Below are 49658 nucleotides of genomic sequence, written 5' to 3'. Positions count from 1 at the left end.
CCAATCAGTAAGCACAAGCTTGAGCAACAGCGTGTCTGCTTCAATCAGTGCGAGCCAATCAGCAAGCACAAGCATGAGCAACAGCGTGTCTGCTTCAATTAGTGCATCTGAATCAGCAAGCACAAGCATGAGCAACAGCGTATCAGCCTCAATCAGTGCATCTGAATCAGCAAGCAACAACTCAAGTAGTACTTCAGTTTCAACAAGTACTTCAGTAAGCTTGAGTAACAGCGTAAGCACATCTACATCACTTAGCAATAGCGTTTCAAGCAGTTTGAGTACAAGTGCGTCACAACAATCTAACTCATTCAGCTATAGTAAGGGTGAGCCAACAAGCGAATCTAAGCCAGAGTTTAACCTTCCTAGCTACCTTGAATCTGTAAGTGCAAGTGAGTCAGTTTCACTCAGCAAGTCAGTAAGTGTATCATTGAGCGATAGTACTTCAGCTTCAATCAGCGTAAGTGAGTCATTCTCAACAAGCGCAAGCTTGAGTGACAGCGTGTCTACATCAATCAGTGCAAGCAACAACTCAGGTAGCGGTTCAGGTTCAACAAGCACAAGCAATGGCTCAGCTAGCCAATCAGCTTCAGCATCTGTAAGTGCAAGTCAATCAACTAGCGCATCAGTATCTGCAAGCCAATCAGCTTCAATCAGTACAAGCAATGGTTCAGGCGATGCCTCAACTTCAGCAAGTACTTCAGCAAGCTTGAGCAACAGTGTATCTGCATCAACTAGTGCGAGCCAATCAGCAAGCACAAGCTTGAGCAATAGTGCAAGTACCTCAGCTAGCTTGTCTGACAGTGCTTCAATCTCAAGTGCATTGAACCACTCACAAGCTCCTGCACAACAACCTGCTGGACCAGGACGTTCAAACGGTAGAAAACTTCCAAATACAGGAACTGCAAGTAACCAATTTGCTGGTCTTGGATTAGGAGTAGCTGCCTTGGCAACTGCCTCTCTTCTTGGCAAGAAGAAGAAATCAGCAGCTTCTGAAATGGATTTAGAAGACTAAGTCCCAAAAATCGACTAAAATGAAATTGTTGATATCATTTTAGCGATGAAAACAAGAACCCCGGATGGCCTAAGGCTATCTGGGGTTTTTGGCTCTTTGTCAACTGTAGAGGGTGAGATCGAACTAAGCATGAGAGAGAATCAGATTGATTCTCTCTTTTCTAACATTCAAAGTAACGAGAATCGTCATTCTAAAATTTTTGAAATTTTGAAAATCAAATACTATACATCTTATATCCTTGCTGATTGTCTCCAACTTGATATTGGAATCAAAAGGGATGGACTTCCATTTCTAAACGCTCTAAAGAACTTAATGATGTCTCGCTAGTTATTAATCACCGCCAAAGAGAATATCCGAATTAAAAGACAGCTTTTAAAGCACTTAGGAATAAGGGGAAAAAATATTACACTACGCATTGCATATCCCTAACGAAATAGATAAAAATCTAAAATTTGTAGAGAAAATAATATAATTTCGACCTTTTGTGACAGGAATTGCTTGACTAAATAAAACCAAAGCTGTATAATAAGGCAAATATCTAAAACAGGAGGTTCTGGAAATGAAAAAGTCTAAGGCCAAGTATCTGACACTGGCAGGTGTCGTGTTAAGCGCAGGTATCCTATTGAGCGCATGTGGGAACTCAGCAAGTTCATCTAAAACATATAACTATGTCTATTCTAGTGATCCATCTAGTTTGAACTATCTAGCAGAGAACCGTGCAACAACCAATGATATTGTTACCAATTTGGTTGATGGTTTGATGGAAAATGACCAATACGGTAACTATGTTCCATCATTGGCAGAGGATTGGACCGTTTCTAAGGACGGTTTGACTTATACCTACAAACTTCGTAAAGATGCCAAGTGGTATACATACGAAGGTGAAGAATACGCCCCTGTAACTGCTCAAGACTTTGTGACAGGTTTGAAATATGCGGCAGATAAAAAATCTGAAGCCTTGTACTTGGTTCAAGATTCTGTAGCAGGTTTGGATGACTATATCAACGGAAAAACAACTGACTTTTCAACTGTCGGTGTTAAGGCGATTGATGACCAAACAGTTCAGTACACTTTGACTCGACCAGAACCTTACTGGAATTCTAAAACAACTTCAACCATTCTCTTCCCTGTCAATGCTGATTTCTTGAAATCAAAAGGGGATGATTTTGGTAAGGTTGATCCTTCTAACATTTTGTACAATGGACCTTTCTTAATGAAATCCTTTGTTTCAAAATCCGTCATTGAATACAAGAAAAATCCAAGCTACTGGGATGCTAAAAATGTCTTTGTGGACGATGTGAAATTAACCTACTATGATGGAAGTGACCAAGATGCCCTAGCACGTAACTTTACAGAAGGAGTATACAGCTACGCACGTCTCTATCCAAATAGCTCAAGCTTTGAAGGGATTAAAGAGAAAAACAAGGACAATATCATCTACAGCATGCAAGATGCCACTTCTTTCTACTTGAACTTTAACCTAGATAGAAAATCTTATAATTTCACTTCTAAAACGACTGACATCGAAAAGAAATCTACCCAAGAAGCAGTTCTGAATAAAAACTTCCGCCAAGCTATCAATTTTGCCTACAACCGTACGGCCTATGGGGCACAATCTCAAGGGGAAGACGGAGCAACGAAGATTATTCGTAACCTAGTTGTACCTCCTACATTTGTAAGTATCAACGGAAAAGACTTTGGTGATGTTGTTTCCGAAAAGATGGTCAACTATGGCCAAGAATGGCAAGGAATCAACTTTGCTGATGCTCAGGATCCTTACTACAATCCTGACAAGGCTAAAGCTAAGTTTGCGGAAGCTAAGAAAGAACTAGAAGCCAAGGGTGTTCAGTTCCCAATTCACTTGGATAAGACTGTTGAAATGACCAATAAGTCAGAAATTCAAGGGATTAGTTCAATGAAACAATCCATCGAATCTATTCTTGGAACTGAGAACGTGGTTATCGATATCCAACAACTGTCAACAGAGGATTATGATAGCTCTGGTTATTTAGCTCAGACAGCAGCCCAGAAGGATTTTGACCTTTACAATGGTGGTTGGAGTGCTGACTACTTAGATCCGTCAAGCTATCTTGATATTTTTAATGTTAATAGCGGAGGTATGTTGCAAAACTTTGGTTTAGAACCAGGTGAGGTCAATGACAAGGCTAAGGCAGTTGGACTTGATACCTATACTCAAATGTTGGAAGAAGCCAATAAAGAGCAAGATCCAGCAAAACGTTATGAAAAGTATGCTGAAATTCAAGCTTGGCTCGTTGATAGTGCCCTTGCTATTCCAAACGTTTCCCTTGGTGGAACACCTAGCTTGAGAAAGACAGTTCCATTCTCTGCACCATTCTCACAAGCTGGAAATAAAGGTGTAGAGTCATACAAGTATCTTAAGTTGCAAGATAAGACGGTGACAACTGCTGAGTATGAAAAAGCTAAAGAAAAATGGCTGAAAGAAAAAGAAGAATCAAATAAAAAAGCCCAAGAAGAATTGGCAAAACACGTTAAATAATCAGTCTATTCAACAGGAAAAGCGATAGTTTCTCAAGGAACTATCGCTTTTATATAGTTTGAAACTATAACTAGCTCTTGAAAAGAAGAAAATGAGTTGGCGAAAATAAGTGGTACAATAGTTACTATAGATTTGGAGGTATTGTATGAGCAAAGAACTACACATCAACACAATTTTGGCCCAGGCGGGAATCAAGTCAGATAAGGCAACAGGTGCCTTGGTGACTCCACTTCATTTTTCAACAACTTATCAGCATCCAGAGTTTGGCCAGTCTACTGGATTTGACTATACCCGCACTAAAAACCCAACTCGCAGTAAGGCGGAGGAAGTCTTGGCTGCAATCGAATCAGCAGACTATGCCCTAGCGACGAGCTCAGGTATGGCTGCGATTGTACTGGCTTTTAGTGTTTTTCCAGTGGGAAGTAAAGTCTTGGCTGTGCGCGATCTGTATGGGGGTTCTTTCCGTTGGTTCAACCAAGTGGAGCAAGAAGGCCGTTTCCATTTTACCTATGCTAATACTGAAGCAGAGTTGATTGCTGAGCTGGAAAATCATGTGGATGTTCTCTACATCGAAACGCCAACCAATCCTTTGATGTTAGAATTTGATATTGCAAAACTAGCAAAACTAGCTCATGACAAGGGGGCTAAAGTAGTCGTAGACAATACCTTCTACAGTCCGATTTACCAACGACCAATCGAAGATGGTGCAGATATTGTTCTTCATTCAGCCACCAAGTATTTAGCAGGGCACAATGATGTCTTGGCTGGGGTAGTTGTGACTAATAGTTTAGAACTATATGAACAACTGTTCTACAATCTCAATACGACAGGTGCTGTCTTGTCACCGTTTGATAGTTATCAGTTGATTCGTGGTCTTAAAACTCTACCTCTTCGTATGGAGCGTTCTACAGCCAATGCTCAAGAAGTGGTTGCCTTTTTGAAGGATTCACCTGCTGTCAAGGAAGTGCTCTATACTGGACGTGGGGGTATGATTTCCTTTAAAGTAGTGGATGAAAAACGTATTCCTCATATTTTAAATAGCTTGAAGGTCTTCTCTTTTGCGGAAAGTTTGGGTGGGGTTGAGAGTCTGATCACCTATCCGACGACGCAAACCCATGCGGATATTCCAGCAGAAGTGCGCCATTCCTATGGCTTAACAGATGACCTCTTGCGCTTGTCAATTGGGATTGAAGATGCTAGAGATTTGATTGCGGACTTGCGCCAAGCTTTGGAAGGATAAGACAGATATGGGGAAATATGATTTTACAAGCCTGCCCAATCGTTTTGGGCACCATACCTATAAATGGAAAGAAGCGGAAGCTGATCGAGAAGTTCTACCAGCCTGGATAGCAGATATGGACTTTGTGGTTTTGCCTGAAGTTCGACAAGCTGTACAAGCCTACGCAGATCAGTTGGTCTATGGCTATACTTATGCTAGTGATGCTTTGATTGAGTCGGTTCAGGACTGGGAAGCCAGTCAGCACGGGTATCACTTTGACAAAGATGCTCTCGTCTTTATCGAGGGAGTGGTACCAGCTATTTCAACAGCCATTCAAGCCTTTACAAAAGAAGGAGAGGCTGTTCTAATCAACACACCAGTCTATCCGCCTTTTGCCCGCAGTGTCAAACTCAACAATCGCCGATTGATTACCAATTCTTTGGTGGAAAAGGATGGATTGTTTGAGATTGACTTTGACCAGTTGGAGAAGGATTTGGGGAAAGAGGATGTCAAACTCTATATCCTGTGTAACCCACACAATCCTGGGGGCCGTGTTTGGGAAAAGGAAGTGTTAGAAAAGATAGGCCATCTCTGCCAAAAACATAGTGTTTTGTTGGTTTCGGATGAGATTCACCAAGATTTGGCCCTCTTTGGTCACAAGCACCAGTCTTTTAATACCATTGATCCAGACTTTAAAAACTTTGCTCTTGTTTTGAGCAGTGCTACCAAGACCTTTAATATCGCTGGAACGAAAAATTCCTATGCTGTCATTGAAAATCCCAAACTTCGAGTTGCCTTTCAGAAACGCCAGTTGGCCAATAACCAGCATGAAATTTCAGGCTTGGGTTATTTGGCGACAGAAGCTGCCTATCGTTATGGGAAGGACTGGCTAGGAGAGTTAAAAGAAGTCATCGAAGACCACATCAAGTATGTAGTGGAGGTCTTGGGTAAAGAAACCAAGATTAAGGTCATGAAACCGCAAGGGACCTACTTGATTTGGTTGGATTTTTCGGCCTATGACCTGACTGATGAAACATTGCAAGAGCTGTTGAGAAATGAAGCCAAGGTCATCTTGAACCGAGGTTTGGACTTTGGGGAGGAGGGAAGCCTTCATGCCCGCCTCAATGTGGCCATGCCTAAGTCAATTCTGGAAGAGGTTTGCCAACGCATCGTGACTACTTTTGCTACACTTTAAGAATCGAGCCTTCTAGGAGAAAAGTCTTCCTGGAAGGCTATTTTCATAGGGGAAAATGTGGTATAATGAAGAGATAAGATAAAGGGGTAACTATGGCTAAATTGATTCCAGGAAAGTTGCGCATGGAGGGTGTTTCCCTCTATGAGACAGGCAAAATTGAGATTATCAAGGAGAAAGGAAACCGCCTCTATACACGTGTAGCTGGAGAAGACTTGCGCTACAGTTTAGAGGATGATCTTGTTTTTTGTGCTTGTGATTTTTTCCAAAAAAGAGGTTACTGTGTTCACCTCGCAGCGCTCGAGCATTATCTGAAAAATGATGAAGAAGGTCAGGTGATTTTACAAACCTTAGAAAAAGGACATGAAGAGCAAGAAGAAGTTGAAACCAAGGTTAGTTTTGGTGGAAGTTTTTTGGAGCGCCTTCGACCTCAAAAACGAGAAGAGACTTACACTTTGTCGGCTCTAGGCCAGGTGGAAGCTGGAACCAATCGGTTCCTTTGGACTCTTCGAATCGGTTTGCTTGAGAGTAAAAAATATTATGTCATCCGTGATATTCCACTCTTTTTGAAGGTCTTGGCCCAACGTAAATCTTACATGATTGGGAAACACTATGAAAATGACTTGTCTTTGGAAGCTTTTGACGAATCGAGTCAAGAAGTTCTTACTTTTTTACGGGGCATGATTGAGGAGGGGCTCAGTCAGGAACTCTTTTTCCCAAATCAAGGTCGTCACCTCTTTTTTCCTCTGACCTTTTTTGAGCAGGGGGTGGGGTTATTGATGAACTTGGAAGATTTTCATTTTGACCACCAGCTTGATAGTTATGAGAAACTCCTCTTTCACGATTTAGATCCTGATGCAGGACTTTTCTCTTTTTCAGTGAAGGAGTATCCCGATTATTTTGAAATGGAGATTTCTGAAAGTGAGCGAGTTAACGTATTCTATGGGGGAGCGGTTCTCTTTCGTAAGGGGAATCTTTATCTCTTAAACCCTAAACAAATCAGCCTCCTAAAGGAAATCAAGGAGCTTCCTCAGGAGGAGAGATGGAGAAAATGCCTCCAGTTTGACAACAGTGATCGTGACCGTCTGGCCGCCTGTCTGCCTTTGTTTGGACAGCTGGGTATAGTTTCTGCTCCTGAGCGCTTGCAAATCAGACCCTTTTCACCAATCTTTTACTTTGATAGGGAGGATGACGGCCGCATCCGCTTGGATATCCAGTTTGACTATGGAGATGTTAAGGTGACTAGTCGTCAACAGCTGGAACAATTACCATTTTCAAGCGATGCCGTCTTGGAAAATCAGCTATTTCAAATCTGTTTAGGGGCTGGGTTTGAGGCTGACTTTCAGTCTTGGAGACAGGCTTTGAAGCCAGAGGCGGTTTATTTTTTCTTTCACCATACGATTCCAGCTTTTGAGAAATTGGGTCAGGTTTTCTTGTCTGATGAGATGAATCAGCTCTACAGCGTCCAAGCTCCTCAGGTTCAGATTGAGTCCAAGGGAGGACTGTTGGAAATTCAATTTGATTTCCAAGGGATTGCCCAAGAAGAGATTGATCAAGCTCTTAAAGCCCTGACCAGCAATCAGGATTTCTATATCAGTTTCTCTGACCAAGTGTACTTTTTTGATGAGGAAACCAAGCAGATTCGTCAAAATTTGCAGGAACTGGGGGTTGAGCTAAAAGATGGTTCTTTCCAAGCTCGAAAATCTCTGGCTTATAGCCTTTCTCAGCTTTTTGAAGGTCGAGACAGGATTTCCTTCTCGGAAGAATTTCAGCATTTAGCTCATGATTTGACCCATCCAGAGGATTTTCCTTTGGGAGATATACGGGTTCAGGCGAGTTTGAGAGACTATCAGGAAAGGGGTGTCCGTTGGCTCCAGATGCTTCATCACTATGGTTTTGGTGGCATTCTGGCAGATGATATGGGGCTAGGGAAGACATTGCAAACCATCGCTTTTTTGACCAGTCAGGTGACAGAAGATAGTCGGGTCTTGATCTTGGCGCCGTCAGGTTTGATCTACAATTGGGCAGATGAATTCAAAAGATTTGCGCCGCAGTTGGATTTGACTGTAGTTCATGGTTTGAAAGCGAATCGAGAAGTGATTCTTTCCGAAAATCATCAAATCTATGTGACCAGCTATGCGAGCTTTCGTCAAGATAGTGACCTCTATCAAGAGATGTCCTTTGATTTTCTCTTTTTAGATGAGGCCCAAGTCATGAAAAATGCTCAAACCAAGATTGCTCAGAGTTTGCGCCAGTTTGTGGTGCCAGCAGTTTTTGCATTGTCAGGTACGCCCATCGAAAACCATTTAGGAGAGTTGTGGTCTATCTTTCAAATTGTACTTCCGGGGCTCTTGCCAAGTAAAAAGGAGTTTATGAAATTACCAGCTGAGCGCGTAGCGCAGTTTATCAAACCCTTCGTCATGAGGCGTAAGAAAGAAGAAGTTCTTACAGAACTGCCTGATCTGATCGAAGTCGTCTATAAAAATGAACTGGAAGACCAGCAGAAGGCCATCTATCTAGCCCAGTTGCAACAGATGCGAGACCGCCTAGCGCAAGTGACAGATCAAGAATTCCAGAGAAGTCGGGTAGAAATCTTATCTGGCCTCATGCGTTTGCGTCAAATCTGCGATACGCCAACCCTCTTCATGGACGATTATCAAGGAGCTAGTGGTAAACTCGATAGTCTCCGAGATTTATTGCTACAAGTGGCTGATGGTGGGCATCGGGTCTTGATTTTCTCCCAGTTCAAAGGAATGTTGGAAAAAATCGAGCAAGAACTCCCAGACTTGGGCTTGACCTCCTTCAAAATCACAGGTTCAACTCCTGCTCATGATAGACAGGAGATGACCAAGGCCTTTAACCAAGGGGAGAGAGATGCCTTTCTCATCTCCCTTAAGGCGGGTGGTGTTGGTCTCAATCTAACGGGAGCTGATACGGTTATTTTGGTTGACCTCTGGTGGAATCCGGCTGTCGAAGCCCAGGCTATCGGGCGCGCTCACCGAATGGGGCAGGAGCAGATGGTCGAGGTCTATCGTTTGATTACCAAGGGAACCATTGAAGAAAAGATCCAAGAACTTCAAGAACAAAAGAAACATTTGGTTTCCCAAGTTTTAGATGGTACGGAGTCGCGTGCGAGTCTCAGTCTGGCAGAAATTCGTGAAATTTTGGGAATTTCTGAAGCCGGCACTTGAAAAATCAAGACAATACGCTATAATGAAGTGTTGAAAGGAAATACAAAATGAAACAAGATCGATTTCCATTGGTGTCAGATGATGAGATCATGCTGACCGAAATGCCAGTCATGGACTTGTACGATGAGTCAGACTTTATTAGCAATATTAAAGGTGATTACCGCGATAAGAACTATTTGGAATGGTCTCCTATCAATGAGGAAGAAACCGTGGTTTCTCCAGTGGTTAGCAAAAAGCCAGAATCAGCTCCAGAACCTAAAAAAGTTGAAAAAACGTATGCTGAATTGGCTCGAGAAGAGGCGCGTGCGGATCTGAAAAAGAAACGTTCAGCCAAGTATTTGACTCAGGATGTTAGTCATACCAGACGACACAATGGTTCAACACTTGTTCGTCAAGGAAATCAACCAACAGCACCATTTCAAAAGGAAAATCCAGGTGAGCTTGCCAAGTTTAGCAAAAACTTGATCCAGTCTCACTATATTCTAGCTGAAGAGGTTGGCCAAGTGGCGACTCCAACTCCGAAAACTCAAACGGGAAAAGCTAAAAAGAACAACTATGATTTCCTAAAGAAGAGTCAAATCTATAATAAAAAGAATAAGCAAACAGAACAGGAACGTCAGGTTGCCCAAGAGTTGAATCTGACAAGAATTACTGAGTAGGGGAGAAAAGCATGTCAAAAACATATCATTTTATTGGAATCAAGGGATCAGGGATGAGTGCCTTGGCTTTGATGTTGCACCAAATGGGGCATAAGGTTCAAGGTTCAGACGTTGAAAAATATTACTTTACTCAACGTGGACTAGAGCAGGCAGGGATTGCGATTCTTCCTTTTGATGAAAAGAACCTACAAGGTGATGTGGAGATTATCGCTGGAAATGCCTTCCGTCCAGATAACAACGTTGAAATCGCCTATGCAGACCAAAATGGCATTAGCTACAAACGTTATCATGAATTCCTCGGTAGCTTTATGCGCGACTTTGTCAGCATGGGAGTGGCAGGAGCTCATGGAAAAACTTCAACAACAGGTATGTTGTCACATGTCTTGTCTCACATCACAGACACCAGCTTCTTGATTGGTGACGGGACAGGTCGTGGTTCAGCCAATGCCAAATATTTTGTCTTTGAATCAGACGAATATGAGCGACATTTCATGCCTTACCACCCAGAATATTCTATCATCACCAACATTGACTTTGACCATCCAGACTACTTCACAAGTCTAGAGGATGTTTTCAATGCCTTTAACGACTATGCCAAACAAATTACCAAAGGTTTGTTTGTATACGGTGAGGATGCTGAGTTGCGTAAGATCACAGCCAGTGCTCCAATCTATTACTATGGTTTTGAAGCTGATGGCAATGACTTTGTAGCTAGTGATCTCCTTCGCTCAACAACGGGTTCGACCTTTACAGTTCACTTCCGTGGTCAAGAATTGGGACAATTCCACATTCCAACCTTTGGTCGTCACAATATCATGAATGCAACAGCTGTTATTGGATTGCTTTACACAGCAGGATTTGATTTGAACTTAGTGCGTGAACACTTGAAAACATTTGCCGGTGTTAAGCGTCGTTTCACTGAGAAAATCGTTAATGATACGGTAATCATCGATGACTTTGCCCACCATCCAACAGAAATTATTGCGACCTTGGATGCTGCTCGTCAGAAATACCCAAGCAAGGAAATCGTGGCAATCTTCCAACCCCATACCTTTACTAGAACCATTGCCTTGTTAGATGATTTTGCACAAGCCTTGAATCAGGCAGATGCCGTTTACCTAGCTCAAATCTATGGATCAGCCCGTGAGGTGGACCATGGTGACGTTAAGGTAGAAGACCTAGCAAGCAAGATCACGAAGAAAAACCAAGTCATCACAGTCGAAAATGTATCTCCACTCCTTGACCATGACAATGCTGTTTACGTCTTTATGGGAGCAGGAGATATCCAAACCTATGAGTACTCATTTGAACGTCTCTTGTCAAACTTGACAAGCAACGTCCAATAAGGAAAACAGATGGAAATTCCAATCACTATAAGGCAAGCCACCTTATCAGATTTAGAAGAAATGTTGGCGATTGAAGAAGCCAATCCTTCGTTAGAAGAGGCACTTAGCCGCCAATCCTTAGAAGAGAGTATCCGCAAGATTGCGGGTACCTTTCTTGTAGCTGGGGATGAAAATCAGCTCGTGGGCTATGTTTTGGGAGAAGAACAGTCTATTCATCCCAAATGGATAGAAATAAAATCATTGACCATTCATCCTGACTATTGGGGACAAGGACTGGGAACTCTTCTTCTTGCAGCCTTGAAACAGGTGACTGTCGAGCTAGATTACCAAGGTATTCTTTTGCAAAGTCCTGATGAGTTACTATCATATTTTGAAATGAATGGCTTTGTTGAGGAAGAAGTGACAGGGAGTCATTATGGCAGTGGTTCTGAATGGTATCTGACTTGGGCTAATCCTTTTTATCAGGAGGAAATATGAAAATCAGACAAGCAAGATTTTCGGATTTAGATCGTATTTTAGAGATAGAGCTGGAGAATTTCTCCCTTGAAGAAGCCATTCCTCGTTCGGTCTTTGAGGCCCATTTGCGGGAAATTCAGACCAGCTTTCTCGTCGCTGAAAAAGAGGGACGTATCCTTGGCTACATTGAAGGTCCGGTCGTCCCACATCGTCATCTACAAGATCAGTCCTTTACAGAAGAAATAAAAGACTATAGCCATAAACCTGGAGGTTATATTTCTGTGACCTGTCTCTCCATAGCTAAGGAAGCGCAAGCTTTGGGAGTGGGGAAAAAACTGTTAAGTGCTCTGAAGGAAGTCGCTTTAGAACATGAACGAGAAGGCATTAACCTGACCTGTCATGATTACCTTATCTCCTATTACGAAAAACATGGATTTGTTAATGAAGGAATATCCCAGTCCACCTATGCAGGTGAGACTTGGTATAACATGGTTTGGAAGCCTTGAAAACAAGAAATATAGTTGGAGAAAGGTATATTTTGTTGCTTTTCTGCGACTTTTAAGATATAATGTTATGGATTGCCAACAAGGAGGTAAAGCTTTTGAGCGAGAAATCAAGAGAAGAAGAAACATTAAGCTTTAAAGAACAGATTTTACGCGATTTAGAGAGAGTCAGAGAGAGAGAAAGAAGAGGAAAAGAGGATGAAAGTCCAACTACCCCACCAACTCCATCTTCTCAAGTAACTCCACCTGCCCCTTCTGAACAAGAATCAAATCTTGCCACAGAAGATTTAATGGTAGACTCTCTGTCAACTGTCGATGAAATCCTTAAAAATGCCCCAAGTGTGCCACCACGCCCAAGTTTTGAATCAAGCGAAGTGACAGCACCAGCACCAGAACCAGAAGAGTCAAAACTAGAAGAGCCTGCACCAGCCAAGATTGATGCTGTAGAGCCTAAAAAGGAAGAGAAAGAGTTTAATACTACTCCAACTAAAGTGGCTGTTTCCTATAAAATGGATGACAATAAAGAAGAATCAGTCCCTCCTGTTGTGGAGAATGTAGTCCCTGCTCCAGTTGAGAAAGTTGATAACCTAACAGATTCTCCAAGTCGTAGTCGCCGTGAAGGAGTAAAACCAGCTAAGAAAAAGAAGAAATCAAAAGCCAAAGGTTGCTTGCTAACTTTCCTAGTTCTCCTAGTGCTCGTAGGTATTGGTGGATTCTTTGGTTATGGATACGTTCAAGAATCCTTAAAACCAGTTGATGCGAGCTCTAAGGACTACGTAACGGTTCAAATCCCAGAAGGTTCAAATGTTCAAGAAATTGGGAGCACTTTGGAAAAATCTGGTTTGGTAAAACATGGACTTATCTTTAGTTTATATGCTAAATATAAGAGTGCAGACTTAAAATCAGGTTATTACAACTTGAAGAAGAGCATGAGTACAGATGAATTGATCCAAGAATTGCAGAAAGGTGGAACTCCTGAACCACAAGAACCAGCTCTTGCAAGCTTGACAATTCCAGAAGGATATACTTTGGAGCAAATTGCTCAAACGGTAGGTCAACTTCAAGGTGACTTTAAAGAGCCGCTTACAGCGGATGCCTTCTTAGCAAAAGCTCAAGATGAGACCTTTATCTCACAATTAGTAGCCAAGTATCCAAACCTTCTTGGAAGTCTCCCAACAAAAGACAGTGGCGTTCGTTATCGCCTAGAAGGTTACCTTTTCCCAGCAACTTATACCATCAAAGAAAGCACTACAGTTGAAAGTTTGATTGATGAGATGTTAGCTGCTATGGATAAGGCTATGTCACCATATTACGCTACGATCAAAGAAAAGAACCTGACAGTCAATGAATTGCTCAGTATCGCTTCTCTTGTTGAAAAAGAAGGTGCTAAGACAGAAGACCGCAAGAAAATCGCAGGTGTCTTCTATAACCGCTTGAATGTCGGTATGCCACTTCAAAGTAATATCGCTATCCTGTATGCTCAAGGCAAGCTTGGTCAAAAGATTAGCCTAGCGGATGATGCTGGAATTGATACAACGATTGATTCACCTTACAATGTTTATACACACCTTGGCCTCATGCCTGGACCGGTAGACAGTCCAAGTCTGGATGCCATCGAAGCAAGTGTAAATCAGACAAAGAGTGACTACTTATACTTTGTAGCCAATGTCGAAGATGGTAAAGTGTACTTTGCAACGACCAAAGAAGAACATGATCAAAACGTTGCAGAACATATCAATAGCAAACTAACCCAATCAAGTAGTTCAAACTAAATTATGTGGTTTTCCACATAATTTTGTTTTAAAAACAAATTAAGAAAAGAAAGTTGAGAAAAATGGCAGAAAAAACTTACCCAATGACCCTTGAAGAAAAGGAAAAACTAGAAAAAGAATTAGAGGAGTTGAAACTCGTTCGTCGTCCTGAAGTGGTAGAACGTATCAAAATTGCTCGTTCATATGGAGACCTTTCAGAGAACAGCGAGTACGAAGCAGCTAAGGATGAGCAAGCTTTTGTTGAAGGACAAATTTCAAGTCTAGAAACAAAAATCCGCTATGCTGAAATCGTTAATAGCGATGCAGTTGCCCAAGATGAAGTGGCTATCGGTAAGACTGTAACGATCCAAGAAATCGGGGAAGATGACGAAGAGGTCTATATCATCGTCGGTTCTGCAGGTGCAGATGCTTTTGCTGGTAAGATTTCAAATGAGAGCCCGATTGGACAAGCCTTGATCGGCAAGAAGACTGGTGATACAGCGACCATCGAGACACCAGTTGGTAGCTATGATGTCAAAATCTTAAAGGTTGAAAAAACAGCCTAAATAGAATGAAAAAGGAGTAGTAGAGGCTTTGACTTGCTCAACTCCTTTTTGGTTTTTTGAATAAAATAGGAGACTATATGAGTGAAAATAAGAAAAAAAATAAGATGGAACGTGGTCTAACCAATCGCCACGTTCAAGTGATGGCCATTGCAGGGACAATCGGAACAGGACTTTTCCTAGGTGCTGGTCGTTCTATCAGCCTTACTGGACCTTCTATCATCCTGATTTACATGATTACAGGAGCCTTTATGTTTTTGATGATGAGGGCTGTTGGGGAGATGCTATATCAGGATCCAGAACAACATACCTTTATCAACTTTATCACACGACATTTGGGAAAGGGTTGGGGGTATTTCTCAGTTTGGTCTTATTGGTTGTCTGTCGTCTTTATCGGTATGGCAGAAATCACTGCGATCTCGCATTATGTTCAGTTCTGGTTTCCTAGCTGGCCTAGTTGGCTGATTCAGATTGTCTTTTTAACGATTTTGGCCTTGGTCAATCTGATTGCGGTTAAGCTCTTTGGAGAAGTCGAGTTTTGGTTTGCTATGGTTAAGATTGTGGCTATTTTAGCTATGATTGCAACAGGAGCCTTTATGGTTTTAACTGGATTTGAGACGCCGCATGGAGCTGCAAGTTTGGCAAACATCAGCGACCAGTTCTCCCTTTTTCCAAATGGAGTCATGAACTTTGTCATGGCCTTTCAAATGGTATTTTTTGCCTATCTGATGATTGAGTTTATCGGAGTGACAACTTCTGAAACGAAAAATCCTCGTCAGGTTTTGCCAAAAGCAGTTAAGGAAATTCCTCTCCGAATTGTCTTTTTCTATGGTGGAGCTCTATTAGCCATTATGTCTATCATTCCCTGGAGAGAACTTGCTTCTTCAGATTCACCATTTGTAACGGTTTTTGAGCTGGCAGGTATCAAGTGGGCGGCGGCTCTGATTAACTTTGTCGTTTTGACGTCGGCAGCATCTGCTCTTAATTCAACCCTCTACTCAACAGGTCGGCATTTGTACCAGATTGCTCATGACTCGCCCAATCGATTCTTAAAAGCGATCAAGGCAGATACTCTCTCTCGCCATAATGTTCCACAAAATGCTATTATTGCTTCAGCAATCTTAATTGCTCTGGCTGCCTTTATCAATGTTTTGCCAGGTGTTTCCGATGCTTTTGCTTTGATTACGGCGTCTTCATCAGGTGTTTACATCGCGATTTATATCTTGATTATGGTTGCCCATCTCAAATATCGCAAGTCACAAGACTTCATGGCTGATGGCTACCTCATGCCTCAGTATCGCTTGCTTAATCCCCTAACCATTCTCTTTTTTATCTTTGTTTTTGTGACTCTCTTTTTGCAAGAGTCCACTTTCATGGGGGCAGTTGGTTCTGCCATCTGGATCCTTGTTTTTGGGATTTATAGTCAGTGGAAATTTAGAAAATAAATCATGAACTCATCAACTCTGTTTGATGAGTTTTTTCTAGTTTGACAGTCTATTGAAATAAGATTATAATCAAGCTGTAGCAGTTTATTAGGAGGTTTGAATGCACTTTAGATTGGAAAATAAAGCGTCCCAGAAAGCGCAAGAAATAGGGGATTTGATTCGTGCTTATAATCGCTCCAAAAGAGAAGAGGCTGAAAGCGAGCCACTGAACCTTTATGTTGAAGATGAAAAGGGTAATCTCTTGGCAGGCTTAGTAGCAGAGACTTTCGGAAATTGGTTGGAAATCGAGTATTTGTTTGTGAAAGAGGAATTGCGAGAACAGGGAATCGGTTCAAAACTATTGCAGCAAGCCGAAAGGGAAGCTAAGAATCGAAACTGTCGTTTTGCTTTTGTCAATACTTACCAGTTTCAAGCGCCAGATTTTTACCAAAGGCATGGCTACAAGGAGGTCTTTACCTTGCAAGACTATCCCTACACAGGACAAAGATACTATTACCAAAAGGATTTGTAAGATAAATATGAAGGTATAAAGCAAAGAGGAAATCCTCACATCACTATGGAGGTGGGCTAATGGATATCATACTAGATATGGGCAACGTCTTATTAGAATGGAACAAGGATAAGATTTTGCAAGGTGTTTCGGATACGAAGAAAGATTATCTGATTTTAGATAAGACCATTTTTCAGTCGGGGCTTTGGGAAAGATTAGATCTTGGTACCATGACGAGACAAGAATTAGTGCTTAAAGTTGTGTCCATGATTGGAAGTACCTATCAAAAGAAGATTGAAGAAGTTATCTGGAACTGGCCTAGCTACATTGACATTTATACGGAAGTCTTACCTGTTTTGTCAGAACTAAAGAAAAAGGGGCATCGTATTTTTGTCTTGTCCAATACCTCAAAGGTATTTTATGACTTGCTGGATGAGCAATTATCTCCCTTAAAGGAGCTTTTGGATGGTTTTGTCCTATCCTGTGATATAAAAGTTATAAAACCTGATTTGGCAATGTTTAAGGAGATTCTCGATAAATACCAGCTAAATCCTACAAATTGTGTCTTTCTAGACGATATTGAGGACAATACAATCGCAGCTAAGAAATTGGGCATCAGGGCCTATCAGATCAAGAAAAGAAGTGATGTCGTCGATATTTTGAAATCCTATATTTAAAGGTAACACTCTCTATTTTTTACGATAGAGAGTTTTTTGTTAATAAAACATTATAAAATGACATTTATATATTGCATTAAGTTAGATATATGGTATAATGTTTTTAAAAGAAGCGCAACTTTTTAAAAATGTGAAGGAGGATGCTAGTGGCTAAAAATTTAAAATTAAAATTAGCTCGGGTGGAGCTTGACTTGACACAAGGGGATTTGGCAGAGGCTGTGGGTGTTACTAGGCAGACTATAGGTCTGATTGAAGCTGGGAAATACAATCCCAGTCTCTCCCTTTGCCAGTCCATTTGCAGATGCTTAGGCAAAACTTTAGATCAATTATTTTGGGAGGAAGAAGATGAAAAATAGAAATAAACTTGTAATTAAAGATGAACGTACGGAAAAATTGGATGGAAAGATTTCAGGAGAAATTCTCTTGGGAATGTGCCTATTTTTGGCACTGGAAATTTTTACCAAAGTTTATATTTTCAATTTAACGCTTTTGTCCTATTTACCAGAATTACTTTTATTGATTGGAGTCGGTTTGTATGCCATTATTCGCCGCATGTATGTTGGAATTGATATTCGAGATATTGTTGAGAATACTGGAAAAGAAAGAGTTTTATCTGCTTTGGGATTTTCTATAGTGGTTTTATTGATTGATATCGTAGGCAATCGCGAGGAACTGGTTAGTCTATTGACTTGGAAGTACTCCCTAAAAGTAGTTCTAGCAGTTATCATCTATCTCGTTGGGAGTTATTCTATGGATAGAGTTATCCTATACTTGAATCGCAGAAATCAGCAAGTTTGGGAGGAAGAAGATGAAAAATAGATTTTTTTATTATCAATTATTAGACGAAAGAGAAGAACAACTGATTAACAAAGCTGGGACAGAGTCTTTCCATGTGTTTATCGGGCTCACTCTGCTAAGTTATTTGGTGGCAGTATTAGCACCTGCCCTTTTTAATCCTAATATTCTTCTGGTTAGTCTTCTTTTAGGAATTTTCTTCTTTTTCAATCGTGCACGACAACTTGGAGTGACCTACTATAGTCGTTTTCATTTTACGATTGTAGGGTGTTTGCTGGTGACTCTCGCTATTACGACTCTCTTGATGTTGGAGAATTATCAATTCAATATTGAAATTTATCAGCACAATCCTTTGAACGTTAAATACTTATCTGCTTGGGTCATTACTTATTTGATTTACCTTCCTTGGGTTTTTATCGGCAATCTCGGCCTTAAAAGTTATGGCGAATGGGCTCAAAAAAAGTTTGAGCAAGATATGGATGAGCTTGAAGAAGTATAAAAGCTTTGTTACTCTTTTCTCAATCCCGACAAAATGTGTTATAATAGTACTAATTTATCGGATGGTGTGAAAGTGGTAGAATACGTTCATACCTTTGTAAAAAAGGAAGAAGGAAAACAGATGTATCCAGATGATAGTTTGACATTGCACACGGACTTGTACCAGATTAACATGATGCAAGTTTACTTTGACCAAGGGATTCACAATAAAAAGGCGGTCTTTGAAGTTTATTTCCGCCAGCAACCTTTTCAGAACGGCTATGCAGTTTTCGCTGGTTTGGAAAGAATTGTACATTATCTTAAAGACTTGCGCTTTTCAGATAGTGATATCGACTACTTAGAGTCGCTAGGCTATCATGGGGCGTTCTTAGACTACCTCCGCAATCTCAAGTTGGAGTTGACGGTTCGTTCTGCCCAGGAAGGGGACTTGGTTTTTGCCAATGAACCGATTGTTCAAGTTGAAGGTCCCCTAGCCCAATGCCAGCTGGTCGAAACGGCTCTCTTAAACATCGTTAACTTTCAAACCTTGATAGCGACCAAGGCAGCACGTATTCGTTCGGTTATCGAAGATGAACCCTTGATGGAGTTCGGGACACGTCGTGCGCAAGAAATGGATGCAGCTATCTGGGGAACACGCGCAGCCGTGATTGGTGGCGCCAACGGAACTAGCAATGTGCGTGCAGGGAAACTCTTTGGAATTCCCGTTTTAGGAACCCACGCCCATGCCTTGGTACAGGTTTATGGAAACGACTACGAAGCCTTCAAGGCCTATGCGTCAACCCATCGTGACTGTGTCTTTTTAGTAGATACTTATGATACGCTTCGCATCGGTATGCCAGCTGCTATTCAGGTAGCGCGTGAGCTGGGAGATAAGATTAACTTTAAGGGTGTTCGTATCGACTCTGGGGATATCGCCTACATTTCCAAGAAAGTCCGTCAGCAACTGGACGAGGCTGGCTTTACAGAGGCTAAGATCTATGCTTCTAATGACCTTGATGAAAATACCATTCTCAACCTCAAGATGCAAAAAGCCAAGATTGATGTCTGGGGTGTGGGAACCAAGCTGATTACAGCCTATGATCAGCCAGCTCTTGGGGCAGTTTATAAAATTGTAGCTATCGAAGATGAGAATGGTCAGATGCGCAATACTATCAAATTGTCTAATAATGCTGAAAAAGTGTCTACGCCAGGTAAGAAACAGGTGTGGCGCATTACCAGTCGTGAAAAAGGCAAGTCAGAAGGCGACTACATCACTTATGATGGTGTTGATGTTTCCAATATGACTGAAATCAAAATGTTCCATCCGACCTATACCTACATCAAAAAGACCGTTCGTAATTTTGATGCCGTTCCTCTCTTAGTGGATATTTTCAAAGCAGGAACATTAGTTTATAGCTTGCCTAGTTTGACTGAGATTCAGGATTATGCCCGTAAGGAATTTGACAAGCTTTGGGATGAGTATAAACGGGTACTCAATCCGCAACATTATCCAGTGGACTTGGCGCGTGATATTTGGCAAGACAAGATGGACTTGATTGATAAGATGCGCAAAGAAGCCCTTGGTGAAGGAGAAGAAGAATGAGTTTGCAAGAGACCATTATCCAGCAACTGGGCGTCAAACCAGTGATTGATGCTCAGGAAGAAATTCGTCGTTCAATTGACTTCTTAAAGAGATACTTGAAAAAACACCCCTTCCTTAAAACCTTTGTACTAGGGATTTCTGGAGGACAAGACTCAACCTTGGCAGGGCGCTTGGCACAATTAGCGATGGAAGAAATGCGAGCAGAGACAGGGGATGGTAGCTACAAATTTATCGCTGTCCGCCTGCCATATGGAGTGCAGGCTGATGAAGCAGATGCTCAAAAAGCCCTCGCTTTCATCCAGCCGGATGTCAGCTTGGTTGTGAATATCAAGGAATCAGCTGATGCTATGACAGTAGCAGTTGAAGCGACAGGAAGCTCTGTTTCAGACTTTAATAAGGGAAATATCAAGGCTCGTAGTCGCATGATTGCTCAATATGCGCTTGCAGGGGCACATAGTGGTGCGGTTATTGGAACAGACCATGCTGCGGAAAATATCACAGGTTTCTTTACCAAGTTTGGTGACGGTGGTGCGGATATTCTCCCTCTTTACCGCCTCAATAAACGTCAAGGAAAACAACTCTTGAAGGAGCTTGGTGCAGACCCAGCCCTTTATGAAAAAATCCCAACAGCAGACCTAGAAGAAGAAAAACCAGGGATAGCTGATGAAGTAGCCTTGGGAGTCACTTATGAAGAGATTGACGACTACCTAGAAGGCAAAACAATCAGCCCAGAAGCTCAAGCGATTATTGAAAACTGGTGGCATAAAGGACAACACAAACGCCACCTACCAATCACCGTATTTGATGACTTCTGGGAGTAAAAAGGTCCGGGGGACCTTTTTACCCCGAGTCTAGAAACAGGAGAACGAGGCAGATTCGGTAACTCGAAGAGTTCGATTTTCCTTGTCTCACCCCCGCAACGATGACTAGGTTTGAAAAAGCTTGGTAAAGCGCATTTCAAACCAGACAGCGACTGCGTCAAGAGATTAAATAAAACACTTGTTTCCTAGCTGTTACTGAGTTTAGTCTTTTTACCCGAGCCTAGAAATGAGAAAGCGAAGAAGGTCCAGTGGACTTTTTTAGCTCCTTGCCTTAAGCTGAGAAAGCGAGGTAACATTATGAAAGCAATCGGTAAGCAAATATTACAGACAGACCGTTTGATTTTGAGAAGATTTGTGGAGAGTGATGCGGAAGCCATGTTTCAAAATTGGGCTTCGTCTGCTGAGAATCTGACCTATGTCAGCTGGGATCCCCATCCTGATGTCGAGGTGACTCGAAACTCGATTCGAAATTGGGTTGCCTCCTATACCAATCCCAACTATTACAAATGGGCCATTTGTCTAAAGGAAAACCCAGAGCAAGTGATTGGAGATATCAGCATCGTTGCAATGGATGAGAATGATTCTTGTTGTGAAATTGGCTATGTGCTAGGCAAGGCATATTGGGGCTGTGGTATGATGACGGAGACCTTGAAAGCTGTGTTAGACTTTTGTTTTACTCAAGCAGGCTTTCAAAAAGTCAGAGCTCGTTACGCCAGTCTCAACCCAGCTTCAGGCCGTGTGATGGAAAAAGCGGGAATGTCTTATCTAAAAACCATTACCAATGGTGTGGAAAGAAAAGACTACGTTGCGGACCTTATTTATTATCAGATTAAAAAGGACTAAGAAATGACCTGAGCTTCAAAATTTAACTTTTGAAGCTCAGGTCATTTTTTTCTGCTCTTTTATTTTAACTCATAAAGCCAGTCGTCACCGTCTTTGTAGTAAAAGAATTCACTTAAATCGTCTTCTAAAAAAACACGCAGCATGTCTGACATATCCTCAGTTGCAAGTTTTAGATGAGACAGATTTTCAAATTCTTCCCACCAAACAGTACCTTCGTCTGAAGATTGGAGTTCACCAGTAAAGTGTTCTGTTTTGTAAAAGAGGACGACATAGCGGTAATCCTCGTCATCGTACCAGTCTTTGATACCACAAAGTTGAGGTTTGGATATGGTTAGTCCAGTTTCTTCCTTGACTTCTCTGATAACTGCATCGGTAAAAGATTCCCCACGCTCTACATGACCACCAGGAAAAGTGATGCCGGGCCAGTCGGGACTAACTCGATTTTGAACTAGAACTTTGTTTCCGTTTTTAATCATGCACATGTTGACAAATTCAACTAATTCTCGTCTGTTCATATTGTTTTTCCTATTTTGTTAGTAACTTTTCCACGACGTTTAACTTTCGCATGGTCAAATCCACGCCAAAAAGTTTTTCAAGATAGTTGGTATTGAGCTTTTTTCGTTTTGCAGTTCTAGGGAGATAGAGGTAGAGACAGTGATCGCCTACACAAATTTCTTCCTCACCGTAGTCAGCTTTCAATTTTTCTAATGGCAGACTTTGGATAAATCCTTGATAAAGGATCACATGCACACGATCATGAAGATAGTCTTCTCTAAATGAGTTCTCTTGAACAATCTTTTCAAAATCGTCCTTATTCTTGATAACCATTTTTAAGTCAGCTCCAATTTTTTCCTTTATTAGAGTATGAATGCGTTCTCGTATTTCTTCTAAATCTAAGTCACTTTCAAGAATGATATTCCCACTTTGAATATAGGTTCGAACGTGTTGAAAACCAGCTTCTGTCAAAATATTTACCAAATAAGACATTTTTGGGATAGCATTTTTTCCATTAGGAGTAACGCCTCTTAGTAAAATAATATGTTCCAAAGGACTTCCTTTCTTATTTGGTATTTATTGGATTGGAGCCTGCCACCCAGCCGGTACAGAGGGCAGAAGTGATGTTAAACCCACCCGTGTGGGCATTGATATCCAGTACCTCGCCAGCAAAGTGGAGGCCGGGAACGAGTTTGCTTTCCAGAGTTTTAGGATTGATTTCTTTGAGACTGACGCCACCTTTAGTAACAAAGGACTTGGCAAGGGACATTTTTCCAACCACAGGGATTTTGAGTGCTTTGATGGACTGGAGAAGTTGTTCCCGTTCCTTTTCAGTCAGCTGTTTGACTTTGTCAGGATAGCCTTGCACAAGAAATTCTGCCAAGCGTTCTGGAAGCAAAGTTTTTAAAGCATTTTTCAAGAATTTTTCACGGTTTTCTTCTAAAAATGTCATCAAATCGCTATCAGAAAGTTGAGGCAAGACATCTAGCGAGAGAACCTCCCCGCCCTTGACAAAACTAGACATGCGTAGGGCAGCAGGGCCAGATAAACCAAAGTGGGTAAAGAGCAGATCATGAGTGATGACATGCTTGCCATAACTTAAGGCCACATCGTCCAGCGAAATCCCCTGAAGCGCTTTGTGAGGAAAATCTGTCAACAATGGACTTTCAGCGGCTTCAAGCTCGGTAATGGTATGTTTAAAATGACGGGCAATCTCATGACCAAAACCAGTCGAGCCTGTAGAAGGATAGGATTTACCACCAGTTGTGACAATCAGTTTATCACAAGTGAAGGTTTGATCTGCAGATTTTAGGACAAACTGGTTATCCACTTTTTTAACTGAAACAACCTCCGTTTGAGTGGTAATTTGCCCACCAAGTTCAGTGATTTTTTTCTCCAAAGCTTCAATAATGGTTCGAGACTTGTCGCTAGCAGGAAAGACGCGGCCATGGTCCTCAACCTTGAGTTTAACACCATTTTCCGTAAAAAAGTTGATGATATCATGGTTATCAAACTGGGAGAAGACACTGTATAGAAAGCGCCCATTTCCAGGGATGCCAGCCAATAGGTCATCTAAAGTTCCATTGTTGGTCACATTGCAGCGACCACCGCCTGTTCCAGCTAATTTTTTACCAAGTTTCCGATTTTTTTCGATGAGAAGAGTTTTCTGACCATAAAAGCTACTGGAAATTGTCGCCATCATGCCAGCAGGTCCACCACCGATGACAATAGTATCAAAATGTTTCATAGCTCTATTGTACCACAAAAAACAAGAGATGCTTGGCATCTCTTGTTGCTCATAATTTTAGTTAATTTCATATCCCATTAACAAACCGCCATCTTCTGCATAAAAACTGCAGAGACCAGATGTTGGGAGGATTTTGATATTGGCTTGAGGGAATGTTTCCAGCAAGCGTTCTGACAATTGCTGACAGAATTTTTCATTACTGCGATGAGCCATGACGATACGACCACCAGCATAGCCAGCCTTGATGAGTTCTTCATAGGCTGCTTGAAGGGACTTTTTAGCACCACGAGCCTTTTGAAGAAGCTCTAGGGTTCCAGTTTCACTTGCTTCCCCAACCATACGGATGTTGAGAAGGCCAACGACCGTACCGATAAGCTTACTTAAACGACCATTTTTCACCAAGTTATCAACCTTAGCAAGAACAAAGAGCAACTTCGTTTTTTCTTGGTAGGCTGTAATAGCTTCAACAACTTCCTCATGAGAAAGTCCTTGGTCAATCAAGTCATTGATTTTTTCGACAATCAAGTCAACCTCCCCACCTGCAGATAAACTATCAATCACATGAATCTGAGTGTCAGGGTGTTCTTCGAGGTAGATGTTTTTAGCGAGCTGTGCACTGTTATGGCTACCAGAAAGAGTACCAGTGATGGTAACGACAAAGATATGCTTAGCACCTTCAAATGCACGCAAGTAATCATCAGGGCTAGGGCAAGCTGATTTTGAAGCCTCAGAAGTCGCATACATGGTTTCCATCATGTGGTCAATGTTAAGATTGGCATCATCGATAAAGACCTGATCAGCTACTTGAATGGTTAAAGGAACACTGATAAATTCAGTATCAATAGCGGGAGTTACCAATTGACGATAATCACAACCCGAGTCAGCCACAATCTTCCAAGTCATAGAAATTCTCCATCTTTGTCACTTATACATTGACAAAGGTTCTGTCTTTTTTTACAATTATATCATGAAAGCCCTTGAAACAAAAGTACCACCTCTCTGTTGTCACAAGTAGAAAGAAATTGTTATGTCTGAACGTAAAATATCTGAAAAATCTCTTGAAAATCTCAGAAAATCAAATCAAGAATCCAATTTTTTAACCAGAGAAGCAATCGAGACGGCTCTTTTGCAACTTCTAGAGAAAAAAGACTTGGCTAAGATCAGTATTTCAGAGTTGGTCAAACGGGCGGGCGTCTCTCGTGCTGCCTTCTATCGTAACTATGACTCCAAAGAAGAGATTTTGGAAAGCGTCTTTAAACGCAGTGTTCATAATATCATGGAACAGTTGAGCCACTACGATGTCAAAACAGACCTTTATCTGGTCTGGGTTCACCTTTTCCGCGCAGCAAAGAAAGAAGCCAAGATTATCCAACTTGCTCTGGACTACCATTTGGAAAAGATTTTTGTCCAAGCCATGCAGGAATTTCTAGAAAAATACCACGGAAAGTCAAAAGGCGTTAGCAGCTACCTTCATTCGTTTTGGAGCTCTGCCATCGTATCGGTTCTGCTTAAATGGATCAAGGATGGCATGAAGGTTCCAGCTGAAAAGATTGCAGATTTACGCTTGCCATTTTTCAAAAAATAGAGGAAAAGGAGAAGAGTCATGACAGAAAAAAGACTGGCTTGGGATGAGTACTTTGCAGCCCAGGCTTTACTGATTGCCAATCGTTCGACCTGTAAACGTGCTAAAGTGGGAGCTGTCCTAGTTAAGGACAATAAGGTCATTTCAACAGGCTACAATGGTTCCGTATCAGGAACGGAGCACTGTATTGATCACGACTGTTTAGTCATTGAAGGTCATTGTGTCCGAACACTTCACGCCGAGGTCAATGCCATCTTGCAAGGAGCTGAACGAGGGGTTCCCAGAGGTTTTACAGCCTATGTGACCCATTTCCCTTGTCTGAACTGCACCAAACAACTGCTACAAGTTGGTTGCAAACGTGTAGTCTATATCAACCAGTACCGAATGGATGACTATGCCCAGTACCTTTATCATGAAAAAGGCACCGAGTTGACTCATTTACCATTAGAGACTGTTCAGACAGCTCTTCAAGAGGCAGATTTGATTTAGAAATTAATTAAAATAAATGGTTTAGACAGCTTTTTAAACCGTTTTTTGATATAATAAGAAGAATAAATTGAAAGAAGGAACTCAGAAAATGGGAAAAATTGAAGTCATTAATCATCCACTCATTCAACATAAATTATCAATCTTGCGTCGTACAGACACTTCTACAAAAGCCTTTCGCGAATTAGTAGATGAGATTGCAATGTTGATGGGGTATGAAGTACTTCGTGATCTTCCACTTGAAGACGTGGAAATCGAAACACCTATCACAAAGACCGTTCAAAAACAATTGGCTGGTAAAAAATTGGCGATTGTCCCAATCTTGCGTGCAGGTATCGGGATGGTAGATGGCCTCTTGAGCTTGGTTCCAGCAGCCAAAGTTGGTCACATCGGTATGTACCGTGATGAAGAAACCCTTCAACCAGTTGAATACTTGGTGAAATTGCCTGAGGATATTGACCAACGTCAAATCTTTGTCGTCGATCCAATGCTTGCAACAGGTGGATCAGCTATCTTGGCTGTTGACTCGCTTAAAAAACGTGGCGCATCAAATATCAAGTTTGTCTGCCTAGTAGCTGCTCCAGAAGGAGTGAAAGCTCTTCAAGCAGCTCACCCAGATGTCGAAATCTTTACAGCAGCTCTGGACGAACACTTGAATGAACATGGCTATATTGTTCCAGGTCTCGGAGATGCTGGAGACCGCTTGTTCGGTACGAAATAAGACTCAGATAGAGTCTTAAAGATGAAATTGGAGGATGTTTCTAATTTCGCGAGGAGGTTGAATTTTTGATTCTGTCGATAGTATAGAGCAAAAATTTGACCTTTTTTGACCAAAAAGATATAATAGTTCTGTATTGAGTCGCATGACTAAGAAAATTCAACATAAAAGGAGAAATGAATGATTCCTGTAGTTATTGAACAAACAAGCCGTGGAGAACGTTCCTATGACATTTACTCTCGCCTTCTGAAAGACCGCATCATCATGCTAACTGGGCCAGTCGAAGACAATATGGCCAACTCCGTTATCGCCCAGTTGCTCTTCTTGGATGCCCAAGACAGCACAAAAGATATTTACCTTTATGTCAATACACCTGGAGGATCTGTTTCAGCTGGTTTGGCAATCGTTGATACCATGAACTTTATCAAGGCTGATGTCCAAACCATCGTTATGGGGATGGCTGCATCCATGGGGACTGTTATTGCATCAAGTGGAGCAAAAGGCAAACGCTTCATGCTTCCAAATGCAGAGTACATGATTCACCAACCAATGGGTGGTACAGGTGGTGGTACCCAACAAACAGATATGGCAATCGCTGCAGAACACTTGCTCAAAACTCGTAAGACTTTGGAGCAAATCCTTGCAGATAACTCTGGTAAATCAGTTGAGCAAATTCATGCAGATGCGGAACGTGATTACTGGATGAGTGCCCAAGAAACGCTCGAATATGGCTTCATTGATGAAATCATGGCTAACAATTCTTTGAGCTAAGCAACCTAGAAAGCAAACTCGACGGAGTTTGCTTTTTTTGGTATAATAGGGGAAGATTTCTTAGAAAGAGGATTCACCATGTTTGAAAAGGTCAATCGTTCAGGATTAATCATCTATCTTTACTATAATCGAGATGCAAAAAAACTTCAGGAATACGGTGACATCTGTTACCATTCTAAGAAGCATCGTTACTTGCAGCTCTATGTTCCAACTGAGGAGCTAGATGACTTAGTTGAGAGATTAGGTAAGGAAAGATTTATCAAAAAAATAAGACCTTGCCACATTCAAGAGTTAGAAACTCCCTTTGTTGGCAATCTCTATCGCACTGAGGAAAACGTTATCATTTAAAAAAATGAGATAAATGTGTTGACAATTTTCTGATAATTCGGTATATTCTTAACATACTATTTTTGAAACAACTATAAGGAGATTAAAAATGAAGAAAAAATTTGCTCTATCTTTTGTGGCTCTTGCTAGCGTAGCTCTTCTCGCTGCCTGTGGAGAGGTCAAGTCAGGAGCGTCAAATACAACTGGTAACCCAGTAGACGAAAAGACTATCAAAATCGGTTTTAACTTTGAAGAAACAGGTGCTGTAGCTGCCTATGGTACTTCTGAACAAAAAGGTGCTCAACTTGCTGTTGATGAAATCAATGCTGCAGGTGGTATTGATGGAAAACAAATCGAAGTTGTGGATAAAGATAACAAATCTGAAACTGCTGAGGCTGCCTCTGTTACAACTAACCTTGTAACTCAATCAAAAGTTGCAGCTATCGTAGGACCTGCGACATCTGGTGCAACTGCTGCAGCTGTAGCTAACGCTACTCAAGCAGGAGTTCCATTGATTTCACCAAGTGCGACTCAAGATGGATTGACCAAAGGTCAAGAATATCTATTTATCGGAACTTTCCAAGATAGCTTCCAAGGGAAGATTATTTCAAACTATGTGACAAACAAATTGAATGCTAAGAAGGTTGTTCTTTATACGGACAATGCAAGTGACTATGCTAAAGGTATTGCTAAATCTTTCCGTGAAGCCTACAAAGGTGAAATTGTTGCAGACGAAACGTTTGTAGCAGGTGATACAGACTTCCAAGCAGCCCTTACTAAAATGAAAGGGAAAGAGTTTGACGCTATCGTTGTTCCAGGTTACTACACAGAAGCAGGTAAAATCGTAAACCAAGCACGTGGTATGGGAATTGATAAACCAATCGTTGGTGGTGACGGCTTTAACGGTGAAGAATTTGTTCAACAAGCAACTGCTGAAAGAGCATCAAACATTTACTTCATCTCAGGATTCTCAACTACAGTTGATGTTTCTGCAAAAGCTAAATCTTTCCTTGAAGCCTACCGTGCTAAATACAACGAAGAACCTTCAACATTCTCAGCTTTGGCTTATGACTCAGTTTACCTAGTAGCTAATGCTGCAAAAGGTGCTAAAAACTCAGGTGAAATCAAGGACAACCTTGCTAAAACCAAAGACTTTGATGGTGTGACTGGTCAAACGAGCTTTGATGCAGATCACAACACAGTGAAAACTGCTTACATGATGACCATGAATAATGGTAAAGTGGAAGCAGCAGAAGTTGTAAAACCATAACATTAGAATAGTAGCTGAAATAGGGAATGAGCCTTTGACTCACTCCCTGTTTCGGTGTTTATGAACTTGTGAAAATTGAGAAATTTTCTAAAAAATAACGATAGAAAAGAGTGAATGCTATGCTCCAACAACTTGTGAATGGTCTAATTCTGGGTAGTGTTTATGCACTTTTGGCCCTGGGTTATACCATGGTTTATGGAATTATCAAACTCATCAACTTCGCCCACGGTGATATTTATATGATGGGTGCCTTTATTGGTTACTTTTTGATTAATTCTTTCCAAATGGATTTCTTTTTAGCTTTAATTATTTCAATGGCAGGAACCGCACTACTTGGTGTTGCGATTGAATTTCTTGCCTACCGTCCTTTGCGACACTCTACACGTATTGCTGTTTTGATTACAGCTATCGGGGTGTCTTTCCTACTGGAATACGGGATGGTTTACTTAGTCGGTGCCAATACTCGTGCCTTTCCTCAAGCCATTCAAACAGTTCGCTATGATTTGGGGCCAATCAGCTTGACAAATGTTCAGTTGATGATTCTAGCAGTTTCCTTACTCCTGATGATTTTATTGCAAGTGATTGTTCAAAAAACAAAAATGGGGAAAGCCATGCGTGCGGTATCAGTTGATAGTGATGCGGCGCAATTGATGGGAATTAATGTAAATCGTACAATCAGTTTTACCTTTGCTTTGGGTTCAGCTCTTGCTGGTGCGGCAGGTGTCCTCATTGCCCTTTACTACAACTCTCTTGAACCTTTGATGGGCGTGACTCCAGGTCTGAAATCATTCGTTGCGGCCGTTCTTGGTGGTATCGGGATTATTCCTGGTGCAGCTCTAGGGGGATTTGTTATTGGTTTGTTGGAAACTTTTGCAACTGCCTTTGGTATGTCTGATTTCCGTGATGCCATTGTATATGGAATCTTACTTCTGATTCTGATTGTTCGTCCTGCAGGTATCCTTGGTAAGAATGTGAAAGAGAAGGTGTAAACAATGAAGACAAATCTTAAAGTAAATATTCTCTGGTTATTCCTTCTGTTAGCGGGTTATGGATTGATTAGTGTACTGGTTTCTGCTGGTGTTCTCAACCTATTCCATGTCCAAATTTTAGAACAAATTGGGATTAATATCATCCTTGCAGTAGGTTTGAACCTAATCGTTGGTTTTTCAGGACAATTCTCACTCGGTCATGCAGGTTTTATGGCGATTGGGGCTTATGCAGCAGCGATTATTGGCTCAAAATCACCAACCTATGGTGCCTTCTTTGGAGCAATGGTCTTGGGTGCCTTGATTTCTGGTGCAGTCGCTTTGCTCGTTGGAATTCCAACACTCCGTTTGAAGGGTGACTACCTGGCTGTTGCGACACTAGGTGTTTCAGAAATTATTCGTATCTTTATCATTAATGGTGGAAGTTTGACCAACGGTGCTGCTGGTATCTTGGGTATTCCAAACTTTACCAACTGGCAAATGGTTTATCTATTTGTGGTGATCACAACTATTGCAACTCTCAACTTCTTACGTAGTCCAATTGGACGCTCTACTCTATCTGTTCGTGAGGATGAGATTGCTGCAGAGTCAGTTGGGGTAAACACTACAAAGATTAAAATTATCGCTTTTGTCTTTGGTGCTATTACAGCAAGTATTGCTGGTTCACTTCAGGCTGGTTTTATCGGATCTGTTGTACCAAAAGATTACACCTTTATTAATTCCATCAATGTGTTGATTATCGTTGTATTTGGTGGACTTGGATCGATTACTGGTACCATCGTTTCAGCGATTGTTTTAGGAATTTTAAATATGCTCCTTCAGGATGTAGCAAGCGTACGTATGATCATCTACGCTTTGGCTCTTGTATTGGTCATGATTTTCAGACCAGGTGGACTTCTTGGGACATGGGAATTGAGTCTATCACGTTTCTTTAAAAAATCGAAGAAGGAGGGACAAAACTAATGGCATTACTTGAAGTTAAACAGTTAACCAAACATTTTGGCGGTCTAACAGCTGTTGGAGATGTCACTCTTGAATTGAACGAGGGAGAGTTGGTTGGTCTGATTGGACCAAACGGGGCTGGTAAAACAACCCTTTTCAATCTCTTGACTGGTGTTTATGAACCAAGCGAAGGTACTGTCACACTAGATGGTCACCTCCTAAATGGAAAAACTCCCTACAAGATTGCTTCACTTGGTCTCAGTCGTACTTTCCAGAATATTCGTTTGTTCAAGGACTTGACAGTTTTGGAAAATGTTTTGATTGCATTTAGTAATCATCATAAACAACATGTCCTTGCGAGCTTTTTACGCCTGCCAGCTTTTTATAAGAATGAGGAAGAATTAAAAAGCAAAGCGTTGGATTTGCTAAAAATCTTTGATTTGGATGGCGATGCAGATACACTTGCGAAAAATCTTGCCTATGGTCAACAACGTCGATTGGAAATTGTTCGTGCTCTGGCAACAGAACCTAAGATCCTCTTTTTGGATGAGCCTGCGGCTGGGATGAATCCACAAGAAACAGCTGAATTGACAGAATTGATCCGTCGTATCAAAGATGAATTTAAAATTACCATCATGCTCATCGAACACGACATGAATTTGGTTATGGAAGTCACTGAGCGTATCTATGTTCTTGAATATGGCCGTTTGATTGCTCATGGTACTCCAGATGAGATCAAGAACAACAAACGTGTTATCGAAGCTTATCTAGGAGGTGAGGCCTAATGTCTATGTTAAAAGTTGAAAACCTTTCTGTTCATTACGGCATGATCCAAGCAGTTCGTGATGTAAGTTTCGAGGTCAATGAAGGTGAGGTTGTTTCCTTGATTGGTGCCAATGGTGCTGGTAAAACAACCATTCTCCGTACCCTTTCAGGTTTGGTTCGTCCAAGTGCTGGTAAAATTCAGTTTTTAGGAAAAGAAATTCAAAAGATGCCAGCGCAAAAAATCGTGGCAGGTGGGCTTTCACAAGTTCCTGAAGGACGCCATGTTTTTCCAGGCTTGACTGTTATGGAAAACTTAGAAATGGGAGCCTTTTTAAAGAAAAACCGAGAAGAAAATCAAGCCAACTTGAAGAAAGTCTTCTCTCGTTTTCCACGTTTAGAAGAACGCAAAAACCAAGATGCAGCTACCCTTTCAGGTGGTGAGCAACAGATGCTTGCTATGGGACGTGCTCTCATGTCCACGCCTAAGCTCCTCCTCTTGGATGAGCCGTCTATGGGACTTGCCCCTATCTTTATCCAAGAAATTTTTGATATCATCCAAGATATTCAGAAGCAAGGAACAACGGTTCTCCTAATTGAGCAGAACGCTAACAAGGCTCTTGCTATCTCTGACCGAGGTTATGTACTTGAAACAGGCAAGATTGTCCTATCAGGAACAGGAAAAGAACTCGCGGCATCAGATGAAGTCAGAAAAGCATATCTAGGTGGCTAAACTAGTCTGGGAGACTAGTTTAGGTTGCAGATGGAGATTGCGCAAGCAATCATCCAATCCAGTGGATTGTTTTAGTCGGCGGATGGAGATTGCGCAAGCAATACCCTATAGTCCGGGGGACCTTTTTAGTCGGCAGATAGAGATTGCGTAGCAATCATCAGATCCAGTGGATTGTTTTAGTCGGCGGATAAGGATTGCATAAGCAATCCTCCAATCCAGTGGATTATTTTATAGATGAATTTGAAGAGCTCCAAATTTGGGGTTCTTTTTTCGTTTGCTTACTATTTTGATGGACCTGATTTGAGCACTCGTTTTCTTGATATAGAATCTAACTTGACAAAAGCACGTGTTCATCATATAATTAAATAAACAAAAATATTGAACAAAGAGGCTGAGGATATGCTATCAGAAAAACAATTTAAACTTTTACGTTTTTTGTTGACTCACAAAGACGAAAACTTTACGCAGAGACAATTGGCTGAACAGCTAGATATCGCTTTGGGGACGGTAAATAATCTTCTCAAGGAATGTAAAGAAGAGAAGTGGATCAGTGAGGAAAATCACTTAACTGACTTAGGTGAGGAGGCTTTGGCTCCGTATCAGGTGAAGAATGCCATTATCATGGCTGCAGGTATGAGTAGCCGCTTTGCTCCTTTGTCTTATGAGCTACCTAAAGGATTGCTTCAAGTTAAAGGTGAGCGTTTGATTGAGAGAGAAATCAAGCAATTGCAAGAAGCAGGAATAGAAGATATTACAGTTATCGTAGGATATCTGCAAGAAAAAATGTTCTATCTGGCAGAAAAGTTTGGCGTTAAAATCGTTGTGAATAATGATTACTACAAGTACAACAACTGTTCTTCTCTCATGCTAGTCAGAGATCAACTTTCTAACACTTATATCTGCTCTTCGGATAATTATTTTGTAGAAAATCCGTTTGAACGATACATTTACAGAGGTTATTATTCGACTATATTTGCAGAAGGGGACACAGACGAATACTGCTCTAAGGAAGATTCCAATCACACGATTATCGATATTCAAATCGGTGGGACGAATACTTGGGCTATGGTAGGGCATGTTTATTTTGATCGTGCATTTAGTGAAAAATTCGTAGATATTTTAGAAACTGAATTTAAACATGAGCCGTATCGCGAACAGCTCTGGGAAGATTATTATAGTCGTCACGTCAAGGAGCTTCCTTTAGAAGCTCGGCATTATTCAGCAGATATTGTTAAGGAGTTTGATTCACTAGATGAGTTGCGTCAGTTTGATGAACACTATTTGGTGAATACTAATTCGGAAATCATTGATAACATCTGTAAGACATTAGGATGTATAGCTTCAGATATTGTCAATATTAAACCCCTAAAAGACGGTTTAACCAACACTTCGTTTTCATTTGACTGCCTAGGGAAGAAATATGTTTACCGTCATCCAGGTAGAGGAACGGAGAATTATATCGATCGTGCTAGCGAGGCAGCTTCCATGGAAATTGCTGCAAAATTGAAGATTGACCGTACTTTTGTCGCTATGAACAAGGATGAGGGCTGGAAAATTTCAGAATTTATCCCTAATGCTAAGCAACTAGATTATGATAATTGGGATGATGTAGCAAAAGCAATGGAGCTCTTGAGACGCTTGCACCAATCTGGAGAAAAAACGGGACATTCCTTTGACCAATTTGAGGGAATTGATGATTTTAGACAAAAATTAAAGGCTAGCAATCGTTTTGAATTTGATGGGCTTGAAGAGTTGGATCAGAATGTCTCAGTTCTCGAGAAGCTTTTACAAGAAGACCAAGCGAAAAAGGTTCTCTGCCATGGAGATTCTTATAGCCCAAATTTCTTGTTGAATGAAGCTGGCGAAATGAGCTTGATTGATTGGGAATATTCTGGTATGGGAGATCCAGCAGGAGATTTAGGAACCTTTATCGGGTGTTCAAATTATACAGTAGAAGAAGCTGAAAAGGTACTTGAAATCTATCTACAAGAAGTTCCAGACAAGAAAACCAAACGTCACTATTTTGCCTATGTATCAGTGACTTCATATTATTGGTTTTTATGGGCCCTGTTCCAAGAAAGCGTTGGAAAACCAGTAGGTGAATTTCTCTACATCTGGTATCGTTATACCAAACAGTATGGAAAACTTGCATTAGATTTATACTTAGAGGAGAATTGAGATGAAACCGACATCTGAAATTGAAGAATTAGTAGCAAATGAAACGAAAAGAAGGCTAGAAGAAATGGAATCACCAAACTATGTGTTTGCTCAGCCATTTCTAAAAAGTGATTTTACTATAGTCATCGTCTTAGTTCTAATTAACCTTATTCTGATTATCCTAGCCATGACAGGAGGTATTCAATAAAATGTCTAAGATGAATGACTTTATTCAACAGGAGACGATAACGGGAATTGTTCCCATGACCAACAAGGATCGTCAGTATTCTTTCTGGGATCTCTTCCTGTCGACAAGTGGCTTTGCCATTGCAACTTGGTGTTATACCCAAGGAGCTTATGTGGCTCAATATTTGACCTTTAATCAAATGTTGATTAATATTTTTAGCTTTAATATTATCTGGGTCTTTATTGAGTGTCTCCCAATTCTGTTTGCGGTTAAATATGGAATTGATTTGTGGATTTGGTTGAGGGCTGTCCTAGGAAAAAAAGGGGTGGCCTTGCTATCAACCATTATTAGCTTGGCTAACTTTGGCTGGTACGCCGTTGCGGCTAATCTTTTTGCTAATTCTATGATCCACTTGGGAAATAATTTTGGTCTTGGTTTGGACAAGGGAGTATGGGCACCGATTCTAGGCACCCTCTGTGTTCTCCTTGGAACGCTGATTGCCCTTGGAGGTCCAGAAGTGATCAAATGGACCAATCGCTTCTTGGTTATCGCCTTGTTGATTGTCGGTCTGATTATAGTTGGAATCTGTTTTGTAGCTGTGCCTATCACTGACATTATGAACATTCAACCAGCTACCCAAGGAGATTTGACGCCCTTGGAACGCTTCATGCTTTCTGGGGAAGGAAATGTTGCTTTTGCCTTCTCTTGGTCTACACAAGCATTGGTTTTACCGCGTTTGGCAAAATCAGAACGCAGTGGTTATTGGGCTACAGCCTTGTCATACGGAGTTGTTGCGCCATTCTTCGTTGCGACAGGTGGAGTCATGGCTCTAGCCATGTTTGTCAAAACAGGTGTTTATGAAAGTGATCCAACAACCATGCTATCAACTCTAAGCACACCAGCCTTTGCCCTCTTAAGTCTACTACTAGTAGCCTTTGCCAATATTGGAACCCAGGGGACAGGATCGTACGTGAACTGTATGATTGTCAAAAGCGGGATGCCAAAAGTAAGCTATAAACTAATGGTCTGGATTGCTATGATTTATGTAAGCCTACTCACCATCTGGGGAGGGGTAGAAGAGTACTTCGGTTCCTTCATCTCACTAGCCGCTTATATTCAAGGTCCCATTATCGGAATGATTGTTGTTGACTATTTTATCTTAAGAAAACGAAAACTCGACTTGCGTTCAGCTTATTTCCTTGAAGGACACGATGCTTACGAGTTTACCAAAGGATTTAACTTGGTTGGCTTGTCTTGCGTATTTATCTCCTTGTTGGTTGCAGTACTATTTGTTTATAACCCTGTAACAGCACAGATTCAAAGCCCAATCTTTTTAATCACAACGGGTAGTGGCTTTACTGCGATTTTTGGAGGTTTATTGTACTGGTTAGCTAGCTTAACTCCGTTAAAACGCTATATGATCAAGGATCGGGACTCTGTTACGATTTAAGGATAAATGAAAACCTTAATCTATATCTATTCGCTTCCTCTTTTTTGAAAGTTAACTTTACATTAGTAATTGGCATGATTCTAGTCAATCATGTTCTGATTATTTTAGCCATGACAGGAGATATTCAATAAAATGTCCAAGATGAATGACTTTATTCAACAGGAGACCATAACAGGAATCGTTCCCATGACCAACAAGGATCGTCAGTATTCTTTCTGGGATCTCTTTCTATCAACAAGTGGTTTTGCTATCGCAACTTGGTGTTATACCCAAGGAGCCTATGTGGCTCAATATTTGACCTTTAATCAAATGTTGATTAATATTTTTAGTTTCAACATTATCTGGGTTTTTATCGAATGTCTCCCAATCTTGTTTGCGGTTAAATATGGAATTGATTTGTGGATTTGGTTGAGAGCCGTTCTAGGTAGAAAAGGGGTGGCTATTCTATCAACCGTGATTAGTCTGGCAAATTTTGGTTGGTATGCCGTTACCGCCAATCTTTTTGCCAGCTCCATGATTCATTTGGCAAATAATTTTGGACTTGGTTTAGACAAGGGAGTATGGGCACCGATTCTAGGCACCCTCTGTGTTCTCCTTGGAACGCTGATTGCTCTTGGAGGTCCAGAGGTGATTAAAGGTACTAATCGCTTTCTGGTGGTAGCCTTGTTATTGGTCGGACTAATCATTGTTGGAATCTGTTTTGTTGCGGTTCCTATAACTGATATTATGAATGTCCAGCCTGCCATCCAAGAAAATTTGACACCGATTGAACGTTTTATGATGTCAGGGGAAGGAAATGTGGCTGTAGCCTTTTCTTGGTCTACACAAGCCTTTGTCTTGCCACGTTTGGCAAAATCAGAACGCAGTGGCTATTGGGCTACAGCATTATCGTATGGGGTTGTTGCGCCATTCTTCGCTGCGACAGGTGGGGTTATGGCTCTAGCCATGTTTGTCAAAACAGGTGTCTATGAAAGTGACCCAACGACGATGCTTTCCACTCTAAGCACTCCTGCCTTTGCCCTTTTAAGTTTACTACTGGTAGCTTTTGCTAATATTGGAACCCAGGGTACAGGATCGTACGTGAACTGTATGATTGTAAAAAGCGGGATGCCCAAAGTGAGCTATAAACTAATGGTTTGGATTGCGATGGTTTATGTGAGCCTACTTACGATTTGGGGAGGAGTGGATGAATACTTCGGTTCCTTCATCTCGCTGGCTGCCTATATTCAAGGTCCCATTATCGGAATGATCGTTGTAGACTACTTTATCTTAAGAAAACGAAAACTTGATTTGCATTCAGCCTATTTCCTCGAAGGACATGACGCCTATGAGTTTACAAATGGCTTTAACCTGGTGGGATTATCTTGTGTAATCATTTCCTTGTTAGTTGCAGTACTATTTGTTTACAACCCTATAACAAAGCATATCCAGAGTCCTATGTTCCTGCTCACAACTGGTAGTGGCTTTACTGCGATCTTTGGTGGTCTATTGTACTGGCTAGCTAGCTTAACTTCTTTAAAACGCTATATGATTAAGGATAGAGATTCTGTTACGATTTAAGTTTAAGAGAGAAGGCTATTTCTCTCTTTTTTGTGATTGAATGTTACAAAGTCTTGAAAAAGAGATGAAAGCGTTTGATAGTTTTTGTAAGAAAGTGTATAATTATAGTAGCAATAAAGAAGGAGAAGTCTCATGGCAGTTAAAGATTTTATGACCCGCAAGGTAGTTTATATCAGTCCAGATACGACTGTAGCACATGCAGCAGATTTGATGCGCGAGCAAGGTTTGCACCGTTTACCTGTTATCGAAAATGATCAATTGGTTGGTCTTGTAACAGAAGGAACCATTGCTGAAGCCAGTCCGTCTAAAGCAACCAGTCTCTCCATCTATGAGATGAATTATCTTCTCAATAAGACCAAAGTTAAAGACGTCATGATTCGCGATGTTATCACAGTGTCAGGTTATGCTAGTTTAGAGGATGCGACTTATCTCATGTTAAAGAATAAAATCGGTATTCTTCCAGTTGTGGACAATCAACAGGTTTATGGTGTGATTACAGATCGTGATGTTTTCCAAGCCTTTTTGGAAATTGCTGGTTATGGAGAAGAAGGGATTCGTGTTCGGTTTATTACGGAAAATGAAGTTGGGGTTTTGGGGAAGATTGTGACCTTGATTGCAGAGGAAAATCTAAATATTTCTCACACAGTTAATATTCCGCGCAAGGATGGCAAGGTCGTGATTGAGGTTCAAATTGATGGGACGATTGATTTAACCTTCCTGAAGGAGAAATTTGAAGCGCAAGGTATCCAAGTAGAGGAGATTGCTCGAACATCTGCTAAAAAGTTATAAAATGGAGGGTGAAAGCCCTCTTTTTTGTATACAATTTGAAATAACAAGCAAAATATGGAAAGAAATGAGAGAATGTGGTATAATGAAACGATGTGAATAAAGGAGTATTTATGGACATTTCAGAAATTCGTCAAAAAATTGACGCAAATCGTGAAAAATTAGCTTCTTTCAGGGGGTCTCTTTGACCTCGAAGGACTAGAGGAAGAGATCGCCATCTTGGAAAACAAGATGACGGAACCTGATTTTTGGAACGATAATATCGCGGCCCAAAAAACGTCGCAAGAATTAAATGAATTAAAAAACACCTACAACACCTTCCGTAAAATGGAAGAGTTGCAGGATGAAGTTGAAATTTTATTGGACTTTTTAGCAGAAGACGAGTCAGTCTATGATGAACTGGTTGAACAGTTGACAGAATTGGATAAGATGATGACCAGTTACGAAATGACGCTTCTCTTGTCAGAACCTTATGACCATAATAATGCAATCTTGGAAATCCATCCAGGTTCTGGAGGTACAGAGGCTCAGGACTGGGGTGATATGTTGCTCCGGATGTACACTCGTTATGGAAATGCCAAAGGCTTTAAGGTCGAAGTCTTGGATTACCAAGCTGGTGATGAAGCGGGCATCAAATCTGTGACCTTGTCTTTTGAAGGACCCAATGCTTATGGCCTACTTAAATCAGAAATGGGTGTTCACCGTTTGGTCCGTATTTCGCCATTTGACTCTGCCAAACGTCGCCATACTTCATTTACATCCGTTGAGGTTATGCCTGAGTTGGATGATACCATCGAAGTGGAGATTCGTGAAGATGATATCAAAATGGATACCTTCCGTTCAGGTGGTGCTGGTGGACAAAACGTCAATAAAGTTTCAACAGGTGTGCGTTTGACACACATTCCTACGGGAACTGTTGTCCAATCAACGGTTGATCGTACCCAGTATGGAAATAGAGATCGTGCTATGAAGATGTTACAAGCTAAGCTCTATCAAATGGAGCAAGAAAAGAAAGCTGCGGAAGTCGATTCCCTTAAAGGTGAGAAAAAGGAAATCACTTGGGGAAGTCAGATTCGTTCTTATGTCTTCACACCTTATACCATGGTAAAAGATCACCGTACGAGCTTTGAAGTCGCTCAGGTAGATAAGGTCATGGATGGAGATCTTGATGGTTTCATCGATGCTTATCTCAAGTGGCGAATCAGCTAAAAATAGAAAGGAACTCACATGTCAATCATTGAAATGCGAGATGTTGTCAAAAAATATGATAACGGAACGACTGCTCTTCGTGGAGTCTCTCTTAGTATTGAACCAGGAGAATTTGCCTATATCGTTGGGCCTTCTGGAGCAGGGAAGTCAACCTTTATTCGAGCTTTATATCGAGAAGTAAAGATTGAAAAAGGGAGCCTAACAGTTGCAGGCTTTAATTTGGTTAAAATCAAGAAGAAAGATATCCCTCTGCTCCGTCGCAGTGTTGGGGTAGTCTTTCAAGATTACAAACTCTTGCCAAAGAAAACCGTTTATGAAAATATTGCCTATGCAATGGAAGTAATCGGTGAGAACCGTCGCAATATTAAGAAACGGGTTATGGAAGTCTTGGACTTGGTCGGTTTGAAACACAAGGTTCGCTCTTTCCCTAACGAACTCTCAGGTGGAGAGCAGCAACGGATTGCGATTGCTCGTGCGATTGTGAACAATCCTAAGGTCTTGATTGCCGATGAGCCGACAGGAAACTTGGACCCAGATAATTCTTGGGAAATTATGAATCTGTTGGAACGCATCAATCTCCAAGGTACTACTGTCTTGATGGCGACCCACAATAGCCAGATTGTAAATACCTTGCGCCACCGTGTCATTGCCATTGAAAATGGCCGTGTCGTTCGTGACGAAGCTAAAGGAGAATATGGATACGATGATTAGTAGATTTTTTCGCCATTTATTTGAATCATTAAAAAGTTTAAAACGAAATGGCTGGATGACAGTAGCAGCGGTAAGTTCGGTTATGATTACCTTGACGCTCGTTGCCCTGTTTGCATCCGTAATTTTTAATACAGCGAAACTGGCTACCGATATTGAAAACAATGTTCGTGTCATGGTTTACATTCGTAAGGATGTGGCGGATAATAGTGAAACGATTGAAAAAGAAGGTCAGACAGTTACCAATAATGACTATCACAAGGTTTATGATGCCTTAAAAGCCATGCAAGGTGTTAAGAATGTCACTTTTTCAAGCAAGGAAGAGCAGTATCAAAAATTGACTGAAACGATGGGAGACGATTGGAAGGTCTTTGAAGGAGACGCTAATCCTCTCTATGATGCCTATATCGTTGATACCAATACTCCGAGTGATGTTCCTAAAGTAGCAGAAGAGGCCAAGAAAATTGAAGGGGTATCTGAGGTTCAAGACGGTGGTGCCAACACTCAACGACTTTTTGAACTGGCTTCCTTTATCCGTGTTTGGGGATTGGTTATTGCAGGGCTCTTAATTTTCATCGCAGTCTTCCTCATTTCCAATACCATCCGTATTACCATTATTTCTCGGAGCCGTGAGATTCAGATCATGCGTCTTGTAGGAGCGAGAAATGGTTATATCCGTGGCCCATTCTTGCTAGAAGGTGCTTTTATTGGCTTGCTTGGTGCAGCGATTCCTTCAGTTCTTGTATTCTTTGTTTACAATATCGTTTATCAATCGGTCAATAAATCCTTGGTGGGGCAAAACTTGTCAATGATTACACCAGATGTGTTTATCCCTTTGATGACAGTCCTATTGTTTGTGATTGGTATTTTCATTGGGGCAATCGGATCAGGTATTTCTATGCGTCGATTCTTGAAGATCTAGTTGGATATAAATGCAACTTGCAGACTAAATCAGAAATAATACAATTTTAAAAGAGAAGTTTTCTTGAGCTTCTCTTTTTTCTTTTAGCGCTTGTATAAAAATTTAAGAAAAACGGAAAATTTTTTTATAAAAGCCTTTACAAAAAAAAATAAAGTGGTATAATTAAATTATAAACAAGTGCAAACGTTTTCGTAAAACGTTTGCCTAAATAAAATAAAGGAGATTTGAATGATGAAAGCTACATTCAAAAATGTCTTGTCTTTCGAATTTTGGCAAAAATTCGGTAAGGCTTTGATGGTGGTTATCGCGGTTATGCCGGCTGCTGGATTGATGATCTCAATCGGTAAATCAATCGTGATGATTGACCCAAATCTTGCTCCTCTAGTGATTACAGGTGGAATCCTTGAGCAAATTGGTTGGGGGGTTATCGGTAACCTTCATATCTTGTTTGCCCTTGCTATTGGGGGAAGCTGGGCAAAAGAACGTGCAGGTGGTGCATTTGCAGCTGGACTTGCCTTTATCTTGATTAACCGTATTACAGGTACTATCTTCGGTGTTACAGGCGATATGTTGAAAAATCCAGATGCTATGGTAACTACTTTCTTTGGTGGTTCAATCAAAGTTGCTGATTACTTTATCAGTGTTCTTGAAGCACCAGCCCTTAACATGGGTGTATTCGTAGGGATTATCTCAGGTTTTGTAGGGGCAACTGCCTATAACAAATACTACAACTACCGTAAACTTCCAGACGCACTTTCATTCTTCAACGGGAAACGTTTTGTACCGTTTGTTGTTATTCTTCGTTCAGCTATTGCAGCAATTGTACTTGCAGCTTTCTGGCCAGTAGTTCAAACAGGTATCAATAACTTTGGTATTTGGATTGCCAACTCTCAAGAAACTGCGCCAGTTCTCGCACCATTCTTGTATGGTACTTTGGAACGTTTGCTCTTGCCATTTGGTCTTCACCATATGTTGACTATCCCAATGAACTACACAGCTCTTGGTGGTACTTATGACATTTTAACTGGTGCAGCTAAAGGTACTCAAGTATTTGGTCAAGACCCACTATGGCTTGCATGGGTAACAGACCTTGTTAACCTTAAAGGTACAGATGCAAGTCACTACCAACAATTGTTAGATACTGTTCACCCAGCTCGTTTCAAAGTTGGACAAATGATCGGTTCATTCGGTATTTTGATGGGTGTGATCGTGGCTATCTACCGTAATGTCGATGCTGATAAGAAACATCAATATAAAGGTATGATGATTGCGACAGCTCTTGCAACATTCTTGACAGGGGTTACTGAACCAATCGAGTATATGTTCATGTTCATCGCAACACCGCTTTACCTTGTTTATGCAGTAGTTCAAGGTGCTGCCTTTGCTATGGCAGATATTGTTCACCTTCGTGTCCACTCATTCGGTTCAATTGAATTCTTGACTCGTACACCACTAGCAATTAATGCTGGTATTGGTATGGATATCGTTAACTTTATCTGGGTAACTGTTCTCTTTGCTGTAATCATGTACTTTATCGCAAACTTCATGATTCAAAAATTCAACTATGCAACCCCAGGACGTAACGGAAACTATGAAACTGCTGAAGGAGCTTCAGAAGGAGCTGCTTCAGGTGAAACAAAAGTTGCAGCTGCTTCTCAAGCTGTAAATATCATTAACCTTCTTGGTGGACGTGCAAACATCGTTGATGTGGATGCATGTATGACTCGTCTTCGTGTAACTGTTAAAGATGCAGATCGTGTTGGAACTGAGGAAGAATGGAAAGCTGAAGGGGCTATGGGACTTGTCATGAAAGGACAAGGTGTCCAAGCTATCTACGGACCAAAAGCTGACGTATTGAAATCTGATATCCAAGATATCCTTGACTCAGGTGAAGTAATTCCTGAAACTCTTCCAAGCCAAATGACGGAAGCTCAACAAAATACTGTACATTTCAAGGGTGTAACTGAGGAAGTTTACTCAGTAGCTGATGGTCAAGTCATTGCCTTGGAACAAGTGAAAGACCCAGTTTTTGCTCAAAAAATGATGGGTGACGGATTTGCGGTAGAACCAGCCAATGGAAATATCGTATCTCCAGTTACAGGTACTGTATCAAGTATCTTCCCTACAAAACATGCTCTTGGTCTTGTGACTGAAGCAGGTCTTGAAGTACTTGTTCACATCGGTTTGGATACTGTAAGCCTTGAAGGTAAACCGTTCACAGTTCACGTAACTGAAGGACAAAAGGTTGCTGCTGGTGATCTTCTTGTCACAGCTGACTTGGATGCTATCCGTGCAGCAGGTCGTGAAACTTCAACAGTGGTTGTCTTCACAAATGGTGATGCTATCAAATCAGTTAAATTAGAACAAACTGGTTCTCTTGCAGCTAAAACGGCAGTTGCTAAAGTAGAATTGTAATATACTTGAGGTTGGAAGCTGTTTTCCAACCTCTTGTTTTAGGAGAAAAGCATGAAATTTTTAACACTCAATACCCACAGTTGGATGGAGAAGGAAGCAGAGGAAAAATTCCAGCTCTTGCTCCAGGATATTCTTGAAAAAGACTATGATTTGATTTGTTTCCAAGAAATCAATCAAGAAATTACTTCTCCAGAAGTGGAGGTTGATCATCTTTATCAAGCTTTACCAGCGGCAGAACCCATTCATCAAGACCACTATGTGAGACTTTTGGTTGAAAAGTTGGCTGAGAAGGAGAGGACCTACTACTGGACTTGGGCTTACAATCATATCGGCTATGACCGCTACCATGAAGGTGTGGCAATCTTATCTAAAACACCTATTCAAGCACGTGAGATTTTAGTTTCAGATGTGGATGATCCAACTGACTACCATACTCGCCGTGTCGCCTTGGCAGAAACAGAAGTTGAAGGGAAGGAGCTTGCTCTTGCAAGTGTCCATCTTTCTTGGTGGAATAAAGGTTTCCAGGAAGAATGGGCACGATTTGAGGCTGTTCTGAAAGGTTTGAACAAACCTCTGATTTTAGCTGGTGATTTCAATAACCCAGCTGGTCAGGAAGGCTACCAAGCGATTCTAGCTAGTCCTCTAGAGTTACAAGATGCTTTTGAAGTTGCTAAAGAGAGAAGCGGTAGCTATACAGTTCCACCAGGAATTGATGGTTGGAAAGGCAACTCTGAACCGCTTCGAATTGACTATGTCTTTACAACGAAAGAGTTAGAAGTAGAAAGCTTGCATGTAGTTTTTGATGGTCAGAATAGTCCGCAAGTCAGTGACCACTATGGTTTGAACGCGGTATTAAATTGGAAATAAAAGCAAAAAATGAAAGGGAGCGATTCCTTTCATTTTTTTACAAAAATTCCTATAATTACTATTTTGGAGAAGAAGTTTTTTGTATATTTGTATATTATGAGGAAATATCCACAAATAAGTTTTTAAAAATTTACGGTCAAAAAAAATCGCTAATATTAACTATTTATGATAGAATGAAATTATGAAATAAAAGGAGGACTGGAATGTTTTTTCAGGATAGAAAGATAAAATATTCAATCCGCAAATTGTCAGTTGCTACTGTGTCCCTTGCGATTGGATTTTTGTTTGCGCCTGCGGCGCTTGGAGCCGCTCAAGTAGCTCAAGCTGATGAGCTTACGGCTACTGAACAAGTGGAGAATAAAGCAGAGAATCAGGTCTCGGTGGGCTCTTCTGCAACAGAGCGAGCAGAATCCCAGAAAGAAAGCCAAGTTGCTTTGAAGTCTGCTGCACCTGCTGCGACAGAGACAAGTCAAGCAACAGATTCGACTGCTTTTAAAAATGCTCAGCCACCTACAGGTACAAGTCAGCCAGCTACGGGCACTGCCCAAGCAACTCCAGCAAATGCTAGTCTCAATAAGAGCACTTTGGAAAACTACCTCAAAGAGTTGCGCAGCAGGGATTTTTCAAGTAAGACAGACGATAGTCTAGAAATCTTGAATGGTGTGATGACAGCGGCTGATAGCGTACTTCAAACTGCGACAAAGCAAGAAGAAATTGATAAAGTTTATCGCAATCTCGTGAACTTTGTCAATTCAGGTCTTCGTGATAAAAATCCGAAAGTCATCCCAGACAAGGATAAGACTCCTCACACAGCACTTTATGAGTTTGAAAGTGCTACACCAGGAAAATCAGCTCCGTATGGAATGAACTACTTGAAGCCAGAAGACACAAAAATCTACAAAAAGGGCGATAAAGTAAAGGCCATCCAGCCAGCTGAAACAACTTATGTAGAGAATGATGGAAGTGGTAGATGGACCTTTAAAGGCTATGACTATGATAGTCAGGTGATTGACAAAGATGATGTCTTCTTCACAGGTAAGTGGGAATATACACCAACACCATACAAGGCTACCTATAGAGCAGTTAATGGTTCACCTGGAAAAACTCCGCCACCTTATGTTGCAAATTGGAGTCCAGAAGATAGAAGAAGATTTGCTGAGGGTGAAGTAGTAAAAGCACAAGAATTTCACTGGGTTTTTTATACTTCAGAAGAATATCCTAACCGAAAAGGTTATTGGGCTTTGACTGGCTTTGATGCTCCAAGTAAAGTGGTAAATAATGGCGATGTAGAGTTCGTAGGAACTTGGAAATACTTTGAGGATGTCACTGTATCCTACAAGCCTATGAACCAGTATGATTTTGAGAATTTTTATAATTTACCGAGTAGTCCTAAGACTTCACGTGACGAATATAAATTACCTCTTCCTAAGGAGATAATGGATTTAGAAAGTAAGCTATACGATTACAAGCTTTCTCTCAATCAGTTTGATAAACGTCATGAGCATTTACCTAAAGATATACGGGATACGGTAGCAGCTTTGCTTCGCTACGATGAAGCTCAAGGTGTCTACAAACCCTTCTATGATGCGGAAAATGAAGGAAATTGGACCTTTGAGGAAGATATAGTGGATTTAACCTTCAGTCGTGAACTAGAGCGGGCGGCTACTTATGGAGAAATACCAAAAGTTACAATACCATTGGAGTTTGTATTTAAAGGGGTTCCTCGGAAACCGACTTACGAATTTCTTAGTGGAACTGCTGGCAAAGCACTACCTGCTGAGATCAATAATCTGAAGCCGGTAGATATGCCTGAATGGGAGTATGCAAAGAGAAAGAAATACCCGAAAGGTGAGATGGTTCAGTCTGTTAGACCGACTCAAGAGTCCTACTATGATGCAGTTAACAAGGGTACCTGGACCTTTACAGGCTACGATTTTACTGAAAAACCAGTAAGCGAGTGGGATCACAAAGGATGGAACCTTAAGTTTACAGGTACTTGGACTTTTGTAGCGGATAAGTACTCAGAAAACTATGAGTTTGTCAGCTCAGATCCTAGTCGATCTCTACCAGCTGCAGTTAAGGCCTTGACGCCAAGTAATACAAATACTTACGAAAATGGCGATACTGTATATGCGGAATATCCACGTGAGACGACCTACATGGACTTTGATAACGAGGGAACTTGGAAATTTGATGGCTATGACGCTAATAGCAAGGTAGTTAATCAAGATAAAGTTCTCTTTACAGGTACTTGGTCTTTCACACCACACAGAGATAAGACTGTTTCCTTTGACTTTGTCAGTGATACCCCAGGGAAGACTATTCCAGATGATCTGAAGGCACAAATTCCAGCTCCTATCACGACATCTCCGAAAGATTATTCTGATAATGTTAGATATGTCATTGGAAGTTTTTATACATACACAGATGATGATAATGATGGTACTTGGAAGTTTATTGCTCCTGAGAAGATAGAAAATCCAACTGATGATGAGGACTCTACTTACACTTTCCACTGGGTCTTTGAACCGACTAAGCATAGTGTCTACTATGACTTCTATACAGATTCAAAAGATTCTTCTGGTAATTTAATCTACCCACCACATACTTTGTATGATCTAATCACTTATGAAAGAGAATTTGTCAAGGGTGAAAAAGCTCGCGTTAAAATGCCGTCTAAAACAAGATTTGAGGATCCTGATGGCAGAGGGACTTGGGTATTTGATGACTTCTATGAAGATGATAACACGACTATTTCCTCACGTGTGAAAACAGTAGGGACAGAAGATGTTCGCTTCAGAGGAAGATGGATCTTGGTTCCCACCAATCAGTCTGATATGATCTACAGAGTGGAGTATAAATTCACTAACTCGACTCCTGCCTACCCTCTTCCAAATAAGATTCGCGATATGCTTCCAGCTGGCACTGATTTCGTTGCACGAGCTGACGATTACAAAGATGCCAGCAAACTTGACACAACCACAGTAACTGTTCCAACTGGTACTTGGACTTTCCATGGTTTTGATGCGGATAAATACGGAAAAGCTATTGCAGGTACGAAAGTGAAGACCATCACAGGAGCTTGGAGCTTTACGCCGAATGGTATAGATTATCAGTTCCAATCAACCAATCCTGCTTTTGCACTACCAGATCATATCACCAAGTTGACTCCGAAAAATCCTTATGATTACAAGTTATATCCTAAGGAAATTCTGGCTGAACAACCAAGTGAAACGACTTATGTTGATACAGCGAATAAAGTGACTTGGACATTTGCAGGATACGATAAAGAAAAAATTGTTGTAGGAAAAGGCAGACAGACTTTCCTTGGAAGCTGGGTACCTACTCCAAACCCAGAATATGTATTCAAATCATCTAAAGCGGGTGTTCCATTACCACAAAGTATTTTGGGAATGCTTCCAAATGATGAGGCTTCTTATAAGGTTGGTGACACCATTGTAGCCAAACAACCTGCTAAAGAATCAGTAGCTGAAGAAGAAAAAGACTATGTCTGGACCTTCAAAGGTTACGATCAGAAGAATGCGACCTATAATGGCAAGCGCGTGACATTTACGGGTATCTGGGAAGTAACGCCTAGACCGCATCATGTAAGCTATACTTTTGTAAGTGCTACGTCTGGTGTTAATTTGCCTGAATTTATCCAGAAGAAAGCACCGAAAGATAGCTCAAGCTATTACAACATGCAAAAAGTTGTACCAGAAGAGTTGACTAAAACGACTTACAAAGATGATGTGAATGATGGTAACTGGACTTTCGCTGGTTATGATGCCAAAAGTAAGATTGTGAAAAAAGCTGATTTGACTTTCACAGGTAAGTGGAAGTTTGAAGCCAACAAGTATCAAGCTACTTATCGCTTCGAGAGCGAGACAGCAGGAAAAGCTCTTCCAGCAGCCATCGCAGCATTGACCCCAAGCGACAGTGCAACTTATGAGAATGGTAACTCTGTTTCCGCTAAACAACCATCCCAAACCACATACACCGACGCAGTGAACGATGGCACATGGACCTTCAAGGGCTACGATGCAGCTAGCGCCGTTGTCAACAAGGCTGATGTAGAGTTTGTAGGTAAGTGGGCCTTTGAAGCTAATAAGTATCAAGCTACTTATCGCTTCGAGAGTGAGACAGCAGGAAAAGCTCTTCCAGCGGAAATCACCGCTTTGATTCCAAGCGACAGTGCAACATATGTGAATGGTGCCTCTGTTTCCGCTCAACAACCATCCCAAACCACTTACACCGACGTAGTGAACGACGGCACATGGACCTTCAAGGGCTATGATGCAGCTAGCGCCGTTGTCAACAAGTCCGATGTGGAGTTTGTAGGTAAATGGGCCTTTGAAGCTAACAAGTACCAAGCTACTTACAGTTTCGCAAGCGCAACAGCAGATAAAGCACTTCCAACAGCTATTACAGCCTTGACACCAAGCGACAGTGCAACATATGAGAATGGTGCCTCTGTTTCCGCTCAACAACCATCCCAAACCACATACACAGATAGTGTGAATGACGGCACATGGACCTTCAAGGGTTACGACGCAGCTAGCGCCGTTATCAACAAGGCAAATGTGGAGTTTGTAGGGAAATGGTCCTTTGAAGCTAAGAAGTATCAAGCAAGTTACCGCTTCAAGAGTGAGACAGCAGGTCAAGCTCTTCCAGCAGCTATCGCAGCCTTGACTCCAAGCGACAGTGCAACTTATGTGAATGGTGCCTCTGTTTCCGCTCAGCAACCATCCCAAACTACTTACACCGATGCAGTGAACGATGGCACTTGGACCTTCAAGGGTTACGACGCAGTTAGCGCTGTGGTCAACAAGTCAAATGTAGAGTTTGTAGGAAAATGGGCCTTTGAAGCTAACAAGTACCAAGCTACTTATCGCTTCGAGAGCGAGACAGCAGGTCAAGCTCTTCCAGCAGCCATCGCAGCCTTGACTCCAAGTGACAGTGCAACTTATGTGAATGGTGCCTCTGTTTCCGCTCAACAACCATCCCAAACCACTTA

Annotated in this window: 46 protein-coding genes; 41 read left to right on the top strand and 5 right to left on the bottom strand. The window is 41.2% G+C overall.

Features of this window, described 5'->3' with window-relative positions:
• Positions 1-258, bottom strand: a 258-nt coding sequence (locus tag E2R31_RS10065; RefSeq protein WP_279432668.1) for a hypothetical protein, incomplete at its 3' end; no start/stop codon positions are given.
• 16 nt (positions 259-274) lie between these two features.
• Between E2R31_RS10065 and E2R31_RS10060 the strand changes: the two genes are divergently transcribed.
• The 20 genes from E2R31_RS10060 (at position 275) to E2R31_RS01690 (ending at position 21561) form a co-directional block, all read left to right on the top strand.
• Positions 275-1012, top strand: coding sequence for an LPXTG cell wall anchor domain-containing protein (locus E2R31_RS10060; RefSeq protein ID WP_279432667.1), 738 nt, complete (start codon positions 275-277; stop codon positions 1010-1012).
• A 559-nt stretch (positions 1013-1571) separates the two neighbouring features.
• Complete coding sequence (locus E2R31_RS01780; protein ID WP_132972537.1) at positions 1572-3530, top strand: peptide ABC transporter substrate-binding protein; 1959 nt, start codon at positions 1572-1574, stop codon at positions 3528-3530.
• Positions 3531-3675: 145 nt separating this feature from the next.
• Positions 3676-4770, top strand: coding sequence for a cystathionine gamma-synthase (locus E2R31_RS01775; RefSeq protein WP_132972535.1), 1095 nt, complete (start codon positions 3676-3678; stop codon positions 4768-4770).
• A 7-nt stretch (positions 4771-4777) separates the two neighbouring features.
• Entirely contained in the window at positions 4778-5944 is a 1167-nt protein-coding gene (locus tag E2R31_RS01770) for a MalY/PatB family protein (protein ID WP_132972534.1), read from the top strand.
• Positions 5945-6036: 92 nt separating this feature from the next.
• Positions 6037-9132, top strand: coding sequence for a pilus expression-regulating Snf2 family helicase (locus E2R31_RS01765; RefSeq protein ID WP_132972532.1), 3096 nt, complete (start codon positions 6037-6039; stop codon positions 9130-9132).
• Positions 9133-9179: 47 nt separating this feature from the next.
• Complete coding sequence (gene zapJ / locus E2R31_RS01760) at positions 9180-9791, top strand: divisome accessory protein ZapJ (RefSeq protein ID WP_125395640.1); 612 nt, start codon at positions 9180-9182, stop codon at positions 9789-9791.
• An 11-nt stretch (positions 9792-9802) separates the two neighbouring features.
• Positions 9803-11137 carry a UDP-N-acetylmuramate--L-alanine ligase gene (gene murC / locus E2R31_RS01755; protein ID WP_132972530.1) on the top strand — a complete coding sequence of 445 codons (1335 nt, stop codon included), beginning with the start codon at positions 9803-9805 and terminating at the stop codon, positions 11135-11137.
• Between the two features lie 9 nt (positions 11138-11146).
• Entirely contained in the window at positions 11147-11614 is a 468-nt protein-coding gene (locus E2R31_RS01750; protein ID WP_084946869.1) for a GNAT family N-acetyltransferase, read from the top strand.
• The gene (locus E2R31_RS01745) at positions 11611-12099 is read left to right on the top strand and encodes a GNAT family N-acetyltransferase (RefSeq protein ID WP_000702427.1); all 489 of its coding nucleotides are present in this window, start codon (positions 11611-11613) and stop codon (positions 12097-12099) included. The genes E2R31_RS01750 and E2R31_RS01745 overlap by 4 nt, the downstream gene beginning before the upstream one ends.
• Positions 12100-12161: 62 nt before the next feature.
• Complete coding sequence (gene mltG / locus E2R31_RS01740; RefSeq protein ID WP_084946870.1) at positions 12162-13868, top strand: endolytic transglycosylase MltG; 1707 nt, start codon at positions 12162-12164, stop codon at positions 13866-13868.
• Positions 13869-13930: 62 nt separating this feature from the next.
• Entirely contained in the window at positions 13931-14413 is a 483-nt protein-coding gene (gene greA / locus E2R31_RS01735; RefSeq protein WP_084946873.1) for a transcription elongation factor GreA, read from the top strand.
• A gap of 77 nt (positions 14414-14490) precedes the next feature.
• The gene (locus E2R31_RS01730) at positions 14491-15855 is read left to right on the top strand and encodes an amino acid permease (RefSeq protein ID WP_165941774.1); all 1365 of its coding nucleotides are present in this window, start codon (positions 14491-14493) and stop codon (positions 15853-15855) included.
• A gap of 100 nt (positions 15856-15955) precedes the next feature.
• Complete coding sequence (locus E2R31_RS01725; protein WP_132972529.1) at positions 15956-16366, top strand: GNAT family N-acetyltransferase; 411 nt, start codon at positions 15956-15958, stop codon at positions 16364-16366.
• 59 nt (positions 16367-16425) lie between these two features.
• The gene (locus tag E2R31_RS01720) at positions 16426-17022 is read left to right on the top strand and encodes an HAD family hydrolase (protein WP_132972527.1); all 597 of its coding nucleotides are present in this window, start codon (positions 16426-16428) and stop codon (positions 17020-17022) included.
• Positions 17023-17168: 146 nt separating this feature from the next.
• Positions 17169-17378, top strand: a complete 210-nt coding sequence (locus E2R31_RS01715) for a helix-turn-helix transcriptional regulator (RefSeq protein WP_001107495.1) — start codon at positions 17169-17171, stop codon at positions 17376-17378.
• On the top strand, positions 17368-17841 hold the full coding sequence (locus E2R31_RS01710) for a DUF6773 family protein (protein WP_132972525.1): 474 nt from the start codon (positions 17368-17370) through the stop codon (positions 17839-17841). Before E2R31_RS01715 ends, E2R31_RS01710 begins: the two co-directional genes overlap by 11 nt.
• Entirely contained in the window at positions 17831-18316 is a 486-nt protein-coding gene (locus E2R31_RS01705; protein ID WP_132972523.1) for a DUF6773 family protein, read from the top strand. Before E2R31_RS01710 ends, E2R31_RS01705 begins: the two co-directional genes overlap by 11 nt.
• Before the next feature lie 120 nt (positions 18317-18436).
• Positions 18437-19897 (top strand): nicotinate phosphoribosyltransferase, encoded by a 1461-nt coding sequence (locus tag E2R31_RS01700; RefSeq protein WP_132972543.1) that lies wholly within the window; start codon positions 18437-18439, stop codon positions 19895-19897.
• Positions 19894-20718, top strand: coding sequence for an ammonia-dependent NAD(+) synthetase (nadE, locus tag E2R31_RS01695; protein WP_132972521.1), 825 nt, complete (start codon positions 19894-19896; stop codon positions 20716-20718). The genes E2R31_RS01700 and nadE overlap by 4 nt, the downstream gene beginning before the upstream one ends.
• A 297-nt stretch (positions 20719-21015) precedes the next feature.
• On the top strand, positions 21016-21561 hold the full coding sequence (locus E2R31_RS01690) for a GNAT family N-acetyltransferase (protein ID WP_132972519.1): 546 nt from the start codon (positions 21016-21018) through the stop codon (positions 21559-21561).
• 59 nt (positions 21562-21620) lie between these two features.
• On the opposite strand, the gene E2R31_RS01685 is transcribed toward E2R31_RS01690, so the two are convergent.
• Genes E2R31_RS01685 through E2R31_RS01670 form a run of 4 tightly spaced genes read right to left on the bottom strand, consistent with a single transcriptional unit; the run spans position 21621 to position 24706 of the window.
• Complete coding sequence (locus E2R31_RS01685) at positions 21621-22076, bottom strand: 8-oxo-dGTP diphosphatase (protein WP_084946887.1); 456 nt, start codon at positions 22074-22076, stop codon at positions 21621-21623.
• A 10-nt stretch (positions 22077-22086) separates the two neighbouring features.
• Positions 22087-22608 (bottom strand): DUF1697 domain-containing protein, encoded by a 522-nt coding sequence (locus tag E2R31_RS01680; protein ID WP_132972517.1) that lies wholly within the window; start codon positions 22606-22608, stop codon positions 22087-22089.
• 13 nt (positions 22609-22621) lie between these two features.
• Complete coding sequence (gene aao, locus E2R31_RS01675) at positions 22622-23803, bottom strand: aminoacetone oxidase (RefSeq protein ID WP_132972515.1); 1182 nt, start codon at positions 23801-23803, stop codon at positions 22622-22624.
• Between the two features lie 57 nt (positions 23804-23860).
• The gene (locus E2R31_RS01670) at positions 23861-24706 is read right to left on the bottom strand and encodes a DegV family protein (RefSeq protein ID WP_084975664.1); all 846 of its coding nucleotides are present in this window, start codon (positions 24704-24706) and stop codon (positions 23861-23863) included.
• A 124-nt stretch (positions 24707-24830) separates the two neighbouring features.
• Here E2R31_RS01670 and E2R31_RS01665 point away from each other — a divergent pair, with 124 nt between their 5' ends.
• From E2R31_RS01665 to E2R31_RS01555, 21 genes are all read left to right on the top strand, one after another.
• The gene (locus E2R31_RS01665; protein ID WP_007517560.1) at positions 24831-25388 is read left to right on the top strand and encodes a TetR/AcrR family transcriptional regulator; all 558 of its coding nucleotides are present in this window, start codon (positions 24831-24833) and stop codon (positions 25386-25388) included.
• An 18-nt stretch (positions 25389-25406) separates the two neighbouring features.
• The gene (locus E2R31_RS01660; RefSeq protein WP_070656980.1) at positions 25407-25874 is read left to right on the top strand and encodes a deoxycytidylate deaminase; all 468 of its coding nucleotides are present in this window, start codon (positions 25407-25409) and stop codon (positions 25872-25874) included.
• An 88-nt stretch (positions 25875-25962) separates the two neighbouring features.
• A complete protein-coding gene (upp, locus tag E2R31_RS01655; protein ID WP_025169005.1) occupies positions 25963-26592 on the top strand; it encodes a uracil phosphoribosyltransferase in 630 nt (209 codons plus the stop codon).
• A gap of 177 nt (positions 26593-26769) precedes the next feature.
• Entirely contained in the window at positions 26770-27360 is a 591-nt protein-coding gene (gene clpP / locus E2R31_RS01650) for an ATP-dependent Clp protease proteolytic subunit ClpP (protein WP_000613467.1), read from the top strand.
• 78 nt (positions 27361-27438) lie between these two features.
• Positions 27439-27708 carry a YlbG family protein gene (locus E2R31_RS01640; RefSeq protein ID WP_132972511.1) on the top strand — a complete coding sequence of 90 codons (270 nt, stop codon included), beginning with the start codon at positions 27439-27441 and terminating at the stop codon, positions 27706-27708.
• An 88-nt stretch (positions 27709-27796) separates the two neighbouring features.
• Positions 27797-28957: an ABC transporter substrate-binding protein gene (locus E2R31_RS01635; RefSeq protein ID WP_000726136.1), complete on the top strand. Its 1161-nt coding sequence runs from the start codon at positions 27797-27799 to the stop codon at positions 28955-28957.
• 119 nt (positions 28958-29076) lie between these two features.
• Positions 29077-29946 carry a branched-chain amino acid ABC transporter permease gene (locus tag E2R31_RS01630; RefSeq protein ID WP_132972509.1) on the top strand — a complete coding sequence of 290 codons (870 nt, stop codon included), beginning with the start codon at positions 29077-29079 and terminating at the stop codon, positions 29944-29946.
• Positions 29947-29949: 3 nt separating this feature from the next.
• On the top strand, positions 29950-30906 hold the full coding sequence (locus tag E2R31_RS01625; RefSeq protein WP_000856262.1) for a branched-chain amino acid ABC transporter permease: 957 nt from the start codon (positions 29950-29952) through the stop codon (positions 30904-30906).
• On the top strand, positions 30906-31670 hold the full coding sequence (locus E2R31_RS01620) for an ABC transporter ATP-binding protein (protein ID WP_001186014.1): 765 nt from the start codon (positions 30906-30908) through the stop codon (positions 31668-31670). The genes E2R31_RS01625 and E2R31_RS01620 overlap by 1 nt, the downstream gene beginning before the upstream one ends.
• Positions 31670-32380, top strand: coding sequence for an ABC transporter ATP-binding protein (locus tag E2R31_RS01615; RefSeq protein WP_000062210.1), 711 nt, complete (start codon positions 31670-31672; stop codon positions 32378-32380). Before E2R31_RS01620 ends, E2R31_RS01615 begins: the two co-directional genes overlap by 1 nt.
• A gap of 399 nt (positions 32381-32779) precedes the next feature.
• A complete protein-coding gene (locus E2R31_RS01610) occupies positions 32780-34558 on the top strand; it encodes a phosphotransferase (protein WP_132972507.1) in 1779 nt (592 codons plus the stop codon).
• A 1-nt stretch (position 34559) separates the two neighbouring features.
• On the top strand, positions 34560-34745 hold the full coding sequence (locus E2R31_RS01605; protein ID WP_093586637.1) for a hypothetical protein: 186 nt from the start codon (positions 34560-34562) through the stop codon (positions 34743-34745).
• A 1-nt stretch (position 34746) separates the two neighbouring features.
• A complete protein-coding gene (locus E2R31_RS01600; RefSeq protein WP_132972506.1) occupies positions 34747-36174 on the top strand; it encodes a cytosine permease in 1428 nt (475 codons plus the stop codon).
• A 132-nt stretch (positions 36175-36306) separates the two neighbouring features.
• Positions 36307-37734: a cytosine permease gene (locus E2R31_RS01595; protein WP_125449942.1), complete on the top strand. Its 1428-nt coding sequence runs from the start codon at positions 36307-36309 to the stop codon at positions 37732-37734.
• A gap of 132 nt (positions 37735-37866) precedes the next feature.
• On the top strand, positions 37867-38523 hold the full coding sequence (locus E2R31_RS01590) for a CBS domain-containing protein (protein WP_000268639.1): 657 nt from the start codon (positions 37867-37869) through the stop codon (positions 38521-38523).
• A gap of 110 nt (positions 38524-38633) precedes the next feature.
• Positions 38634-39729, top strand: a protein-coding gene (gene prfB / locus E2R31_RS01580) for a peptide chain release factor 2 (protein ID WP_132972504.1) whose coding sequence is annotated in 2 segments (ribosomal slippage) — positions 38634-38705 and positions 38707-39729 — 1095 coding nt in all. Because the reading frame shifts where the segments join, the coding sequence is not laid out codon by codon here.
• An 18-nt stretch (positions 39730-39747) separates the two neighbouring features.
• Positions 39748-40440: a cell division ATP-binding protein FtsE gene (ftsE, locus tag E2R31_RS01575; RefSeq protein ID WP_000022257.1), complete on the top strand. Its 693-nt coding sequence runs from the start codon at positions 39748-39750 to the stop codon at positions 40438-40440.
• Complete coding sequence (ftsX, locus tag E2R31_RS01570; RefSeq protein ID WP_132972502.1) at positions 40433-41359, top strand: permease-like cell division protein FtsX; 927 nt, start codon at positions 40433-40435, stop codon at positions 41357-41359. Before ftsE ends, ftsX begins: the two co-directional genes overlap by 8 nt.
• Before the next feature lie 228 nt (positions 41360-41587).
• Positions 41588-43774 carry a PTS transporter subunit IIBC gene (locus tag E2R31_RS01565; protein ID WP_132972500.1) on the top strand — a complete coding sequence of 729 codons (2187 nt, stop codon included), beginning with the start codon at positions 41588-41590 and terminating at the stop codon, positions 43772-43774.
• A 51-nt stretch (positions 43775-43825) separates the two neighbouring features.
• Positions 43826-44641, top strand: a complete 816-nt coding sequence (locus E2R31_RS01560; RefSeq protein ID WP_132972498.1) for an endonuclease/exonuclease/phosphatase family protein — start codon at positions 43826-43828, stop codon at positions 44639-44641.
• Positions 44642-44844: 203 nt separating this feature from the next.
• Positions 44845-49658: SHIRT domain-containing protein (locus tag E2R31_RS01555; RefSeq protein ID WP_132972541.1), on the top strand; the 4814-nt coding region annotated here is incomplete at its 3' end.

It is taken from the genome of Streptococcus downii (assembly GCF_004353325.1).
GTDB lineage: Bacteria > Bacillota > Bacilli > Lactobacillales > Streptococcaceae > Streptococcus > Streptococcus downii.
The sequence above is the reverse complement of the archived record's forward strand: the minus strand, read 5'-3'. Positions and strand labels throughout refer to the sequence as shown.

What these genes read in the sequence shown, in the direction of transcription:
- E2R31_RS01730 (WP_165941774.1), top strand. Translation starts at nt 14,491, where the DNA reads ATGAGTGAAAATAAGAAAAAAAATAAGATGGAACGTGGTCTAACCAAT.
- ftsE (WP_000022257.1), top strand. Translation starts at nt 39,748, where the DNA reads ATGTCAATCATTGAAATGCGAGATGTTGTCAAAAAATATGATAACGGA.
- E2R31_RS01745 (WP_000702427.1), top strand. Translation starts at nt 11,611, where the DNA reads ATGAAAATCAGACAAGCAAGATTTTCGGATTTAGATCGTATTTTAGAG.
- E2R31_RS01610 (WP_132972507.1), top strand. Translation starts at nt 32,780, where the DNA reads ATGCTATCAGAAAAACAATTTAAACTTTTACGTTTTTTGTTGACTCAC.
- E2R31_RS01560 (WP_132972498.1), top strand. Translation starts at nt 43,826, where the DNA reads ATGAAATTTTTAACACTCAATACCCACAGTTGGATGGAGAAGGAAGCA.
- clpP (WP_000613467.1), top strand. Translation starts at nt 26,770, where the DNA reads ATGATTCCTGTAGTTATTGAACAAACAAGCCGTGGAGAACGTTCCTAT.
- E2R31_RS01670 (WP_084975664.1), bottom strand. Translation starts at nt 24,706, where the DNA reads ATGACTTGGAAGATTGTGGCTGACTCGGGTTGTGATTATCGTCAATTG.
- E2R31_RS01750 (WP_084946869.1), top strand. Translation starts at nt 11,147, where the DNA reads ATGGAAATTCCAATCACTATAAGGCAAGCCACCTTATCAGATTTAGAA.
- E2R31_RS01710 (WP_132972525.1), top strand. Translation starts at nt 17,368, where the DNA reads ATGAAAAATAGAAATAAACTTGTAATTAAAGATGAACGTACGGAAAAA.
- E2R31_RS01615 (WP_000062210.1), top strand. Translation starts at nt 31,670, where the DNA reads ATGTCTATGTTAAAAGTTGAAAACCTTTCTGTTCATTACGGCATGATC.
- E2R31_RS01665 (WP_007517560.1), top strand. Translation starts at nt 24,831, where the DNA reads ATGTCTGAACGTAAAATATCTGAAAAATCTCTTGAAAATCTCAGAAAA.
- E2R31_RS01765 (WP_132972532.1), top strand. Translation starts at nt 6,037, where the DNA reads ATGGCTAAATTGATTCCAGGAAAGTTGCGCATGGAGGGTGTTTCCCTC.
- E2R31_RS01720 (WP_132972527.1), top strand. Translation starts at nt 16,426, where the DNA reads ATGGATATCATACTAGATATGGGCAACGTCTTATTAGAATGGAACAAG.
- E2R31_RS01725 (WP_132972529.1), top strand. Translation starts at nt 15,956, where the DNA reads ATGCACTTTAGATTGGAAAATAAAGCGTCCCAGAAAGCGCAAGAAATA.
- E2R31_RS01780 (WP_132972537.1), top strand. Translation starts at nt 1,572, where the DNA reads ATGAAAAAGTCTAAGGCCAAGTATCTGACACTGGCAGGTGTCGTGTTA.
- ftsX (WP_132972502.1), top strand. Translation starts at nt 40,433, where the DNA reads ATGATTAGTAGATTTTTTCGCCATTTATTTGAATCATTAAAAAGTTTA.
- E2R31_RS01770 (WP_132972534.1), top strand. Translation starts at nt 4,778, where the DNA reads ATGGGGAAATATGATTTTACAAGCCTGCCCAATCGTTTTGGGCACCAT.
- nadE (WP_132972521.1), top strand. Translation starts at nt 19,894, where the DNA reads ATGAGTTTGCAAGAGACCATTATCCAGCAACTGGGCGTCAAACCAGTG.
- E2R31_RS01630 (WP_132972509.1), top strand. Translation starts at nt 29,077, where the DNA reads ATGCTCCAACAACTTGTGAATGGTCTAATTCTGGGTAGTGTTTATGCA.
- E2R31_RS01640 (WP_132972511.1), top strand. Translation starts at nt 27,439, where the DNA reads ATGTTTGAAAAGGTCAATCGTTCAGGATTAATCATCTATCTTTACTAT.
- E2R31_RS01775 (WP_132972535.1), top strand. Translation starts at nt 3,676, where the DNA reads ATGAGCAAAGAACTACACATCAACACAATTTTGGCCCAGGCGGGAATC.
- E2R31_RS01700 (WP_132972543.1), top strand. Translation starts at nt 18,437, where the DNA reads ATGTATCCAGATGATAGTTTGACATTGCACACGGACTTGTACCAGATT.
- E2R31_RS01605 (WP_093586637.1), top strand. Translation starts at nt 34,560, where the DNA reads ATGAAACCGACATCTGAAATTGAAGAATTAGTAGCAAATGAAACGAAA.
- E2R31_RS01705 (WP_132972523.1), top strand. Translation starts at nt 17,831, where the DNA reads ATGAAAAATAGATTTTTTTATTATCAATTATTAGACGAAAGAGAAGAA.
- E2R31_RS01660 (WP_070656980.1), top strand. Translation starts at nt 25,407, where the DNA reads ATGACAGAAAAAAGACTGGCTTGGGATGAGTACTTTGCAGCCCAGGCT.
- E2R31_RS01635 (WP_000726136.1), top strand. Translation starts at nt 27,797, where the DNA reads ATGAAGAAAAAATTTGCTCTATCTTTTGTGGCTCTTGCTAGCGTAGCT.
- greA (WP_084946873.1), top strand. Translation starts at nt 13,931, where the DNA reads ATGGCAGAAAAAACTTACCCAATGACCCTTGAAGAAAAGGAAAAACTA.
- zapJ (WP_125395640.1), top strand. Translation starts at nt 9,180, where the DNA reads ATGAAACAAGATCGATTTCCATTGGTGTCAGATGATGAGATCATGCTG.
- murC (WP_132972530.1), top strand. Translation starts at nt 9,803, where the DNA reads ATGTCAAAAACATATCATTTTATTGGAATCAAGGGATCAGGGATGAGT.
- E2R31_RS01600 (WP_132972506.1), top strand. Translation starts at nt 34,747, where the DNA reads ATGTCTAAGATGAATGACTTTATTCAACAGGAGACGATAACGGGAATT.
- E2R31_RS01590 (WP_000268639.1), top strand. Translation starts at nt 37,867, where the DNA reads ATGGCAGTTAAAGATTTTATGACCCGCAAGGTAGTTTATATCAGTCCA.
- E2R31_RS01595 (WP_125449942.1), top strand. Translation starts at nt 36,307, where the DNA reads ATGTCCAAGATGAATGACTTTATTCAACAGGAGACCATAACAGGAATC.
- E2R31_RS01620 (WP_001186014.1), top strand. Translation starts at nt 30,906, where the DNA reads ATGGCATTACTTGAAGTTAAACAGTTAACCAAACATTTTGGCGGTCTA.
- E2R31_RS01625 (WP_000856262.1), top strand. Translation starts at nt 29,950, where the DNA reads ATGAAGACAAATCTTAAAGTAAATATTCTCTGGTTATTCCTTCTGTTA.
- E2R31_RS01685 (WP_084946887.1), bottom strand. Translation starts at nt 22,076, where the DNA reads ATGAACAGACGAGAATTAGTTGAATTTGTCAACATGTGCATGATTAAA.
- E2R31_RS01565 (WP_132972500.1), top strand. Translation starts at nt 41,588, where the DNA reads ATGATGAAAGCTACATTCAAAAATGTCTTGTCTTTCGAATTTTGGCAA.
- E2R31_RS01690 (WP_132972519.1), top strand. Translation starts at nt 21,016, where the DNA reads ATGAAAGCAATCGGTAAGCAAATATTACAGACAGACCGTTTGATTTTG.
- aao (WP_132972515.1), bottom strand. Translation starts at nt 23,803, where the DNA reads ATGAAACATTTTGATACTATTGTCATCGGTGGTGGACCTGCTGGCATG.
- mltG (WP_084946870.1), top strand. Translation starts at nt 12,162, where the DNA reads ATGTTATGGATTGCCAACAAGGAGGTAAAGCTTTTGAGCGAGAAATCA.
- upp (WP_025169005.1), top strand. Translation starts at nt 25,963, where the DNA reads ATGGGAAAAATTGAAGTCATTAATCATCCACTCATTCAACATAAATTA.